This window comes from Paenibacillus humicus NBRC 102415 (assembly GCF_004000905.1).
Classification (GTDB): Bacteria; Bacillota; Bacilli; order Paenibacillales; family Paenibacillaceae; genus Paenibacillus_O; species Paenibacillus_O humicus.
The window spans coordinates 1-56144 of the sequence record NZ_BIMD01000035.1; the positions used below are offsets into that span (position 1 = coordinate 1).

A 56144-nucleotide genomic window follows, 5' to 3' on the forward strand; every position below is an offset into this window, starting at 1 on the left:
GTCGTGATTGGCGTCGCGCTCGGCGCCGCTGTCGCGCCCGTGCCTCCGGGAGCGCCGACGACGCCTGCTTCCACGCCGACCGCCTGGCCCTGCTGCAATGCGCTGCCGTTCAAGCTTGCGCCTCCGGCCTTGGCCGTCAGGCGTCCGATGGAGCCTTGCACGCTCAGCGACGTGCTGCCCGCACGCTCGCCGAGCTCGACCTCGTCCGCCGTGGACCCGCTGCCGATCTCGACTGACGCCGGGCTGTCGACCGACAGCCTGCCGGTCCGGCTGCCGTCCTCAAGCACGACGCGCACCGGGGAGCCGGCCTTGTCGATGACGACCGAGCCGGCGCTGGAATGCTTGAAATGAATGCTGTTGACGCCGCCCCCCTGAACGAGGACCCGTCCTTCCACCGTGACTCCTTCCAATGCGACATCGCCCTCGCCGACGCCGGGAGCGATATAGAGGTCGCCCTTGATGCGAGAATTCTCAAGGACCGTCTTTCCGGCCCGGACCAGCATATTGCCTTCCGAACCGTTCGTTTGCCTGCCGTCCTCCAGCACCGTCGCAGGAGCCAGCCGGTCCAGCAGCGTGACGGCTTCGGAGCGCGTAATCGACTTCTGCGGCTTCAGGCTGCCGTCGGCGTATCCTTTCAGATATCCTCCGGCAAGCAGCGCCTCAAGGGCAGGCTTGGCGTAGGCGGCAGCGCCGGCTCCGTCCGAAAAGCCGTCCAGGCTGCTGCCTGTTCCGAGCGGCAGCCTGAACAGCTTGGCCGCCATGGCCGCGGCCTCCTGGCGCGTCACCGGAGCCGACGGACGGAAGCTGCCGTCCGGATAACCCTGCGCGACACCGGCCTTCCCGACTGCCCGCACAGCCTGGGAGTACCAGGAGGCTGCCGCTACGTCGCGGTAAGGCTTGTCCGATTCCGAGCCTGCGTCGTCCAGACCGAACAGCCTGGCCATCAGTTGGGCAAGCTCGGCGCGCGTAACCGCCGCATCGGGCTTGCAGGCTCCGCCCGGATAACCGCTGGCCAGACCTGATGCCACCCATTTCTCCATGACCGGGCTTGAGCAGCCCGCTTGCGTTTCCTTGGCGGCCGGAGCCGCTCCGTAGACCGGAACGGCTCCCCCGGCGATCAGCAGCGCACCGAGCAGCGCCGCAACGGATTTTGCTTTTCCCAATGACTTCCCCTCCTGATTGGCACCGCTTACATTACTGAATCCTCCTAATAATAGCGAATGCCAAGGATGGATAATATCCCCCTAATTTCGGGTGGGGTTACTGAAATTCGGTTAGTCCTCTGCTACAGCAGCCATACGGACACATACGGACGCATACGGACGCATACGGACGCATACGGACGCAAAAAAGAACGGCTAGTCCAGCCAGCCGTTCTTCTCCGCGATCGCGCAGGCGTCGATCCGGTTCCGGGCATCCAGCTTCTGGATCGCCTCCGACAAGTAGTTGCGCACCGTGCCCGCCGACAGGAACAGCCTCCCGGCGATGTCGCCGGCCGACAGCCCTTCTCCGGCGAGCTTCAAAATTTCCCGCTCCCGCTCGTTGAGCGGATTTTCCGCCTCCCAGAACGAGAGCGCCAGCTCCGGGCTCACCGCCCGGCCTCCGGCATGGACGCTGCGCAGCGCCGCCGCCAGCTCGCTGACCGGCGAATCCTTCAGCAGGAAGCCGCGCGCGCCGGCCTTCATGGCCCGCTGGAAGTACCCCGAACGCGAGAACGTCGTCAGGATGACGACTTTGCAGGGATGCTTGCTTTCCTTCAGCTTCTCCGCCACATCCAGTCCCGTCATAAGCGGCATCTCGATGTCCAGCACGCACAGATCCGGATTCAGAGCCTGGATGAGCTCCCATGCCTGCAGGCCGTCCGCCGCCTGCCCCGCCACCTCGATATCGTCTTCCATGCCGAGCAGAGCCGCCATCGCGCCTCTCAGCATGCCCTGATCCTCCGCCAGCACGACCTTCATCGCTTCACGGCTCCCTTCGATACAAGCGGCACCGCCAGCACCAGCTCCGTTCCTTTACCCGGAGCGGAGCTTACCGCCAGGCTGCCCCCGATCAGCTTCAGCCTTTCCTTCATGCTCTCCAGCCCGCTGCCCGTGCCGGGTCCGTCCGCCGCGCATTCGGCCATGCCTCTGCCGTTGTCCCGGACAGACAGCTCCATCCGGTCCGGAACGGCCGACCAGCGTATCTCAAGCTCGGAAGCCTTGCTATGCTTGACCGCGTTCGTGACCGCCTCCCGCAGGCACATGCCGAGGATATTGTCCGCAAGCGCGGGCACGGTCCCCTCGGGCGGCATGCTCCCTGCGTTCAGCGCGATGCCCGCCGCCGCCAGAATCTGCCGCGCATGGAGCAGCTCATCCCGGAGCGTCGCGCCGTTCATCCCCGACACCAGCTCGCGGACCTGCTTCAAGGCCGCCCGCGAGGCGGCCTGAATATCGCGGGCTTCCTGCTCGGCCCGCGCCGGGTCTCCCCGCACGAGCCGCTCGGCCAGCTCGCCCTTCAGCGTAATGAGCGACAGCGTATGGCCCAGCGTATCGTGAAGGTCTCTCGAGATGCGCTGCCTCTCTTCGTTTTTGGACAAGCGGGCGATCTCCTCCTCGGCCATGGTCAAGCGGCTCCGCAGCTCGCGCGACCTCATCCCTATCCGGATGCCGAGCGGCATGACGAGCATGATGATCAGCGCAGGAACGAGCTGCAGCAGATCTCCGCCTTGAATCTCATCTCTCTGCTGCCATGCCGTCGCCGCGAACAGGAGCGCCATGCCGGATAATCCGGCCGCCGCCTGCCGACCCGACTTGAGGAAGCCGATGATCGGGGACGGAAAAAACGCCATGTACAAAAAGTTGATGCTGAGCCTCGTGCTGAAATAAACGATGATCGCCTGCTGCAGCAAAATGCCTGCGAGACGATGCCTCGGCTTGAGGAAGCTGTAGACATACACGGCGCTGAACGCGCCGAGCAGCCCGAACGAAGCCGCCTGCTCCCCGGCGGACAGCTGCAGGATGCTGGCGACCGGGAAGGTCAGGTAAACCAGCCAGACGAGGGGAAAATAAATAGGCGGACCCGAGCGGGGCCGCCTGCCTTTTGGGGCCATCCTACACCGCTTCCTGTTTTTTCATGATATAAGCGGATACTACCATAAACAGAATCATATAAACAGCCAGCACGCCGATCCCGCTCCAATCGACCGGCTGCCCGCCGATGAGCGCCCACGGCCCTTGGCCCATCCGGTACGTCGGCGTGAACTTGGCGATCGTCTGCATGATCTGCGGCATCGCGGAGGTCGGCATCCATAAGCCTCCGACGATGGAGAGGGACATATAGAGAATCGTCGCCAGCACCTGCACGACGTCGCTGTTCCTCATCGTGCCGAGCAGCATGCCGAGCGCCATGAAGGCGAACCCGCCTGCCCAGATCCATAGGCCGGCCTCGATCCAGACGGACGCCGGCAGATCGATCGACTTGCTCAGGCCGCCCGTCAGGAACAGGACGAGAATAAGCCCGATATTGATGGCGCCTTGAGCGGCGGCCTTGGATAGGACATAGGCGCCGGAAGGCAGCGGAGTCATGCGGAGCAGCCGGATCCAGCCTTGGGCTCGTTCCCTGGACACCCGCTGGGAGAAGGTGACCAGGCTCGCCCCGACGACGCCGTAGGAGGTCATCGACATCAGGTAATACGCCGCCCAGTTGTGCATTCCGCCTCCGTCCATCGTGCCGGTGAAGATGAAAAAGAAAGCGGCCGGCATCAAAATCGAGAAAAAGACGAAGCGGCGGTTGCGGATCGTGCGGAGCATTTCGGCGCGGCACTGCGCCCATGTCGCTCTATAGGTTTGGCTCATCGGAAATCTCTCCTTGGGATTGGGTTAAAAAAGCGGCGTCCAGCCGTTTCCCGGCCTCGCCTCTATGAAGGCTGCAGGGAATCACCCCGCCGCGTCACTGGGCTTTCTTCAGCAGATTCTGAAACGCTTCTTCCAGCCCTCCGCTTTGGATCTCGATGTCCCGCATCGGCATTTTCCTCTCCAGCAGGACGCCGATCAGCCGGTCCGTGTCCGTGCTGTACAGCCTCACCCGGCTGCCCTTCCAGTCGATATCCGCCACTCCGGGAACGACGAGCAGCATATCGCGCGTCAGCGATTCCCCCGCCGTGAACGATATAGAGCGGCCCGTCGCGGAGGCTTTGATGCTGCTCGGCGTGCCGTCGGCGATAAGCCTGCCTTGGCTGATGACCGCCGCCCGGTCGGCGATCTGATCCGCCTCCTCCAGGTAATGCGTCGTCATCAGGACGGTTTTGCCCTTGCCGGCCATCGCCCGGACCGTATCCCAGAACAGCGCGCGCGCCGTGACGTCCATGCCGACCGTCGGCTCGTCGAGGAAGAGCACCTCGGGGTCGCCTGCCGCAGCCAGCGCGAAGCCGAGCCTGCGCTGCTGTCCTCCCGACAGCGACGCCGCCAGCTTGCCCCGCTCCGCGCCGAGGCCGGAAATCGCCAGCAGCCGCTCCAGCGGGAGAGGCCGGCTGTAGTAGCTGCGGAACAGGTCGATCGTCTCTCCGACCTTGAGGTCATCGATGACGCTCGTGTCCTGCAGCATCGCCCCGATCCGGCTTCGCACCGCCCGGTCGTGCGGATCTCCGCCGAGCAGCTTCACCGTGCCGCTCGTCGGCTTCATCAAGCCGAGAATCATCGAGACCGTTGTTGTCTTGCCGGCTCCGTTCGGTCCGAGCAGCGCCGTTACGCTTCCTTTCTCGATCGTCAGGCTGAGGCGGTCGACGGCTTTTTTATCTTTGAACTGCTTCGTCACGTTATCGATCTGGATGGCAGGCTCATGCTTCATTCGTTCCACTCCCGTTCGGCCTCGCTCGGCCGTGCTCGACTTCCTGCTCTCAGCTTAAGGGAAGCGGGAGCGGACTTGAATTCAAACGTATCATCTGTTTCGCATGACAGTTGTCATACGTCGGATAAGCTCACGAGGCCGGCCTCGCCGGGCTTGGCGGCACGGCTCCTTGACTTTAGCCCGTTTATTTTCAGGAAAATTCAATTAAAAGAAAACTTGACCTGAATTGGAATCGGATTGCACATACAATGGATGCGGAGGTCAATCAAGCCTGCCCGGCCTCGAATTTTTTTCATCCGAAAAGGTGGTTGATACCATGAGCATTCCATCCGCGGCGGAGTCTCCTCCGAGCCTTTTCCGCAACCGATTCCTGCAGACGATCCTGCTATCCAGCATGCTTCTGCAGATCGGCATCTGGGTGCGGAACTTCGCGATCCTCCTCTTTGTCGCCGAGAAAACGAACAACGATCCGTACGCCATATCGCTTATCAGCGTAGCCGAATTCGCACCCATATTCGTCTTCTCGTTCATCGGCGGAACGTTCGCCGACCGCTGGCCGCCCAAACGGACGATGGTCTGGTGCGATCTGCTGTCCGCCGTTTCCGTGTTCGTCGTCCTGCTGGCCATCCATTTCGGCTCTTGGGAGTCGGTGTACCTCGTCGCCTTCATCTCCGCCATCCTGTCGCAGTTCTCCCAGCCGTCCGGAATGAGGCTGTTCAAGCAGCATGTGCCGGAAACGCAGATGCAGCAGGGCATGGCTCTGTTCCAATCGCTGCAGGCGACGTTCATGGTGCTGGGACCCATGCTCGGCACGTTCGTCTACAGCCGCTTCGGTCTGGAGACTTCGGTCGCCATCATGGGCGTCGCCTTCCTGCTCTCGGCGCTCGTCCTCGTCCGGCTGCCCAAAGATCTCCCGCAGCCGCGGGCGGCGGCAACGAAGGGGCAATTCCTCCGGGAGCTGGCGGAAGGGTTCCGGTACGTCTGGCAGAGCCAGGTGCTCCGCATGCTCGGCGCGGCCTTCATTCTGGCCGGGCTCGCGGTCGGCATCGCCCAGGCGCTCAACCTGTTCATCGTGACGGAGAGGCTAGGCCGGGACAAAGAATTCCTCCAATACCTCCTCATGGTGAGCGGCGTAGCCATGCTGATCGGGGGCGGGATCGTGGCGACATTCGCCAAGCGCGTCTCTCCCCAGCTGCTGCTGGCGACCGGCATGCTCGTCGGAGCCGTATGCACGGTCATCGTCGGCTTCTCGACGAGCGTGACGCTCACGCTCGTCACCCAGTTCGTCAACGGACTCGTGTTCCCGTGCATCCACATCGGCATCAGCACGATGATTCTGAAATGGTCGCATCCATCGATCGTCGGCCGGGTGAACGGCGTGCTGAATCCGATGTTCATCGGCATGATGGTCATCTCCATGTCCGTCGCCGGGGTGCTCAAGAGCGCATTCCCGCTCGTAGCCATCTACAGCGGCTCGGGGCTGCTGTTCCTGCTCGGCGCGATGGTCATGATGCCGATCCTGAATCATCGAGCTCCCGAACAGGCGCAGGCCGTCTCCTAGAGGGTCGAGGAATGCCGAAAAGTCGCCCCCCAAGGGGGAGGCCGCTGAAAAAGTTGTCGCTGCGTTCGCGGATCATTCTTCCGATCGCTGTTGTCCCCGTATTTCTCTGATTCTTTGCCATTTTTGCGGTCGAAATCCGGTGACAAAGGCGACCACATTCGTTTCTCCAGAACGATTCCGGAACTTTCGCTTGTTTTTCAGCCGCCCCCCCAAGGGGACGGCTTTTTTTGACGTCTTCTTCCGCTCTTCCATCGGCGCAACGAAAAAGCCCCCGGACGCCTCTTCGCTTGAAGAGTGTCCGAGGGGCTTCCCTGTGTCTTCGATAACGAAACCTCGTTGTCCGTTCTCTTTTACAGCTCCATCGTCCAGCCGAACGGATCTTCCTTCTCGCCGCGCTGCAGTCCGGTGACCTCGTCGTACAGACGCTGGGACAGTTCGCCCGTCTTGCCGCCGTTGACCGGCATCGCCTCGCCCTGCCAGTACAGCTCGCCGATCGGCGAGATGACAGCGGCGGTGCCCGTGCCGAACGCCTCCTTCAGCGTGCCGTCATGGTAGGCGTCCGCAACCTCCTGCATGGAAAGCTGGCGCTCCTCCACGTCGTAGCCCCAGTGCTTCAGCAACGTAATGACGGAGTCGCGCGTAATGCCGTGCAGGATGCTGCCGTTCAGCGCCGGCGTCACGACCTTGTCCCCGATGACGAAGAACACGTTCATGCTGCCGACTTCCTCGATGTATTTGCGGTGCACGCCGTCGAGCCAGAGCACCTGCGAGTAGCCCTTGGCCGTCGCTTCCTCCTGCGCCTGCAGGCCGGCCGCGTAGTTGCCCGCCGTCTTGGCTTCGCCGACGCCGCCAGGCACCGCGCGGACGTAGCTGGATTCCACGTAGATGGAGACGGGATTCACGCCCTCTGCGTAGTAAGCGCCGACCGGCGAGAGGATGATCATGAATTTGTACTGATGGGAAGGAGCGACGCCAAGCGTCGGCTGCGTCGCGATGACGAACGGACGCACGTACAGGGAAGTTCCTTCCTCCGACGGCACCCAGTCGCGCTCGGCCTGGATCAGCTGGCGCAGCGCCTCCAGCACGAGCTCCTCGTCGAGCTGCGGAATGCTGAGGCGGGCGTTGGACAGGTTCATCCGCTTGATGTTGCTGCGGGGACGGAACAGCAGGACGCGGCCGTCAGCGGTCAGGTACGCCTTGAGCCCTTCGAAGATCGTCTGGCCGTAGTGGAACACCTTGGCCGCCGGATCCAGCGAGATCGGCTGGTAAGGAACGATGCGGCCGTCATGCCAGCCCTGCCCTTTGTCATAGTCCAGAATAAACATATGGTCCGTGAAGCGGGTGCCGAATACCGAGCCCTGAAGCGATTCCTTCGTTCTCGGGGAAGCCGTGCGCTCATGCTTGAATTCGTATGCCATTACTCTTAACTTCCTCTCTCCGGGAGTCTGCCCGCCGGGGGCGTCCCGTTCATTCTTCTACTAGTCATCCTACCACTTGATCCCCTATAGTTAAAGGATCGGTTTCATTCAGCTTCCCATACCTTCCAGGTATGGATGCCGCTGAGCGCCCGCTCGCGGCCTTTCTTCCATTCTTCCCCAACTAGGAGGATTTCGATATGGATATGCGCCAGCTGAATTATTTCGCGACGATCGCCCGGGAAGGCCAGATTACGCGGGCCGCCCGCGCCCTGCATATGGAGCAGCCGCCGCTCAGCCGCCAGCTCAGGCAGATGGAGGAGGAGCTCGGCGTCAGGCTGTTCGACCGCACCGGCCGCAGCCTGAGGCTTACCGCCGCCGGCAAGCTGCTGCTCGAAAGGGCGGAGCGGCTCATGCGGGAATTCTCCGATGCGCTCCAGCAGGTGCGCGAGCAAGGAGAGGGCATCCGCGGCGTGCTGTCCGTCGGAGCCGTCGTTTCCTGCATCTCCCTGCTGCCGGAGCCGATCCGGCAGTTCCATGCCCGCTATCCCGAGGTGACGTTCAAGGTTCATGAAGGCGACCACTTCTCGCTCGGACAGGAGCTCGACGCGGGAGAGATCGAGCTGATCGTCACCCGGCTGCCGTTCGAGTTCGACGCCGATCCGTCCGCTTATCAGATCGCCTATCTGCCCTCCGATCCGTTCGCCGCCATTTTGCCGTCCGGCTGGCCGCTCGCGCGTCCCGGTCCGATTACGCTCGCCGAGCTTGCCAAGCATCCTTTTCTCACCTTGAAGACCGAGCGGACAACCGCCATGCATGAAAAGCTGCTGCAGGAATTCCGCCGCGCCGGCTGCGAGCCGCATGTCCTGTGCGAATGCTCCAGCGTCGCCGTCATTCTGGCCCTCGTCTCGGAAGGCATCGGAGCGACCGTCCTGCCGCGCTCCGTGCTGTCCTCGTTCCAGATGGCCGGGATCGAGCTGCGCGAGCTCGACGGCGAGAGCTTCCACTCCGAGGTCGGCATCGTCTGGCGGCGGGACCGCTACCTGTCCAAGAGCTCCGAGCGCTTCATCGAGACGCTGGTATCCGAAACGCAGGACGCCGCGGACAGCGGCTGACGCCCCCTTCGGCCCCAAGCCGTGCTACCCTCTCTTCATAAAAAAACGCAAGCGCCGGGATCAGAATCTGATCGCCTCGCTTGCGTTTATTCTTTTAAACCGCTGCCCGAAATCCGAGCTCCTGCTTGCTCAGGCAGCCTGCTGGGCAGCCAGCTTCACCAGCAGCGCCGCGGCTTGAGCGCGCGACACCGGCTCCGCCGGAGCGAACCGGCTGCCGCCGACGCCGCCCATCAGTCCGGCTTGCTGCAGCGCAGCGACCGAAGGGCGGGCCCAGACCGGAATGCCGGCCAGATCCAGATAGCTCGGCTTCTCGCCGGCGACCGTCTTGAGTCCGGCCGCTTTGGCGGCGATTACGGCAAGCTCCGCACGGCTGATCGGACGATCCGGACGGAAGCTGCCGTCCTCGTAGCCGCCGATCCAGCCGGAGGAAGCGGCTCCCGCGACAGCGCCGCGCGCCCAGGCCGGGATGCTCAAAGCATCCTTGAAGGCGGACGGGCTGCCGGATTCCGGCAGCTTCATCGCCCGCGAGAGCAGCACGGCAAGCTCCGCACGGCTGACCGAGCGTTCGGGACGGAAGCTTCCGTCCTCATAACCTTGAGCGATGCCAAGCTCCATCGCCCGGGCGATGCTGGCATAAGCCCAATGGGTCGCTGGAACGTCCTTCGCCGGTGCAGGCGTCATGCTCGGCGCCGGTGTCGGCGTCGGGCTTGCACTCGGCGCTGCGCTTGGCGTCGGCGTCGGGCTTGCGCTCGGACTTGCGCTCGGCGACGGACTTGCGCTCGGGGTCCAGACCGGACCCGTTGTCGGACTCGGGGTTGGCGCCGGGCTCGCCGATGGACTTGCGCTCGGACTTGCCGATGGGCTTGCGCTTGGCGTCGGGCTTGCCGACGGGCTTGCGCTCGGACTTGCCGACGGGCTTGCGCTTGGCGTCGGGCTCGCCGACGGGCTTGCGCTTGGCTGAACGGCTTCATTCGGCTTCACCGCAACCGCGGCCGAATTGCCGCGGCCGCCGGTCGCACGGATAGCCAGCTCATATTGGCCTTTTGGATCGGCATTTTCCAGTACATAGACGTAGCTCGTCTTGCCGGCTTCATGGTTCACCGTAGCATTCCAGTTCGCGCCAAGCGCGTCCTTCTGCTCATAAATCCGGTAAGCCGCGGGAGCCGCGCCGGCCGGAGCCGTCCATTCCAGCTGCAGCTTGCCGTCGGCATTGACGGACCACGCCGCATGCTGCACCGGTGCGGGAGCGGCATCCGTACGCTTGATTCCATAGGCATCGTACGCATCCGTGCTGCCTGCCTCCGTCGTCGTGTAGGCCTGGAAGCTGATTTCATCCTCCGTCACCCGCACGCCGGTGAACATTTCCTTGCCGGGCTGATCATACTTGGCGGCATAAGGGAACGTCGTTCCCGTTTTCACGTTGTAGCGCTTGTCGCCTGCCGCGTTCGTGATGAGGTAGAGCGTGCCCTTCGGATCGACGACCTGTCCGCCGGCATCCGGCACGATGTCGGTCTGAGGCACGTTGTTCAGCATCTGATAGCTGCGCGCATACGTATGGTCATGGCCGCCGAGCACGAGATCGACGCCCATCTCGTCGAACGCCTTCGTCAGGTCCTGGCGGAAGCTCAGGACATCGGAGTCGCTGGAGTGGTTGGCCACCGAATACATCGATTTGTGGAGCAGGACGATCTTCCATTTCTTGTCCGTGCGGGCCGCTTCGCTCTTCAGCCATTGCACCTGATTGCGGTAAATCTGCTTCTGCTCCTCGGTGCTGCTGACGAGCGAATATTCCGTATTGACGACCATGAAGTGCGCCGGGCCGTAGTCGAAGGAATACACGGAGCCGTCCGGCTTGGCGCCCGTCTGCGACACGTTCGGAAGATTGAAATGCTGCGCGTAGTCATTGTAGTTCTTGGATTCATGGTTGCCGACGAGCGGCACCAGCGGCCGGCTCATCAGAAGCTCCTTGGGCTTGTTGAAGAACCAGCTCCACTGCTCCTCGAGATCCCCGTTGTCGACCAGATCGCCCGTATTGGCGATGAAGGCCGATTGCGGGAAGCGCGCGATTCCTTCCTGAAGCGTATGCGCCCAAGTGGCGAAGTCCGCCTCCGTCGTTCCCTGCGAATCCGTCGTGTAGAGGAATGTGAAGCCTTCCGGCTGCGCCGCTTCCGTACGGAAGGAGCCTGCCGGGCTCCAATGGCCGTCCTCGCCGTCGCCGACGCGATAGACATAGTCCGTGCCCGGCTTCAGGCCGGCGGCCTTCGCCTTATGGCTGATGTACGCCGTCTTTTTGGCGGCAGTCTTGTCCGCCTTGGTCTGGAACGTCTCGATCCGCTCCGACGTCCCCTCGAACGTCGCCGCCTTGTCCGCCGGGAATTCCGTCCCTGCGCCAGCGGCAGCCTTCTCGGCGACCTGCAGCTTCGTGCCGGGGTAGTTCTCGTACGTGTACCAGGCTACGCCCAGCTCCGTGCGCGGATCGCCGTTGAATGTCAGCGCTACCGACTGGGGCAGCGGCGACTTGGACGGCTCGACCGGCGGCTGCGCCGGCGTCTTGTACGCCGTCAGCTCCATGTCGAAGTACAGGTCCGAGCTGCTCTTGCTCTGCTGATGCACCTCGACGGCGATCTGATTCGCGCCTTCCTTGACGACGCCCGCCAGCTTGTCCGTCAGATCGACGTCATCGAAGAACAGCGGTGCCGCCTTGCCCTCCACCGACAGCGTCGTGTAGCTGATCGGCCCCTCCGGCATATTGTAGCGGGCGATTTCCGCACCGTTGACATAGAGCACCATGCCGTCGTCGACGCCGAAGCTGCCGACGAACCGCTTGTAGTCCGCCGCTCCGCTGATTTGAATCGTTTTGCGGAAATAGGTCGTCAAGTATTTGTTGCTGCTGTTGCCGCCGTATCCGATCGTCGTCGCGATGCCGCCGAACTTCGACGTTGCCGTCTCGGCGCGCACGGGATACCCGAGCGGCGCGGCGCCGCTGGTCCAGGCCGTATCGTCGTACACGTTCCTCCAGACGCTTCCTTGATCGGAAGGAGTCTCCAGATACTTCCAGGAGCTGTTTCCTTCCACGAGCTTGACCGGCGTTTCCTCGACCGCCGCCTGCGCTTCCCGAGCGCCCGGCAGCGAGATGCCGACAGCGAGCGCGGCGGAGAGCACAATGCCGACACTTTTTCGTAACCATGGTTTCATTTCCCCACACCTGCCTATTCGGATAAGATTGCACTTTTGCAAGCGTACCGGTCCAGATTCATGGGAATGTCAGGAATTGATGTTCCTTTTGTAAAGATAGAAACCCTCTTCTCCAGTAAAGAAAAAAAAACGGCCCCTCTGCGCCGGCCTACGCCAGCGTCAGAATGAACCGTTCCAGCTCGTTCGCAAGGCCGTACAGGGTCGCCCGCGTCTCGAACTCCTCGCGCGTCTCCGGCAGCGGGAGCTCCTTGTGATAATCGCGGATGGCGCGCAGCTTGGCATGGTAATCCCGGCCCCCCGGAATGGAATTCCAGTTGTCGGCCAGGTCCAGCAGGAAGCCGCCGATGCGCTCCCCCTGCTCCAGCCTTCCGTCGACCTGCGAGCAGAGCGGGATGAGCACCTTCAGAATCTCCACCTGCCTGCGGCGGGTTTCATAATAGGCATAGAACAAGCTGCGGCGCCCGCTGAAGTCGTTTTCGGTCGCTTGGATTCCGAGGCTCCGCGCCTCGTCCAGCAGCTTGTCCAGCTCGAGCACCTCGCGTCCGTCCCAGCGAGTGCTTCCTTCCTTCAGATACAGCGCCAGCTCGCGCAATATATTTTCCATGCGCTGCTCGATTCCGTTTTTCAGCTCCCGCACCTTGCGGTCGATTCCGGGCATATAGAGATTGACGATCAGCGCCACCCCCAGCCCGATCAGGATGAGAAGAAGCTCGTTGCCGATAAATTTCAGCGTCACGCCCTCATGGATATATACATGCATCATGATGACGGAGCTGCTCGCGATGCCTCCCTGAATGCCGAGCTTCACGCAGAGGGGAATCAGGATCAAATAGATGGGAACGAACAGAAGCGCGTAATAACCGGCCCATTCAAAGAAAGCTCCCGACAGGGCGATGGAAATCAAACAGGCGAACAGCCGGTCCAATATGGCCGACAGGCTCTGCCTGCGGGTCTTTTGAATGCAGAGCAGGGTCAGAATGCCCGCCGATGCGAAGTTGAGCAGTCCGAGCTGCTGCGCGAGGAGGACGGACAGGCTGACTCCGACGGCGGTTTTCCAGGTACGAAATCCGATTCGCATGATGAGGCTCCTTGTTAGATAAAGAAATCGTCTTCAACGATAAGATAAGCTATTATACCATCCCTCCTGGCGCCTTTTCGAACCGAAAAAGACTCGACAAAGGAAAATATGCCCTGTCCTCTATGAAATTTATCCCTTATCCGCCATGTCTTTTCGTGGTCCAATAGAGAAGCGGACTCCACGAAGGAGCCGCTACGAAAGGGGATGCACTTATGAAAAGCAAAGGCTTGGCCCTGACGCTCGTCCTTCTGCTGCTCGTCTCGCTGCTGCCGGCCACCGTATTCGGCGCCGCGGCCTGGACACCCGGAACGGCCTACAAGACGGGAGACGTCGTCACGTACAGCGGCAAGGATTACAAATGCCTGCAATCCCATACCGCCCTTGCGGGCTGGGAGCCGCCGAACGTGCCGGCGCTTTGGACGGCGACCGGCGGCACGACGCCGACTCCGACGCCTAGCGCTACACCGGCTCCGACCGTCACGCCGACTCCGACTCCAAAACCGACCGTAACCCCGGCCCCTACGGCCACTCCGAAACCGACAGCCACTCCGACCGCGACTCCGATTCCTACCGTGACCCCGACTCCGACGCCGAAGCCGACCGCGACTCCGTCCACCGGCAAAGTGGTCGTCGGCTACTGGCATAACTTCGACAACGGCTCCGGCGTCATCCCGCTGCGAAATGTTTCGAACAACTTCAACGTCATCAACGTCAGCTTCGCCGAGACGCTCAGCGACCACGCGACGCTCACGTTTACCCCGTTCCAGACGACGCCGGCGCAGTTCAAGGCCGATGTCGCCTACCTGCAAAGCCAAGGCAAGCGCGTCCACATCTCCATCGGCGGCGCCAACGCCACGGTGGATCTGGAAACGGCGGCGAACAAGGCCAGCTTCGTCAGCTCTCTTAAATCCATCATCGACACCTATGGCTTCGACGGCATCGACATCGACCTGGAAGGCGCCTCTCTCTCCCTGAACGGCGGCGATTCCGACTTCAAAAATCCGACGACGCCCAAAATCGTCAATCTGATCGCCGCCATCAAGGAAATCATGACGGCATACGGCTCCGGCTTCGACCTGACGATGGCTCCCGAGACGGCTTACGTCCAAGGCGGCCAGATCGCCTACGGCGGACCTTGGGGAGCTTACCTGCCCGTCATCTACGCCGTCCGCGACCAGCTCGACTACATCCATGTCCAGCACTACAACAGCGGCTCCATGCAAGCGCTCGACGGCAAGTCCTATTCCCAGGGCACGGCCGACTTCCAGGTCGCCATGGCCGAGGTGCTGCTGAAAGGGTTCGCGGTCGCCGGCAACGCCGCCAACATGTTCCCCGCCCTGCGCGCGGATCAAGTCGCCATCGGGCTGCCGTCCTCGCCGGCCGCTGCGGGCGGCGGCTACACCGCTCCGGCCGACATCGTGAAGGCTCTGAACTACATCACCAAAGGCCAGTCGTTCGGCGGCGGCTACAAGCTGCAGACTCCGGCCGGCTACGCAGGCTTCCGCGGCGTCATGACGTGGTCGATCAACTGGGACGCGACACCGGCTACGCCTGGTCCAATGCGATGAAGAGCTACTTCGGCTGAATGCGGTGATGCAGACTGAATGCAAATAAAAAAGCAAAAGCGGCTCCAAAGCGCCTGACTGGCGTTTCGGAGCCGCTTTTTTTGCGTCCGGGAATCCGTTCCCCGGCTTTCAATCCGTCAAGCATGGCCCTTTCAAGGCCGGGGACCGATCCCGCCGCTCTTCGGCCCGGATACCCGCCCGCCTACGTCAAACCGCCCTCCGGACGAAATACAGCAAGCCGGAGCAGAGGAAGACGAGGAAGCTGCCCCCGATAACGGCGAGCAAAGTCTCCAGCGAGACGTTGAACGCGCCGAAGCCGTACGTATCCTGCGGCACCATGGCCAGCAGCGGCTGCACCCACGGGTACCAGGGAGCGAAGTCCCGCGAGTTGGCGACGAGCATGTTGGGGAGCGTGAAGACGACGTTGACCGCGAGCGGCGCCGCGAAGCTCTGAAAAGCGGTGGACGCGAGCAGCTGGAGCGCGGCCAGAGGAAGGCAGGCGAGCCAGCCTCCGAAAGCCGACATGCCGATCATGCCCCAAGGAACGGGAGCATCCAGCCCGCGCAGCAGCCCGGCTCCGGCAATGGCGGCGCACATCAGCAGCTGCAGGATGGCGGCCAGCGCCATGATCGCCGCAAGCTTCGCTCCATAGACAGCCGCAGGCCGGACCGGGAGGGCGAGCAGCTGCTTCCAGCCGCCGGAAGCATGCTCGAAGCGGCAGAGCAGTGCCGCGAAGATGCCGACCAGCAGCGGGAGAAAGAGGTAGCCGTGCACCATCGCGCCGACTGCGAGCACTTCCCTCCAAGCCTGGGCGCCCCCGCTGTCGAGACTGGATCTCCAGCTGGCGACGAAAGCCAGCAGCGGGCTTGCAGGCAGCAGCAGCCAAATGATGGAGCGCCTCAGCTTGATCCACTCCGATGCCAATAACCTCGCCATGTCAGCTCACGTCCTTTCGGGCAAAATGGGCATAACCGATCAGCAGCACGAGTACGCCGAGCGCGAGCCCGGAGCCGGCAGCCTGAAGGGCATCGGCGGAGCGTACGGCCCGGTCCGGCCAGCCCCAGGGCATCCAGGCCGGCATCAGCAAGCTGAACATGGAGAGCACCATGCCGAGCGTGCCGACGGTAAGCGGCAGCGCCTGATTCGCCATGACGATCGACAGCCAGCTCTGCAGGGCGATGAAGGGGAGCGCGGCCAAGTAAGGCAGGTAAGACTGGCGGACGATTTCCGCCCACGGAACCTGCGGATCGAAGCCGAGCAGCAAGCCCATTCCGAGAGTCAGCAGCAGGAGCAGCGTGCAGGAGGCCAGCAGCAGCAGGAGCGACAGCATCACTTTGCCCCCGAACACCTGCAGCCGGGTAACCGGAAGAGCGAGCAGCTGCTTCCAGGCGCCGGCCTGATGCTCGATGCCCGCGGACATGGAGGCGACCAGCGCCAGGCCGATGAACAAAGCCGGCAGCATAAGGGATCCTACCTGCTGCAGCAGACCTTCCCATGGAGAATCTCCGTACAGCTTCATCAAGTAATCGTACCGCAAGCCGTAGTTGACCGCCTGCAGGCCGATGACGCCGACGGGGCCGAGCGCGGCAAGCATCCATAACAGCTTGCGGCGGATCTTGAGCAGCTCCACCGAGAGCATGCGGCCGATCACAGGCTGCCTCCCGTCCCGGTCATCTCCAGGAAGACGCTCTCGAGGGACGAACGCTCTTCCTCCACCCGGTACACGGAGTGGCCGCGCCTCACGAGTTCCGCCACGATGGAGGCTACCGTCCGGTCGGCCGCGCCGCCTACCGTCAGCCTGCTCTGGTCGCGCTCGGCTTCGAACCCGAGCTCCAGCAGCCGCTTCCAAGCGTCTTCCGGCTCGCTGACGGAGAAGCGGATCCTGCCGGCCGTCCTCGCCTTGAGGCTGGCGATGCTGTCCTGGTAGATCAGGCTGCCGCTGCGGATGATGCCCACCTTCGTCGCCATCAGCTCGACCTCCGAGAGCAGATGGCTGGAGAGCAGGATCGTCACTCCCCGCTGGCCGGGCAGGCTTTTGATCAGCTCGCGCATTTCCTGGATGCCCGCCGGATCGAGGCCGTTGGTCGGCTCGTCGAGAATGAGCAGCCTCGGGTTGCCGAGCAGCGCAGCCGCGATGCCGAGCCGCTGCTTCATCCCGAGCGAGTAGCCTTTGACGGCGCGGCCGGCATCCTTCTCCAGCCGCACGATCGACAGCGCCTCGGCGATTCTCTCCTTGGGCACGTCCAGGAGCCGGCGAATGACCTCCAGATTTTCCGTACCGGTCAGATGGCCGTAATACGACGGATATTCAACCAGCGAGCCAACATGACGGAGTATTTCCATCCGGTTCGCCGCCAAGCTCTTTCCGAATACCGTCACGCCGCCTCTCGTCGGCTTGGCAAGGCCGAGCAGCATGCGGATCGTCGTCGTCTTGCCGGCTCCGTTGGGGCCGAGAAAGCCGTAGATGTCGCCTTCCCCGATCCGCAGATCCACATCGCGGACCACCGCTTTGCCGCCAAGCTTCTTGGTCAGCCCTTTCGTTTCCAGCAGCCAGGAGCCGCTTGCCTGCTTCATCATCTTCATCAGGAATCACCTCTGCATCCATCGTAACGGGCCGAGGTTAAAATCCGGGACGGGCCGAGGTTAAAAAGCGGTTAAAAAGCGCGGCGGAAGGAAAGAGCCGAGGGCTCGCCGCCCCCGGCTCTCGCAAGTCGTTTTTTTCCGATCAGCTCTCCTGATTTTCCTCAAGCCGGTTGACCGCCAGCAGCAGCTTGTCCTCATAATCCATCTCGACTATAAAAATTCATGCCGCCTATCCGGCTTGATGCGGTAGGAAAAATCTTTGACATACATGGACGGATTCATCTCCTTTTTACGGAACCGAACCAGCTCCTACACGGTGTCTTGTTCCGGCCTGACCGCAACCGTCGTTCCTCCTTCGCCGGAGCTCACTTCCTTGCGAAGACCCATCTCCTTCAGCATCAGCTGCACGATGGACAGGCCGAGCCCGCTTCCCTTGTTCGGCGAGTCGCCGCCAAGCCCCGGCCCTTTATCCTCAATGAGGAGCCGGCCTCCCCCGTCCCCGACGATGCGAACAGCCGTCCAGCCTCCCGAAGCAGCGTGCCGGAGGGCGTTCTGCAGCAGATTGTCCAGCACCCGCTCCAGCCAGTGAGGATCGGTATGCCAATAGACGGGAGCATCCGGAAGCTCCGGCTCCAATTCCATGCCGGCCTGCTCGAAGGCGGGATACCAGGCGGCCAGCTGCGTTCTCGCCAGCCGCACGATATCCGTCTTCTCCGGCCGGTAGGCGTATTTGCCCGCGGACAGCAGGCTGTAGGAGAACAGATTCTCAATCAGCTGCGACAAGTAATCCAGCTTGCCGCCGATCAGCGCCACCGACCTGCGTCCCTGGTCGCTCAGCGGCTCCCGCTCCAGAGAGTATGCATGGCTGCGCACGACGGTGAGCGGGGTGCGCAGATCATGCGACAGCCGCGCCACAAGCTCGCGCCGCAGCGACTCCTCCTCGGCTTCGCGGCGGCGTCCGGCCTCGAGCTCGCGGATCATGCCGTTGAAGCTCTCCTCCAGGCGGCCGACCTCGTCCGCTCCCGACACCTCCACAGGCAGCGGCAGCCCGCTGCCCGACGGCTGCTCCATCGCCGCCTGCAGCCTTACCAGCCGCTTGCGGATGCGATTGAAGAACAAGAGGCTGACCGTGAGGAACAGTCCCAGCAGGACAATGGCGCCGGCCGTGTATGCGGTTCCTCCGAGCATCCCCAGCCGCTGTCCATAAGGCAGCGTGAGGTATCGGGGCACCTGCATGGCCATGAAGCCCTGCTCGCCATCCTTGCCGATGAACGCCACGACCGAATATTTTGTCCCGTTGACCGCTTCCTTCATGAAATCCACCGTGTACACGGATGACCACACCCGGGGCAGGTCTTCGTTGAAGGGGAGGCTTGCCCGCAGCCGGCTCCCGCCGTCTACCCAGAAGACGCTGGACCTGGGATAGCGGCTGTGCCACGACTCCAGGCTGCGGACGATCGTCTCCGGATCGGCATGCCGGAGCGAGGCCGCCTCCCGGTGCCACTCCTCGATCAGCCTGCTCGTGTCCGCATAGGGGTTGTCCCTCTCCTTGGGGGAGACAAGCCCGGAGATGACGACCGACCCCGTTCCCACCATGAGCAGGGCGACGGGCAGGACGACAAGGGCCGACACAATGATCAGAAGATATCGGACCAGCAGAGACGGCCGGCGCGCGGCCCCGAACAGCCTTTTCACGGCTTCACCCGGTATCCGATGCCCCGGACCGTCTCCACGATCCGCGGCTGGGCCGGATCCAGCTCGATTCTCTCCCTCAGGTACCGGATATGCACCATGACGGTTTTGTCCCCTTCCATGTATGGCTCTCCCCAGACCGCTTCGTAGATCTGCTCCTTGGTCAGGATGCGCCCGGCATGGCGAAGCAGGTACAGCAAAATCTGCAGCTGCTTGGGGGTGAGAGCGATCTCGGTCCCGCTGCGGGAATCCGTTACCGTCAGCTCCCGGGGGCGCACCTCCAGATGGCCGATGAGGACCGCATCTTCGCCCCCTTGCCCCGATCGGCGCAGCAGCACCTCCAGCCTGGCGGCCAGCTCGTCGGGATGGAACGGCTTGGTCACGTAATCGTCCGCGAAGCCGAGACCGTGCAGCTTGTCCTCGACCGCTGTGCGGGCGGACAGCATCAGGATCGGCAGCTCGGGGCGCCGCTTCTTGAGCCTCCTGCCGACGGAGAAGCCGTCGAGGCCCGGCAGCATGACGTCCAGAACGGCTACGTCGGCCGCTCCGGCATGCTCCTCCGCCTTCTCGCCCGACTGCAGCCACGTCACCTCGTAGCCTCTCCGGACAAGATCGTCCGCGAGCCAGGCGCCGATCTCGGCGTCGTCTTCGATGTAGAGAATTCTTGCGCGTGCCGCCATCGGGCGCACCTCCTGTTCGTCTTTATATCATAGTATTAGCTAGCGGATCCACGGAAGTTAAACTTCGTTTAAAAGTTTCATGGGCAGACATAAATGAGCCTTGGCTGTGATCGCCAAGGCTCATTTATGGGCATTTAAGAAGACTGAACTTTAGTTTCTGCTTTAGCTATTAATTTTCGGAGACCCTCTAAAAAAACCATATAACTGTGGGAACGGTTGTTATCAAAACTCATATATCTTGAGATGGCTTTTGATCCTGCTAGCTTTTGATATTTCCCGACAAGCCTTCTCAATTCTTGAGCAGGGTTAGCCAGCCGATCAGGATCACGGAATTTAGCTTTATTTTGCAGCTCTTCTATTCCTTCACTATGAAATGCTTTTCCGACTGCTTCAAGATCGCCAAGAAACCAAGATTCCAACTCATGACATACGATTCGCACCAATGTATCCGGTCTCCCCGCCTCTCGGCAAAGGGCACTCAGGTTTTCCTTGATTTTAATGCAATCGCCGGAATCTTTGTCGCGTAGAATGACAAAGTAAGTATTTGGTGTCTGAAAAGCTCTTAGCTTGATTGGAATGGATTTTTCCAAATCCGATTTCCCCTCGTGCTTAATCGTGCGAAATGCAACATGTGAAGGCAACAGTTTAGGCAAAATGACATCCAGAACGGATTTCATCGAAATCTCTTCCAGCAAGAATACGAGCATCATAGGCTTGGACCCGCTCCATGAAAGAAGCCTTGCTTCCATAGATATCCGGGCAAATCTCCTTCACGAACAAGATTCCGTAAAAGGTCATTGTCACTGGCTCTACTGACTTGACTGAAACCTTCTTCCTTGGTCAGCCAAAATAGTTCCTGGAGCTGTACTCCATTCACAAAATCAGGCGAATGAGTAGAGATGAAAACTTGTCCGCCCTCTTCTGTATAGGATCTAAATTCTTCTGCAAGCTCATAGAGTAGCTCAGGATGAAGCTGATTTTCTGGTTCTTCAATGCAAAGAAGCGGATGCGGCTTGGGATCATTCAACAGGACTAGATAAGCGAACATTTTAATTGTGCCGTCCGAAACATAACGAGCCACAAAGGGGTCTTTGAATGATCCGTCCTGAAAACGAAGAACGATTCTGCCGTCTTCAGTTTCTGTCGCCTCCACAGATTTCACACCGGGGACTCTTTGCTCCATTTTACGCAAAATTCCATGAAATTTTTCCGGATAATGTTCATACAGAAACTGTGACACCAAGGGAAGATTTTCTCCCGTTGGTGATAGATGTTCTGCATATCCAGCATCTTGGCTTGACCTTGCAGCATGAATATGGAAATCAGATACATGCCAGCCTTCAATTAACCTTCTGAAAGCAGCGACCTGTTTAAATTTTTGAAATTGACCTAATCCTTTTATGGCTAGAATGTCCGGAGAATCTAGCTTTTGTTCTTCCCTTTTCTCTTCTGCCCCCGTTTGACCATACTCATTCTCGTTAATAATTGCCGTACCAGATCCTCTGGAAAAATCAAGAAAGTGCCATGGTTTTCCATACTGTCCTCTGCGATATTTGAGAAGTTCTTTACTAACAATTGGCAACCCTTTTTCATCGAGATCAATATGCAGCTCATATGTAACCAAAGGTTCGCTAGGACCAGGTCTAAATTTGATTTCAAACTCAATAGGCCCTTTTTCCCCTCTGGATATGACCTCTTTAAATCCGCCTCTTTTAGTCAAAGCAGCCCTCACGTTGTCGACCAGGGAATCGTGAAGAAAACCGAAAGCATCAAACAAGGTCGATTTCCCTGAACCGTTTGCGCCTAAAAAGACAACCATGCTCGGCAGGCTGTTCAACTTTAAATCTTTAAATACTTTATAGTTTTTCAATCGCAGACTTTCAATATGCACAGTCTTCACCCTTTAGAAAGTATTGACCAGCATCGGCAACCTCTGACTCTATTATATACGTCAGGAAGAACGATTACTCCTGCCAGTCAACTCCCTCCCAAAAAAGTTATCCTCATAATCAACATGTACTGTTGTTTTTTATCCCAGAAGATGTTTTGAACCGTTGAAGTCCGCCAGCGTCTTGCCACTGTTGTTGTACCAGAACACTTTCTTTTCATGGGAAGTAGAGCCATCCCCGCAGGCATGGTGAATTTGACGTCGGCTTTGCCGCTGGAGTCGGTGTAGCGGTAATAGACCGAATCGGTTACCATGCTGTCAACGACTTCACTCCATTCCCCGGCGGCCGATGGCCGCTGGCTTTAATAATAGTGTCACTCTCAAAAACCATCATAGAGTTAGGATATCGAAGATTTGTAAAACAGGCGTCAACCCGAAGTATAGAAACAGCAAAGGAGCCGATCGCCCATGAACCGCAACGACCGCCTCATCGCCCTGCTGATCGCGCTGCAGCGCAATTCCTTTACAGCCTCGCAGCTCGCGGAGCGTTTCGAGGTGTCTGTGAGAACGATTTTGCGGGACATGCAGTCGCTCTCTGAGATGGGTGTGCCGCTCTACTCCGCGACCGGTCCCGGCGGAGGCTTCCGCCTCATGGAGGGCTACCTGCTGCCTCCGCTTCAGCTCGATACGCAGGAAGCGCTGACGGCGCTGTTCGCTCTGCATGCCGTTACCCGCTTCGGCGACAGCCCTTTCAACCGGGAACGCTGGACGGTGCTGGACAAGATCCGGGCCTTGCTGCCCGAGGAGACGCTTCGGCAGATCGAGCCGATCTTGGGCAAAATGCATCTGGAGGTGCCTCGGCGAAGCGTCCGTTCCCCTATGCTTCCGCTGCTGCTGGAGCTGCTTGCCGAGTCGCGCATTTTCCGGACGCTGTACCGCTCCCAGACAACCAGGCGCTGGCTGGAGCTGCACCCGCTGCGGGTGTTTGCGGCGCACGGCTTCTGGTACTGCGAGGCGTTCTCCCCTCTGCACGGGGAAGCCCGAACGTTCCGCGTCGACCGGATGGACGAGCTGCATCCTTTGGAGGAGGAGGGAGACCGCAACAAGTGCAAAGGCGGGCAGGCGGAAAGCAGCGCAGCGCCTCGCAGCAGCCTTGCCGGCGCAGCCGGGGACAGCAGCACGGATGAAGATACACTTCTCCGCGTTGAGGTGCCCGGCGAGCTGTCTGCGGCTTCGGCTGTCGCCGCAGCTGCAGGCAGCTCGATTCCCATCGCGGTCCGGCTCACCTACCGCGGCTCCCTGCTGGCTGAGCAGGACGAGCATATCGGAGAACTCGTGGAGCAGGTCGGAGACGAGGAATGGGAGCTCCGCTTCGATTGCCCGGCCGCCGAATGGACATGGGCGGTCCGCTTTTTCTACGGAATGGGACTGGATGCGGAGGTGCTGTCGCCTCCGGAGCTGCGGGCAGCTGTCGCCTCTATGGCGGCCTCCGTGCTGGAGAGGTACAATGAAGATTCCGATAGCGGATGCTCCTGAAGACGGGAGATTCCGCCTTCCTCATGCCTGAACGACGAAAAGGAACCGATCCTCTATGCCTATTAACAGCGAGAACCTTCGTTATCTCTATACTTATGCCTGCCACGAATCCGAGGCCGAGCTCTGCTCCCTGGAGCTTCGCTGTCTCTTCCCGGGACTGACTCTGCCGCCGGATCACGATGCCTTCATCCACAGCCGCCGGCTCGATCCCAGCCGCAGCCCCTTCCTGAAGCAGCGCCTCAGGATCGAGATCGACGCCGCTTCGCCGGAGGAGCTGCTGGAGCGGGCGGCCGGCCTGTCCGCCGGCGAGCGCACTTTCCGCGTGCGCTACGCCAAGACGGGAGCGCCGGGCCAGCCAGACAATGAAGGCCGACTTGCTCTTGAGAGGCAGCTCGGCATGGCCATTCATGGAGAGCCTGACCTGCGCCGGCCGGAGACCGTGTTCGGCGCCGCGCTGCTGGACGGCCGCTGGCTGTGCGGCGAGATGGCTTCCGCCGAGCCGGTCTGGCTGCGGCAGAACGCCAAGCCGCGGCAGTATTCCACGGCGCTGCCCGCCAGGGCGGCGCGGGCCGCCGTCAACATCGCGGTGCCGGAAATCCCCGGCATACGCGCGCTCGACCCCTGCTGCGGCATCGGCACCGTGCTGCTGGAAGCTCTCTCGATGGACATCGACATCCGGGGCGCTGACCTCAATCCGCTCGCAGCGGTCGGGGCACGCGAGAATCTGCGGCATTTCGGCTATCCCGAAGAGCTGGTGCGGATTGCGGACATGCGCAGCCTGGAAGGGCGTTACGACGCCGCCCTGCTCGACATGCCCTATAATCTCTGCTCCGTGTCGCCGCCGGAGGAGCAGCTGGAGATGCTTGCCTCCCTGCGCCGGCTGGCGGGACGTGCCGTCATCCTGACGACCGAGCCGATCGAGCCGCTCATCCGGGAAGCCGGCTTCTCCATCCGCGAGACATGCCGCCTGACCAAAGGCAGCTTCGTCCGTTTTCTGCATCTTTGCGATTGATCGCCGAGAAATTCATGACATCCATACTGTCAGGATGAAGGCGGTATACTGGGGCCGAACTCCATTTGCGAGGAGGACTCCTGTATGCCGTCTCATTTTGCGCTCGAAAAAGCCCGTTCCTTTCTGCTCCTGAACGCCCGTCTGATCGACCGCCTCCGCTTCCGCTTCCACTGGGAGGAAGGCTCCGCCGAAGCCGTCCTGCAGGCGCTGAAAGCCTATCAAAACCCGGATGGAGGCTTCGGCCATGCGCTTGAGCCTGACATTCGCTGCCCGCATAGCCAGCCCGTGCCGCTGGAGGTCGCCTTGGATGTAATCGCCGCGACCGGTCTGAGGGACAAGCAGCTGGAGGACGGCATCGTCCGATGGCTGAAGGCCGCTTCACTGCCCCAGGGAGGCTGGCCGATCATTCGCGGCGACGCGGCCGGCTGGCCGCTCTCCCCCTGGTGGGAAGGGCTGGACACCTCTGTCCCCTCTATCAACCCGACCGGCACGCTGCTCGGGATCCTCTACCGCAGCGGCTGGACAGAGCTTGCCGGACAAGACTGGTTCCAGGCAGCCGAACGGTCGGCGTGGAGGATGCTGGAGAGGGATCCGGATCGCGAGCCGCAAGGCTACCACGAAGCCGTCCACTGGATCGCCTTCCTGAACGCGGCTCCCGACCGGGAACGCGCCGAGCCGCTGCTGCGCCGGCTGGATGCCTGGCTGCGGAAGCCGGGCGTCATCGGCTTGGACTTCCATGCGGAAGGCTACGTCCACAAAGTGCTGGACTGGGCGCCGGAGCCGAACGCTTACGCGAGGAAATTCATCGAGGATGTTGCCGTGGAGGAGCATCTGGATGCGATGGAGAGAGAGCAGGAGGAGGACGGCGGCTGGCCGATGTCCTTCCCTGCCTTGAGTCCGGCGGCGGAGATGGAGTGGCGCGGCATCGTCACACTCCAGCGCCTGCTTACGCTGCGGGCATACGGCAGGCTGTGAGATGGCCTTCTAAGCTCGGGCGGCGTTGAATAAGCTGGGGAAGACATTCACCTTACACGAAGGGGGAATTCCATGTCTTCCCACATTCAGCCGTCCCGGGCGGAGATTCGCGCGGAGGCCCGCTCCGCCCTGTCCGGCAGATGGGCCCGGGCGATCGCGGTCAGCGCCATTCCGGTGGTGGTCAGCTTCATCCTGCAGGAGTTCGGCAGGTTCGGAGGGCTGCTCGAGCTGCTTGTCGCCGGTCCGCTCGCGCTCGGCTCGGCCCTCTTTTACCTTGCGCTCGCGCGCAGGCGGGAAATCGCCGTCGGAATGATCTTTGACGGCTTCCGCTACTACGGCAAAGCGCTCGGGCTCTATCTCCTGATGGCGTTGTTCGTGTTTCTGTGGACGCTGCTTCTGGTCATACCCGGTATTATCGCGGCATACCGCTACTCCCAGGCCTATTATATTCTGGCCGACAATCCGGAGACGGGAGTGCTCGAGGCTCTGGACCGCAGCAAGCAGCTGATGACCGGCCATAAATGGCGGCTTTTCGTGCTCCAGCTCAGCTTCCTCGGCTGGGCCATCCTGGCCGTGATTCCGTTCGGGCTCGGCCTGCTGTGGCTGATGCCTTACGTCTCGGCGTCCGCTGCGGTTTTTTACAGGCATCTGATCGAGGAGCCTCTTGTACCCGCCACTTTTTGATCTGTCCTTGCCATCGTCGTCTTGAGCCGCCATCCCCGGCATGAGGATTGAACCGGCGTGAACGGCAAGCAAACCTGACAATCCTCGTCCCACCTGCCCGCAAGAACATTGAAGAAGCATGCGCACAATTTCATGAAATTTGTCTTGACATTTCCGGTTCTCAGCCTTAAATTTAGAACATACGATCGTACGACATGTGTAGGAACATGCGGAAGCACCGCAGCCTGCGGCTCTCCTAGAGAGCTGCTTGCTGCGGTGCTTTTTCGCGTTCTATTATGCGTGCGGAATTAGGAGGAGATTGGATTGTCGACGACCATTTTTCCGTCTTTACGCGCTTCGGACTGGCGGCGCGCAGGCTCGGTAGCGGCTGCCCTCGTTGTTGCACTCATGCTGCTTGCGGCCCCGTCCCCGGCCGCTGCCGCTTCTCTCGCCGTCAGCCCTTCAGCCAAGAGCGCCTTCGAGCGGACGGCCGCCGCCGCAGCAGCTCCTGCGGCAGCCAGATTGAACGCCCATTATGGCGCTTACGTCTCGCTCACCGCCCAGTTGGAGGACCGAAGCCTTCGTGCCGCCGAGCTCCATCTTCGCAACAGCCGGGACGCTGCCGCCATCCGCAAGTCGATTCCTTCGATTGACACCGATCTCATCGCCAAGCAGGAGGCCGCCGTGCAGAAGGCGAGGTCCGCCTACGAGCCTTTGTACGCGGCTTATACGGCCATGAACCATCAAGCTAGCGCAGCTTCCAAGTACGGCAGCAAGGAATTGGCCAAGCTCGTCCGCATGCAGGCAGATACGATGAAGGCCGCCGTTCAGCTGGCCCGGCAGCAGATCCGGATCCAGGAGGATCGGCTGAAAGCTCTCCGTGCAGAGCGAACCCGCAAGATGAACGCAGCACGCAAGGCATTGGGAGGAATGGACGAGTTCTCTCTCTCGATCCGATCCCGCCAATCCGCTGCCAAAGTTCCCGAATCCGCCGCAGCGGCCGCTCTCAAGGATTTTGGAGCCGCCGCACGCAAGAACGATGCCGCGGCCGTGGAGAACTCGCTGGCGATGATGAACGGTTATGCCAAGCAGCTGCTCGCCCACAAGCAGGCTATCGTCGATCTGGAGCTTAGAGGCGCATCCGTCGCTGCCGACGTGAAGAAACAGCTTGCGGCCCAAGGCATCCAGGTTCAGGCCTGATCGCCGAGGAGCACTGGAATGCGTGTGTTCCTGCCCTTATGAAGATCAGAGCCGTACCGGAAATGCCCCGCAATTCTTGCTCGATGGCCTTAAGGTTTTACGGGTAGATTCCCTATGTTTGCCCGGTGTCGGAAGCCTCGTCCCGAACAACAGCCTGCCCCTGGAGCCTGCTTCGGTTGAGTCCGGCCAGGCAGGCCGTCAGCAGGTAGAAGGAACCCGTCATGGCATAGACAGCCGAGATGCCCCATCGGTCCGCCATCCAGGACAGAAGAACGACCGACAGGCCGAGCAGGGAGTATACCAGCGTATTTTCGGCGCTCATCACTTTGGGGAGCTGCTCGGGAGGGCAGGCGCTCTGGAAGACGGTTCTGCGCGTCACCTCGCGGAGCTGCTGAGGCGGCCCCATGAGGATGACCAGCAGCAGCGCGACCCATGGCGTTTCCGTGGCGGCATAGCCAAGCGTCATCAGGCCCATCAGACCCGCTCCGGCCATGATGGACAGAGCCGGCCGCCGCATCAGGCGTTTGGTGAAGGCAACGATGAGCAGGCCGCCGATGATGCAGCCGGCAAAATAACCTCCGTTGATGATTCCATACCATTCGGTCCCCCTGCCCAGCTGCTCGGTCGCATAGACGAGCATGAGCGCGCCGATCCAGGCCGCCCCGACCGTGCCTTCGATGGTATCCATCACAATGAGCAGCCGCAGGGTCTTGTTGCGCCAAATGTTTTGCCAGCCTTCCTTGACCGACGCCCAGGCACCGATCTTTTGGCCGCCGCTCCGGACTCCGCTGTCGCCGAGCTCCGGCAGGCCGGCAGCCGCCTCCAAGCCGGCTTCCCCTGCCGGGTCAGGTTTCTTTTGGCCAAGCGAAGCCGTTGAAGAAGCGGCCGGCTCCTTGAGCTGCAAGGTCAGCACAAGCGCCCCGGCATACATGGCAAGGGTCAAGCCCATGACAGTGCCTCCTCCCAGCCAGGTGACAAGGATGCCGCCCACTGCCCATCCGAGCAGCATGACGGTCTGGTCGGTTGTGGACATCAGCCCGTTGGCTTTCATCAGCTCGTTTTTGCCTGCATACATGGGAATGAGCGAATTGCGGACAGGCGTCGTAATGCCATCCGTGAACGACAGCAGGGCAATGAGGAGGAGAGCAATCGGAATTCCGCTGACGCTCATATTCGCCGCCACCAGAGCGAGTACGGCGAACAAGGCGACCTGCATCAGCTGGGACAGCTTGATCAGCGACGTAAGCCGGAACCGGTCCATGATGAGCGGTGCCATGATTCCGCAAGTGAGCTGGCCGGCAACCCGGCAGAGCGCCACGAATGCGGAGAACAGCGCCGAGCCGGTCAGCTTGTAGACCATTGTAATGACCGACAGCAGATACAGCGCATCAGCAAGATTGGAGAGGCTTTGTCCGGCCCACAGCAGCCGGAATAGTTTGGGATGGGTCATCTTCCTGCCTCTCTTTCTCGTTGATGGAGGATGATCGATTTAAAAAATCCTCTACTTTTGAAATAAATAACTTTATAAAGTCATCATATCTGTACCCTCCATGTAATGTCAACGATTTCCGGCGAAAGCCTCTGCGTCCACGTATTCGAACTCGCATTACGCTTGCCGACGATCATGATCCGTTGGACCCGATAAGCATAACGGTCTAGCGCACCAGTCCATAAGAAAAAAGCGGCCGTCCGGGATAGCGATCCCTGAACGGCCGCTTTGCAGCTGCCTCGATAGATTTACTTTATCCGTATCTTTCTGCTCCGTATCTGCTCCGTTTCTTTCTGCATTATGCTCGGCCTACAGCCCAAGCCTTTGTTCCAGCTCCCTCTGCTGGGCCCGATGATGACGGAAGTGCATGCCGGACAGCTCGAACCACTCCCGGGCGTTCAGCCAGCCGAATCCGCCATGTCTGACTTTGCTGTCCGGATGGATCCGATTCAGCTTTTTCTCCCATTCCTGCATCCGTTCCAGTACATGCTCCAGCCTGCGTGCCAGCTCCTCCTTGCTGTCCGAGTTGCAAGGCGAGTTGGCCGGCCCGTCAGGCAGCTTGATTTTCACCGGCGGGAAGCTACCGAGCGCAAACAGCCGCTCGCCCGCCTCCGTCTTCACTGCCTGCTCCTTCTCGCCTCCGGAAGCGCATTTCTCCACTTGATCCAAATAATCAAGGGCCGCAGCGATCATATGATCGTACATCTGGCCGAGCGACCAGACCTCTTCCGAGAATTTGAACCGGAGCTGCTCCGCCGTGTATTTCTGCAAATCATGGATGTAAGACTTGATCAGATCCGAATAAGTCATGGACTTATGGCGCTCCTTTCAAGACCGTCTTTATCCCGAAGCTATCGGGAAGCTTCTCCTCAAAAAGCTCTTCCCGCATGGGAGCCGGCAGTTCTGCTGCTTTTCAGTGATGTGCCGATAGCGATGTGTGGACCGTCAAAGGCTGCCGGACCGAGCTCCGGTTCAGGAATCCAGCCACACCTTGCCCGTCTCGGAGCTGTCGCAGCCCGTAATGGCGCCCAGTTCCCTTCGGAAAGCTTCCGATTGAAGAATATCCATCAGCTTGCCGATCCACGGAGCGTTTTCCGGCTTTTTGACCACAACCAGATCATAGCGCTCGCGGATCAGCGGGATGAACTCCACGTTCCCGACCATCGACGCCGCCTTCTCCATCCCGACTCCCGCGTCCGCATCGCCGGAGGCCACCTTGGCCGCCACTCCAAGATGGCTGTTCTGTACTCTTCCATCCTGCTTAAGGCTATGCGGAGGAATGCCGAGCAGGCGCAGCTGCTCATCGACGAGCACTCGGGCTCCCGAACCACGCTCCCTGCTGACGAAACGGATTCCCGGCCTGGCCAGGTCGGCCCATCCGGAAACGCCCAGCGGATTGCCCGGCTGTACGTACAGGCCCGCTCGGCGAACGAGCAGGTTCACCACAAGCAGCGGGAACCCGGCAAGAATGCGGGTGATATACGGGAGATTGTACTCACCCGTATCCCCATCCCATAGATGCGTGCTCACGATATCCGCTTCTCCCCTGTACATTTGGATCAGACTGTCCAGACTGCCGGCATGGGAGCGCAGAGGCCTGGATCCGGTCGCCTTCTCCATGAAGGAAGCCAGCAGATCGAGACTGATGTCCTGTCCGGTAATGACGAGCTGATGCTGCGGAGTTCCCGCATGCGAAATTCTTCCCGCATGAGCAGAAGCCAGGTCTTGCCCATAGAGAATTCCATCGCCGCTTATCCCTGCGGGAAGCCCCCCGAACCTAGCGGCCGGCTCGGGCCGGCGGTCCCGCGAGCCCCCTCTCCCCGTACCGTCCGCTCCCGCCCCGTCATTCATTGCTTCCATGCCGCTCTCTGCCGCATCCTTAAGTGCCGAGACAGCCGTCTGGCTCTTGGATTTCGCCTTGTAGGCCTCCAGATCGGAAGCGTCCACACGCATCTGCTTCCCTACCCGGTAAGCGGGAAGCCGGCCTTTCTTGACAAGGTCGTAGACAGTAAGCTTCGAGATGCGAAGCAGCTGGGCCACTTCCTCGACCGTATAGGATGGTTCCTGATTCATGGTTTGATCTCCTCTTTTGTCCCGCTATCGCTCTATGCCGTTTATTATAGCGGATGATGCCGGTTTAGGGATTTACAGCTTCGCTGCATCTATATATAATCATTCTAATTATAACTAGACCATACAAAACCATACTTGGAGTGAGAGAGAATGCTGAAATCAAAAAGGATAAAAACTTTCCTGATTCTTCTAGCCGGCCTCATGCTGCTGGTTGCCTCCGCTTGCGGCAGCAAGCAAGCCAATACCCAGCCGGACGGCAGCGGCGGCGCCTCCGCATCTCCGCCGGCCTCCTCCGCCCCGACCATCGAGCTGACGGTGTCCGCGGCGGCCAGCCTGACCGGAGCACTGGAAGAGATCAAGACCGCTTTTGAAGCCGCCCATCCAAGCATTTCCCTCCAATTCAACTTCGGCGCTTCCGGCACCCTGCAGAAGCAAATCGAACAAGGAGCTCCCGCAGATCTGTTCCTGTCCGCCTCGTCCAAAAACATGAAGGCTCTCGTCGATCAAGGTCTCGTCGCCGGAGAGGATTCCCGCGATCTTCTCGGCAATTCGCTTGTCGTCATCGTGCCCAAAGACGCGAACCCAAGCATCTCCTCCCTCGATGCGCTTGCCGGTCAGGCATTCAGCAAGATCGCCATCGGCATTCCGGAGAGCGTCCCGGCCGGACAATACGCCCAGGAAGCACTGGCCAAGGCCGGCCAGTGGGACGCCTTGAAGGACAAGCTTGTTCAGGCCAAGGATGTAAAAGCCGTCCTGCAGGCGGTGGAAACCGGCAACGCGGATGCAGGCTTCGTCTACCGGACCGATGCGCTGTCTTCCGTCAAAGCAGCCGTCGCCTACGAAGTGGATCCCGCATCCTACCCGTCCATCCGTTATCCCGCCGCCATCGTCAAGGCCACCCCGCACCGGCCCGAGGCGGAGCAGTTCTACTCGTATCTGCAATCCGAAGAAGCTATGGCCGTGTTCAAGAACTACGGCTTCACGGATCCGAAATAATGCCGGCGTCGATAGACTGGCAGCTGTTCTGGCCACCGGTCATCCTCTCCCTGAAAGTAGCTCTGCTGGCGAGCGTTGTCGCGCTCGCTGCCGGCACGGCTGCCGCAAGGCTCATGAGCAGATCCGGGTTCAGGGGGAAGCTGCTGCTTGAAACCGCGTTCCTGCTCCCCCTCGTGCTTCCCCCGACAGTCGTCGGTTTCGTGCTCCTCGTTGCGCTCGGCCGCCGCAGCTTCCTAGGCAAGGCGATCGAAGCGGTATTCTCCGCTCCGCTCGTCTTTACGCCATGGGCAGCGGTCGTCGCGGCCGTCGTGGTCTCCTTCCCGCTGGTGTACCAGACGATGAAGGCCGGCTTCGCCGGCATCGAGCCGGAGCTGGAGCAGGCTGCCCGGTCCGCCGGCGCAAGCGAGGCTCAGGTGCTTATCCATGTCGCGCTTCCGCTGGCTGCCCGGTCCCTGCTCAGCGCTCTCCTGCTTGGATTCGCACGCAGCCTCGGCGAGTTCGGCGCCACGCTCATGATCGCAGGCAACATTCCCGGCGTTACGCAGACCGTGCCGACGGCGATCTACGTAGCGGTTGACGCCGGCCGCACTGCGATGGCCTGGGCATGGACCGCCGCCATCATCCTGATTTCCTTCCTGCTGCTGCTCTTCACCGGCAGCAAGCCGGTCAAGCGTTAGGCAAGCCGTCTGGACGCAAAATACGGAAAGCAAGACGATAGACTTATCCAAACACAAAAAGGCCGGGCAACGTCATTTGATGACGGTGCCCGGCCTTTTTTTCCTTGCTTCCATAACGTTTATGACTGCTATTATTGCTGCCGTTCGTTATTTGCCGGCCAATTGAGCCAGCTCGGCTTGCTTTTGCTTGTATACTTCCTGCCATTCTTCCTGGTAGCGGCGGTAGAAGGCCGGATAGCGGAAGCGAAGCTGCAGGATGCCGTGCATCAGCTTCTCGGGCTCGGCATCGATGCGGGACAGCACTTCTTCCGGAAGGCTCGCGCGAAGGCTGACGGCCGCCTCCTCGTTGAATTCGGCATAATACCACTCCATATTGCGGATGGCGATGCCGGGATGGATGCCTGCATCCTTGCGCATTTTTTCCAGCTCTTTGCTCAGTCCGTGCATCTCCTGCATCTGCTTGCGCAGCTCGCGAACCTCTTCGTTATGGCTGTCCATGCCGTAGGCCAGCTCGGCGTAGATTTCCGCTTCGCGGAAGCGTCCCGCCTGCATGTAAGCCTGGCACTCCAAGAGAAGCACGACGCGGGCGCGGAGCTGCTCGTTCTCGTCGGTCAGCGACTTGAGGTAACGGCGGACGCGAAGCTGGATCTTGGCCCACACATCCCATTTCTTGAGGTCGATGACACGGTTGACGGCCGATACGACCAGCGGAAGATGGACAACCGATTCCTGGCCTTCTTCCGGCAACGCCTGCTCGATGATGCTCCACGATTCTTCCGGGCGTCCCAATCTCACGTAGACGGCCGAGAGCAGCGGAACGAAGTCGGCCTCGCGTCCGGGAAGCTTCGCGATCAGAGCTTCCAGCTTCTCGGCAGCGCGGCCGTCATGGCCGAGTGCGCTCAGCTGGCTCGCCACCATGCCCTGGAAGTCGCCTGCCTGCTCCGGATTCGCAGCCATCTGGAGCAGCACTTCTTCCTGCTCCTTGACGCGGTCCCATTGCTGCTGCGCGATAATCGTGTATACAAGGGCTCCCTGAAGAGGAGCCATCTCCGGTTTGCGTTCCTTCATGGAGGACAGGAACCCTTCCGCCGCCGCATGCTCGCCGGCTTCCAGCGCCTGCCGCGCTTCGCCAAGCATGCCGAGCAGCGCTTCCGCCTCTTCTCCCGGAAGGCCGTTCTCTACTTCACGATCCAGTTCGCCGGAAATTGCAGCCAACAGATTGGCGATTCCAGGCTCTAATGTCCCTGCTTGTGTTTGCGGGGAAGTTTGATTTTCCATGTAAAGGTTCCTTCCTCTCTGCTTCCCGTAAGCAGCCTCGCTGAACGGGGTAAGGGGCTGCCCCATAGGGATAAGGGCAGATTCCCTAGTATTATACCATAGCCGGACCGAGATGCGGATACTGGTAGAATCAACTAGGACTCTGCTATTTGACGCCTTTTGCATGCTTTTGGTTGCACGGCAAGCCCAACAGCCCCGGCCATGAAGGCAGAGGCTGGTTCAGAACGATAGACAGCTCCCAGTCTCCCAGCCGCACACCTCAGCGAACAAGTTCGCCGCCAGCAGCCGCCGGCTCTTAGGCGCGGACGTCGGCGTAGTCCTTGCGGCGCTTGAACTGCGCAGCTGCATAGGAGCATGCGGGCTCGATCTTGACGCCGGCTTTCCTGGCGTCGTCGACGACAGCCTGAAGGAGACTTCCAGCCAGCTGCTGCCCGCGGAATTCCGGATCCACGAATGTATGGTTGACGATCCATATTCCGTCTGACGGAATATACGTAATTTCTCCAGCAATCGAGCCTTCATGACGAATGACATAGCCGTTGCCTTCCTTGACCGGCTGATCCTGCGGCATGAACGCCGCCCCCTTCCCGGATTACCGTAGAATGCCTTGCCCGTTCATTTTTACCCGGAATCGGCCGGACTAAGCATCCGCGCGGTAATTCGCCGGACCCGATCGGCGGAATTTTTCTTTGATCGCGCTGCGCGGCATGGCCGGGGAAGCCTGCTTCCCGGGATTTTTCAACGCCTTGATATAATCGCTGATGCTGACGCCGTAGTTCTCCTTGAACAAGCGCATCAGATGCCGCGGGCTGATTCTCGACATTTCGGCCAGCTTCTTCACGGTCAGCTCCTGCTCGTAATGCTGCTCGATATAGGTGCGGACGACTTCCAGCGCCGCATCCAGCTCTTGGTCCGTTCCCGACTGGGCTTCCTTGAAGAGACGATGCAGCAGGTCAACGAACACCGATTGCCCGCGGAATCTCTCCAGCATGTCCAGACTGCCCCAGCAGGCGCAGATGGACTTGCACAGGGAGGTCAGCGCGACGGCGGGATACGCCGCCACCTCCTCTACACGGGGAAAGGGGTCCTGCACGGCCTCCGTTGCTCCTCTGTCTGCCGCGGAATCCTTCATGACCGAGAACCGGAAGATGAACATCTCCATCCGATGCGCCGAATCCGCCGTTGCCCGGAGCGGCTCGCCCGGAAAGCTGATGTACACCGATCCCGCGCGCAGCGGAATGCTCCGTTCCCCCGCTACAAGCCTGCCGGCTCCCGCCGTCAGGGCGATCAGCCGGAAGTCTCCCTCCCACTCCGGCTTCAGCCGGCCGTTATCCACTTCGATGCCGCATGGAGCGGCATCCCGCAGCTTGAACCACAAATCGTCCAGTGTATGAGGCACCGGCGCATCCAGTCTATGTCTCTCCACTCCGCTCATGAGCCTCCACCGTCCTTTCCTGCCATTCCGTAGTCGCCGGGCAGTCCAGCGCTCATCTCCGCCGGGCGACGGCCCGGGAAGACGATGCCGATTGTTCCCATCATAATTGATAATGATTCTCAATGTCAATTGGAGAAAAGCCCCGGCACGGGGATCTTTTCCAGCGTCTTCCTGCAAGAGAAATGCGCCTTGTTTTCCTATACGATCCGCAGCCGGGGAAAGATTGCAGGTTGCGAAAAGCTTCACGCAGCTGTCACAGTTGGGAGCGCTTCACCCGCGCGAGCCGCCCTTATTCTTCTTGGGCAGGAAGCCATTTCCTCCGGCTTCAGACTCCGGGAGGTTAGACGGCCAAAGTCCGGACGGCTTCGTAGCGGCGGGCGCTGAAGCGGGCGTCGAGCTCGCGCACGAGACCGAGCCGCTTGAAGACGCGCAGATAGCTGTAGACCATCGTCGCTCCCAGCATGCGGTGGCTGCCGGACAGAATATCCACGAGCTCCTCCACCGAGACACTGGCATCCGAGCTATATATGCATTGCAAGAGATCGTACCTGGCGGCCGTCAGTGCGATTCCCTTCCTCTCCAGCAGACGCAGCGCTTCTTGAAATCCAGGCGGCCTGACGGCTGGATCTTCAAGCACAGAGACAGGCAGACGTTTCATCCTCAGGTCAACTCCTTAAATATAATCAATACTAATTTGTAATTATTATAATATAAGTGAGAATGATTTTCAACCTCTTGCCGCAAACAACTATGGCAGCGGGCCAGCCGTCATCCTGGTCGCGGGAGCGTTCAGCCACCGGAAATTCCCGCCTTGATCCGTGCACTTCCTCCGGCAATTTCCGTTTCAGGTAATCCGGAAGTTAATCGTAGCTATACGTCATTTAATCCCGGTTCATTTTCGGAACTCGGCCAAGAAGTTCCCATTCGGCCTGAGTCAATTGAGCGCCGTCGATGCTTGCCTGAGCTGCTCTTTTTTGCCTTTGGCAACGCTCGCCACGACTCGTATGCCGATGCGAACGGCTCGCAAGCATCAGGTGGGCAGCAGCCGTTTTCCCAAGTCCCCCCGTATCGTTCACATTCAGTCCATAATCCTTCGGTAAAGTAGCCTCATTCCAATATTGAAGCGAGGTTGATTTCTATGTCCCTGCAGCCATCCGCGGCCTCCGCCGCCCGTCCCGCTGCCGGAGCGGCGACAAGCAGCCGCATCGTGCTCGCGGGAATACTGATCGGGCTGATCTTCTCCGAGCTCGACGAAACAATTGTCACGACCGCCATGCCTACCATCATCCGGGACCTGCACGGCATGTCCCTGTACGGCTGGGTCGCCGGCATCTACGCGCTCGCGCTGACCGCCTTCATGCCGATTCTCGGCAAGATGGCCGATCTGTTCGGCCGCAAGAAGATTTATCTCGCCTGCATGGCTCTGTTCATCATCGGCTCGATCGTCAGCGGAGCATCCGGCTCCATGCTGATGCTGCTGGTCGGCAGGGGCATCCAGGGCATCGGCGCCGGCGGCCTCATGCCGATCGCCATGCTGATCATGACGGATATGTATCCCGTAGAGAAGCGTGCCAAATTAATGGCCCTCGTCGGGCCGATCATGTTCATCCCGCAGCTGGCGGGTCCGCTGCTCGGCGGCGTCATTGTGGATGCCATCAGCTGGCATTGGGTATTCTTTATCAATATACCGGTCGGCGTCGTCGCGGCGATTCTGATCGGCAAAGGACTGCGGGAATCCAGGGGCGAAGGCAAGCCGGCCATCGACTGGGCGGGAGCCGCGCTTATCCTGGGCGCCATCGTCTCGCTCCTGCTGACTCCCGAGCTCGTCAACATGGGCTCATACACGTGGCATTCGCCGCTGATCGTCGGCCTGCTCGCCGCAGGCGCCGTCCTGCTCGCCGCCTTTGTCTGGGTGGAATCGCGCGCCAAGGAGCCGGTCATTCCGCTGCATCTGTTCCGCAACCGTACGATCGTCGCGCTGGGGGCTTTGATTTTCCTGACGATGCTCGGCATTCAAGGCTCCCTGGCTTCCTTTCCGTTCTACGCCCAGCATGTCATCGGCTTGTCGCCTACCGTATCCGGCTATATGACGCTCCCAGTCATGGCCGGCGGCATCGGAACCAGCATCGCCGTCGGCTGGGTCATCACCCGTCTTCCCTACAAGGATTTGATCGTGGCCTCTCTGGCGCTGCCGATCGCGGCGTTCGCGATGCTCTCGACGATCCATGCGGGCACCTCCATCGTCTTTATTCTGGCCGCGTTCCTGCTGCTGGGAGCCGGCTTCGGCGTGCTGTTCGGCTCCGACAACCTGATCGTCCAGGAATCCGTCGACAAGCGGGACGCGGGCAGCGCCATCGCAACGGTGCAGCTGTTCCAGTCGTTCGGCGTAACGATCGGCTTCAGCCTCTTCGGCAGCCTGCTGTCCGGAAGGATCGAATCGGGCATCGCAGGCATCGCGGACCGGCTGCCCGCAGGCTCCGAGACAGCCGTCGCATCGGGCGCCATGCCTGACGGCCTGTCCCAGACTCTCGTCCATGCCGTCGAGTCCGTTTACTGCAACGCCTTCGCCTTCATCTTTACGCTGGCCGGCATCATCGCCGCAATCGCCTTCGCCGCGAGCTGGCTGCTGAAGCGGGAGACGCTGTCCTCTTCTCCAGAGCCGTCCGGCGAGGAGCAGGCCGCTTGATTTTGGGGTGTCCCAAACGCTAAACTAGCTGTTATAACGAAATGGTTTAGTTCTAAACAATAAGCAGGGAGAGGATCCGAAGGATCGCAGCCCTCGAGAGGAGAGTCGAAATGAAACTGACCGACCGCATCTCGGCGCTGGTCATTCCCATGCGGGAAGGCCAGCCCGAGAGCGCCATTCACCCCGTTCTGCTCCAGGACGAGGACGGCGCGACATTGATCGATACCGGCATGATGGGGCAATACGACCTGCTGGTCCGCGCCATCGAAGCCGAGGGGCTGAGCGTATCCGACGTCAAGCGGATCATCGTCACCCATCAGGACATCGACCACATCGGCTCGCTGCATAATCTTCAGGTGTGCACTCCGCATCTGGAGGTGTACGCGCATGCCGATGAGCGGCCTTATATCGAGGGCGAGCTTCCTCTTATCAAGCTCAGCCGCGAGCGGTTGTCCAAGGCGATGCCGCCTGAGCAGCTCGAAGCTCTGCTCGCGAACCCGCCTCGCGGCCATGTCAACCGCCTCGTCGTCGACGGCGAGAGGCTCCCTTTGCAGGGAGGGATTCAGATTATCCACACGCCGGGCCATACGCCGGGACATATTTCCCTCTTCATGGAAAAGGAGGGGCTGCTCATCGCCGCCGACGCCCTGCGAGTCGTAAACGGGGAGCTGGTCGGACCGAGCGAGCCCGTCACGCCGGATATGCCACAGGCGCTCCGCTCCTTGCTCAAGCTCGCGGAGCTGCCCGTCCAGCGCGTCCTTTGTTATCACGGCGGCTTGTATGAGAAAGAAGGAATTTCTGCACGAATCGCGGAAATAGCGGCGGAAGGGCTGCGCGACTGAATGCCAAAAGGGGTGGCTGCAGCGCTTCATGCGCTGCGGCCGCCCCTTTTGCTTCTGCGGGCTTTTCGGAGATGCTTCTTCGGGTTCTGCTTCCTCCGAGTTGGCATCTTCCGTTATGCTTCTGGCATGCATCGATGCCGGCTTGCTTATTCCGGCATGCTGCCGCTGCAAAACCATGAGCCGCCGCTTCTTATTACTGGCTGTAGCTTTCCCCCTTGGGCTTGGCTATCGTTCCCGGTGCCGGAAGTCCCGACCATGGCTTCACCATGGCGTTGTAATCCATGACCGCCTTCTCGATAGCGGCGCGAATCGTATCCGCTGAAGCCGTTATGCCGGTTCCCGCGCATTGTTCCTGGGCGTAGCCGATCGCAAGCGACAGCTTGCGCGGACCGTTGCCGTCCGCAAACGCCGCTTCGGCCAGAGCCGCCGCCTCGGATGCGATGCGATGCAGCGTTTCCCGCTGTTGATCGTTGCGTCTGGCGGTCAAGTATCGGAGCGCCCTGACGCTGAGGATGGGAATCAGCGCAGCCGCCGTCAGCGACAGCAAGACGGCTGCCAGATCGGCCATGAAGCCGGCCCAGTGCTGCCATGCATCTGACAATTTCATCATCGTTCTCCTTTGCTGATGGAAGATTCCAGGACGCCCTCCGTCCTTTCATTGCCGCCTTGCGCAAGCAAGGGCCTCATCATCCCCTCCCTTTCCTTGTCCAATATCGCCTGGAGCCTGTCCCGCTCCTCCTCGGCGCGGTCCAGCCTTTCCCTCGGCACAAGAGCTCCCGTTACGATAAGCTTCACCAAATGGAATACCGTCCCAAGCAGAATAAGCAGCAAAACGACGGAAAGGCCGTATTTATCCGCGACTCGGGCCGTCTGCTCCAACAACTCCAGCTGTCCCGTTTCCAAGTGAGTCCGCCTCCCTCAAAAGGCTGGATGGAATTCTGTATTAACTACTCTCCCTCCTCCCGTTTCCCTTCTTTCTCTCCGAATGTCAGGCGGCATCTCCTCCTTTCCCGATAAAGATAAGCTGTTTAGATAATTAATTTATCCAATTCGGCAAAGGATCGTCCTCTTCCTTTTATAGCGACTTTACAGGAACATGTGTTCGTGTTTTAATTATAGACAGCCATTCGCATTCCCGTCAAGATTTGGAATTTCAGAAAGGAGGCTCCCTCCGATGTCGTTCGCAAGCGTTCTGCTCCGGCTGCGCGAGGAGAAAGGCTGGACCCAATATGAGATCGCCGCCCGCCTCGGCATCAAGCGGGCCCGTTACAACGCCTGGGAGAACGGACTCGCGAAGCCCCGGCTGGACATGCTGATCAAGCTGGCCGGCTTTTTCGAGGTCACCCCCGGCTTCCTGCTGGAGCAGGATGCCATGGCTCCGATGCCTTCCTGGGCGACGGCGAGAGACCGCCGCGACATCAAGAAATTCATCCAGATGCCCGAGGTCCTTTATTTTGACGGCCATGAATTCTCGGCAGAGGACCGGCAGAAGATGCTGGAGCTCATGGAATCGATCGCCTGGGAGGCCAAACGGCTGAACAAGGAGGCGCGGAGGAAATCCGGCCCAGGAGGCGCCGGCCCGGACAGTCCAGACTAAGCTCGAGAAAGGGGCCCCGCGCATGATGAACATCAGACAGCGGACGCGCAATCTGTTCCGCACATACGGCGTGACCTGCCCTTTCCGGCTGTCCGAAGAAATGGGGATCTCCGTTCTGCGGCATCCGCTACCATCCGGAATGAAAGGCTTTTGCCAGCATGCGTTCAGACGCCGGTTCATCGTGCTGTCCGATCGTCTGGAGGAAGCCGAGGCCGTATTCGTCTGCGCCCATGAACTCGGCCATATGCTCCTTCACAAGGGCTTCAGCCATTCCTTCATCACGCTCCGCACCCGCTTCGTCCTGTCCCGATACGAGCGGGAAGCCAACGAGTTCGCCGTCAAGCTGCTTACCTGCGGGGAACGTCCGGAGGAGGGAGAGCAGCTCCAATCGTTTTTGCGGCGCTGCGGCATTCCTCCAGGCATGGACAAGCATTTCTGGTAGCGGCGGCTTTAATGCCAAGGAGGAGCAAGACGGCCCATTGGGCAAAGCGGACATGTCCGCTCTCTTGCTTCCCTGCTCTCTTGCTCCCTTGCTCCCTTGCTCTATTGCTCCCTTGCTCTCCTGCTCTCCTCCCTTTCAAGCTACGCATCAGAGGGTCAGTAAGCGAACAAAAAAACGCCTCTCGCCGCGCAAAGGCCCGTCCCTCTTGGACGCCCTTCACGCCCGCTAGAGGCGTTTCGTTCAATCGTTTCATTCCTAACGAGCGGCTGCTCCGCCCGCTCTTCCCGTGTCCGCAATCCGGTAGACGCAGCGGCGCCCGCCGGAGAGCATGTGCTCTGTGCGCTCGACCTCGACCCCTTCGCCGAGCACGCTGCCGATCATGCCCGTCTCATAGCGGCACAGGCTGACGCAGGCCGCGGCGGCGTCGCAGATGGGACAGTGCTTCTCCGTGAACGTATACGTTCCGTCCGCCTGCCGTTCGTATTCGGCCATGTAGCCCTCGGCCGTGCGGGCTTCGGCCAGACGCCGCAGCTTCTCCTCAAGCGCGGGCTCCGTTCCGTCCTCGCCGGGCGGCAAGGTGTAGACAGCGATCTGCTTGCCGTTGCGGACGGAAAGCAGCTTCTCCAGCCCCTCCTCGCCGAATGTTTCGCGGACGGAATCCATAAGTCCGATGGTCAGCTCCGCGTATCCCGCCGGGAAGAGCCGGTTGGCTTCCGCCGTCAGGCTCCACAGCTTGGCCGGGCGCCCCATCGCGCGGGGCTCCTCCTCGAACGTGATCAACGCCTCATTCTGCAATCCGTACAGATGCTGGCGCACGGCCATGCCGGAGACGCCAAGCATGCCTGCCAGCGTGCCGGCGTCCAGAGGCCCGTGCTGCTTGAGCAGGTTGACGATCGTTCTGCGGGTGCGGGTGGCGCTCGCGCCTTCCTGCTTGTTGTCGGACGGTGACATCTGCATCTCCCCCATTTGCCGGTCTTCTTGCCGTGCGTCCAGCGTAGTACTTATATACTAAAGAAATACGTTGACAAAGTCAAAGAAAAGCCGTTACGATGCTCCATAGCTGACATCATACGTTAAGGAGGGATGCCTGTGTCCCCCGTTAGAACGAATCGGAAAATCGTGACGGCAGGCTTGCTGCTCGGCCTGTTCATCGGCGCGCTCGACGCCACCGTCGTCAGCACCGCGACCAAGAGCATCTCGGCCGACCTGCAGGGCCTGTCGCTGCTGAGCTGGATTTTCTCCATCTACACGCTCACTACATGCGTCTCCACGCCCATCTTCGGCAAACTCGCCGACCTGTTCGGCCGCAGGAGCATCTTCGCCATCGGGCTGCTGCTCTTCGTGCTCGGCTCTGTCCTGTGCGGAGCGGCCGGCAGCATGGAGCAGCTCATCGTATTCCGAGCCATTCAAGGGATTGGAGCAGGCGCCCTGTCTCCTGTCGCCTTCACGATCGCCGGAGACCTGTATCCGGGCGAGGAACGAGGCAAGATCCAGGGCGTTTTCGCCTCCGTGTGGTCGGTAGCCGCTCTTCTGGGGCCGCTTGTAGGCGGCTATTTCGTGGACCAGATCAGCTGGCGCTGGATCTTCTTCATTAATGTTCCGATCGGCATCGTCTCGTTCGCGCTCGTATTCGGGTTCCTGAAGGAAACCGTGAGCCGAAGCGGCAAAAAGATCGATTACGCCGGCGCCGCCGCCTTCACGGTCAGCATCTCGGCCCTGCTCTTCGCCCTGCTCACGGGCGGAGAGACGTATGCCTGGGATTCTCCGCTCATTATCGGCATGTTCGCGGCTGCCGCCGTCTTCCTGATCGTCTTCATCCAGGTGGAGAAAAAAGCCGCCGAGCCGATGCTGCCGCTGGCGCTGCTGGCCGACCGCAGACGCTCCATCCCTTACACCATGGGCTTCTTCATGTTCAGCGTCTCGTCGGGCCTGACGATCTACGCGCCGCTCTGGATTCAGATGCTGCTCGGCAAGTCCGCCACCTTCTCCGGCCTGGCCCTCATGCCGATGTCGATCGCCTGGCCGCTCGCCTCCAATTTGTCGGGCCGCTATCTGCATCGCCTCGGCCCCCGTCCGTTCATCACGGGAGGCGTCATCCTGATCGCCGCCGGATCGATGCTGCTGCTCGCCCTGCAGCCGTCATCGCCGCTCGCCTATCTCATCTTCATCCTGTGCGTCATGGGCTTCGGCATGGGCTGCGTGAACACGCCGATTCTGGTCACGGTCCAAAACTCGGTCGGCTGGGAATCGAGAGGTGTCGCCACCTCGACCAATGCGCTCATGAACGCGCTCGGCCAGACGATCAGCGTTGCGATTTTCGGCCTCGTATTCAACCGATTCTACCGGGAAGGCGGTACCGCTCTTCAGCTGGAGAACGGCCTGCACATGATCTTCATCCTGCTGCTCGGCTTCGCCGCCGTCAACCTGCTGATGCTGTTCCTGCTTCCTTACGGACGCAAGAACGGCCGGCGGATGGCTGCGGAAGGCTGAACATTACGTCAGGCTACAGGACGGCATTTGCGTCCGGCTTGCCCTAAAACCACCCCCTGGCGAAGCTTCCTGCTAATCTGCGCACGGCGTCCGCCACCCTGTAAAGGGAGCTGCCGCAGTGCCTGTCTTGAAGGGAGGCCGATCATGAAACTTCGCGACTGGGATTCCAACCTGAAGCTGCGGCTCGGAGGCGAGTTCGTCCTGAACATCGTTTTCTGGACGTTCTTCCCGTTCCTCTCCATCGTATTCGCCCGCGCCTTCGGCAAAGGCACGGCAGGCCTGCTGATGGTGCTGTCGCAGTCTCTCGCCGTCGCAGCCAACCTGCTCGGAGGCTATTTCACCGACCGCTACGGCCGCAAGCGGATGATGGTCATCGCCGCCTCCGGCCAGGCGATCGGCTACGGCATTTTCGCGGCCGCTTCCTCATCCTGGCTGCCGGTCCCGGCTCTGGCCTTCACCGGCTTCACGATTGCCAGCACCGCTTCTTCGTTCTATTATCCGGCCAGCCAGGCGATGGTCGCGGACGTCGTACCCGAGAAGCATCGCTCGGAAGTATTCGCCGTCTTTTATACCTTTGTCAACATCGCCGTCGTCATCGGACCGCTGCTCGGCTCCGTGCTGTACGTCGGCCATCCAGCCGCCATGCCCGCAGCCGCGAGCGCCGTCTGCGTCACGATGGCCGTCCTCCTGTCGGCCAAGCTGCGCGAGACCAATCCGGCCCAGACATCCTCTCCCGAAGGAGGCACGGCTGCCTCCTCCTGGAAAGAAGCGATGCGGTCTCAGCTGCGGAATTACCGCATCATCGGCTCCGATCGGGTATTCCTGCTGTTCATCGCAGCCGGAATTCTGCTGTCGCAGACCTTCATGCAGCTGGACCTGCTGCTTCCGGTATATCTGGAAGAGACCGTCCATTCCGCAAGCGTATGGAGCAGCTGGGATCTGAAGCTGACCGGCGAGCGGCTGTTCGGCCTGCTCGTCTCGGAGAACGGGCTGCTCGTCGCGCTCTTCACCGTCGCCGTCGCGCGCTGGTCCTCGCTGCTGAAGGATCGCTGGATCTTCATCGGCGGCGCCCTCTGCTACGCCGCCTCCATGGCGCTGTTCAGCCAGGCGGGCGCCGTCTGGAGCCTTGCCGGCGTCATGGTCGTCTTCACGCTGGCCGAGCTCATGTGCGCAGGGCCGCAGCAGATGTTCGTGACGAGGCTTGCGCCGGAGCGGATGAGAGGCCAGTATTTCGCCGCCTCCAGCCTCCGCTTCACAATCGGGCGTACGCTGGCTCCGCTGTCCATTCCTCTGTGCGGCTTGATCGGCTTCAATTGGACGTTCGCGCTGCTGGCGCTGCTGGCCGTCGCGGCGGCCGTCCTGTACAAGATCATGTTTGATTGGTACGACGGCGCCGCTCCTTCCCCCGATGTCCAAGCCAGCGGCAAAACGATCCTCCCGTAGAGGCTACATTCGCCGGTAGAAGGCGCTGCGGTCCGCTCGGATAGACTAGACGTCCCTCCACTTGAAGACGGCAAACCAAAAACGGCCACCATGTGAATGGGAGACCGTTTTTTTTTCGTTTCATGGACAAGCATCCGAAACCATCAGGAATGGCGGGCAAAAATCTGCGCCAAATGATGATCCAGATGGTCGACATAATCATCTGCAAGCCAAGCCAGCGTGACGTTTCCATTCGGGCCTCCGGAGCACACCTTGTCCAGCTCCTCCTCCGACAGCCCTGCCATGACAACGGAAACCTGCCGGTTGAGCGAGGTCCATAGGCTCAGGATATCCTCGACGGGCTGATGATGGTAGTCCATGATGGATACCCACTTGTCCTGCTCATACTTCAGGATGGCATGCGGCTGAGGCTCGTATTGCGCCCGGACGAAACGCTGAAGATTCGTAAGCGCCGAATCGCATAAATGGCCCAGAATCTCCTTTCCAGACCATTTCCCCTCCTCCGGCCTGCGATCGAACCAATGAGGCGGAAGGCTGCGGATTTGGGCGGGCACCTCCCGAATTCTTTCCTCCAGCCGCTCCCTTGCACGGCACATAAGCATCCCTCCGGTTTTTCACCCATTCTACCACGCGTCCTGCGTTCCGGCATCTGCACCTGCCCTCCCTCTGTGTCGATGCTCCCTCCTCCCCCGGCAGCTACCCGCCCGATGCCGCCCGTTCCGCATTTACCCGTCCATGCGCCCAGTACATGCCGGTTCCCTCTATGGGATCGGCGGAAGCCAGCAGGCGTTCCCGGATAGCCGAGGCGTCGAGCCCTTGTCCAGCGAGCAGAGCGGCAACGCCAGACACATGCGGAGCGGCCATGGACGTTCCGCTCAGATACGTATAACGTCCGTACCTGTAAGTCGATACGATCTTTTCTCCCGGAGCGGCCACATCCACCCAGGCGCCGTAGTTGGAAAAAGCCGAATGGACGTCCTCCGCGCCTACGGATCCGACGGAGATGACCTCGTCGTAAGCTGCGGGATAAAGCTTCGCCGGGCTGCCGTCATTGCCGGCCGCCGCCACGATGACCGCGCCTTTGGATGCCGCATAGCGGATCGCATCGCGCAGAACCGCTGATCGGCCCGCTCCGCCGAGGCTGAGATTGATCACCTTCGCGCCTTGATCGGCCGCATAACGGACTCCGGCAGCGATCGTCGCGATCGCCCCCGATCCGTTGCGGTCCAGAACGCGAACCGGCAGCACGAGAGCGTCCGGAGCGATGCCGGCGATGCCGATTCCATTGCCGGTAGCTGCGGCCGCGATGCCGGCTACGTGGGTACCGTGGCCGTTCTGATCTTCCGGCGGCTGTCCGGGCTGCACGAAGTCTTGTCCAGCCAGCAGCTTGGCCGACAAGTCAGGGTGGCTGCCATCCACTCCCGTATCCACGACGGCAAGGATAACGGAAGCTTCGCCGGCAGCCTTGTCCCATGCCTGCTCCGCATGAATCAGCTTCGGACCGTACTGGAGCGGATAAAAGGCATCGTTCGGAGCCAGGCAGCTCCGATAGATATAGTTCGGCTCCGCGTACTCCACCTCCGGATGCTCGTGGTAGGCGTCGCGCAGCAGACGCGCGCTGCGGGAGGCTCGTCCGCCTTTGACATGATGCAGCTTCCCGTTTCCGCGCTCCGCGATGACCTTGCCGCCGCATTGCTCGTGAATCCGGCAGCGGGCCTCCTGCGCCACTCCGTCATGAAACTTCACGAGCAGTTCGCCGGGCACGTGCTCCGGCATGCTCCTCTCTAGTCTCCACCCTCGCCAAGCCGCGCCCGACCATGCGGCGGCAGCCAAAACCGCCGCGCCGGCGGCAGGCAGCCATGTCATGACATCCATTCCGATCACGCCTCCTTCGACCTTGCAGCCTCGACTGCCCTACTACTCTATGGATGCCGGGGAGGCATGGCATGGATGGATGCCTTTGAATCTATTAAATATGCGGATGCCCGCCGCTAGCTGCCCGCCAGCAAGTCCGAGCCGTCAAAAGAGGAAAGGAGTCCTTTCGCTTTTCCCCTTTACGCGCAAACAAAAACCCTCCTGTACCGGAGTGCCCGGCAGGAGGGCTGAAAACCTGCTTATGCTTTCTCTATCTCTATGCTCAATTCCGGCAAAGGCGAGGCAGCCAGCTGCAGACGCGGCGGCCGCCTTCATTTCCGGATCAAGGCGCCGAGAATCGCCAATGCATGCCATGTTTTCTTGACCGGCCGCCGCCGTGCCGCTCCCGGGCCTTTTTCAATGTCTTCCCACATTCGGAGCGGGTTCTCCCCCCTCATCTCCGACTGCTTCAGCTCCGCCATTTTTTCCATGAAGTATTCCTCCATCATCCATCATTCCTCCTTGGCTTCCCTGCTTTTATTATGCTCTGTGCAAAAAGGGTTAAAAAGCGTATAATCACCTCAATACTTTTCCCCTTTTAAACATCCGCACTGCATAGGAGGCCAACCTCAATGTATGCTCAGGAACGCTACTTGACCCTGCTTGGCCGATTTTCGGGCGATACGGACACGGCCCTGCCGGTCGAAGCGACGCTCGAGAATATTGCCGCGGCGCTGTTCTGCACTCCGCGCAACGCCAAGCATATTCTGCGCAGGCTGGAGGATGAGGGGCTTATCCGCTGGCTGCCCGGCCGCGGGCGCGGACACCGCTCGCAGATCGCATTTCTGGCCGACAAGCGCGAATACCTGCTCGAACTGCTGAGAAGCCTTGCAGGCAAAGGCGATTACAAGCAGGCCTTCGAGCTTTTGGAAGGATACGGCAACGAGGTCGAAAAGGCCGAATTCATGGCCTGGCTGGACGGCAGCTTCGGATACCGCAAGGAACAGGGAGAGGGAGGAGCCTATGCGGCGGATACGCTGCGCTTTCCAGTCGTCTCGTCCTTCTCGACCTTCGATCCGGCTCAAATCAACTATGCCCTCGACGGTCATTTGGCTCGCCAGATCTACGACCGCCTCCTGCAGTTCGACGATCTCGAGCAGGTCATGCTGCCAGGAGCGGCGCATCATTGGACTTCCAGCGACGACGCCAGGGAGTGGACCTTCTTTCTCAAGAAAGGCATCCGGTTCCATCACGGTCCGGAGATGACCTCCGCCGACGTGAAATTCACCTTCGACCGGCTTCGGGCCTCTGTGGACAACGGCTGGCTGATGAGGGGGGTGGACGAAATCGAGACGATCGGACCGCGCGTCGTCCGCTTTCGCCTCCGCAGGCCGAACCATATCTTCAGCCGTTTCGTCTGCGCCGCGGCCGCTTCCCTGCTGCCTGCCGGCTTCGGAGGCCGCAGCGAGCAGGACTTCTGGAAACTGCCGTCCGGCAGCGGCCCTTTCCGGATGATCCATGCCAGCGACAGCTGCGTGGAGCTCGCTGCCCATCCGTCCTATCACCAAGGCCGGCCTTACCTCGACGGCGTGGACATCGTCATCATGCCCAAGGATTTTCGGCCCCGGATCGAAGGCACGCCGGAGATCTTCCGGCCGCGGGACGGATTGGGAAAGAGCTGGGCGGGCGAACATGCCTCCGCCACAGCCGACTGGCTCGCGCTGCAAAAGCTGTGCCGCGGCTGCACCCTCCTGTCCTGGAATCTCCAGCGCTCAGGCCCGCAGCAGTCCGAAGCCTTCCGCAGGGCGGTAAAAATGATTTTGGATCCCGTCCAGATGGTCGCGGATCTGGGGGGAGACCGCGCGCTGCCGGCTTACAGCTTTCTTCCCGATGTCAGCATGGCACGCACGCCCGAGCCGCCGCGCACCGAACGCATCCGTGCGGCTTTGCGGGATTCGGAGTATGCCGGAGCTCCTCTGCGGCTGACTGCCAACCCCAAATACGCTGAAGATGTCCAATGGATCCAGAAGCGCCTCCAGGAATGGGGCATCGCGCTCGACACGCGGCTCAGCCCGACTGCTTCCTGCCGGAATCTAGGAACGCCGGAGACCGATGTGACGGTTTTCGGCCTTGTCCTTGCCGATGACGAGGTCGATGAAATCGAAGCTTACGAGCATGGTGGCTGCGTCATGTCGAACTACTTCGACGAAGAGAGAAGGTTCTGGATCCGCGAGCGGGTCGATGCCGCCCTGGCCGAATCTCTTCCGGAGAGGCGCAGCCAGATCATGCGGCAGATCGAGGAGCAGCTGCGCGACGAGGCCTCGCTGATCTTCCTTCATCATCAGCAGCTCCAGACCTACCTTCATCCCAGCGTTCAGGGCGCGAGGCTGAATACGCTCGGCTGGATCGACTTCAAGGAAGTATGGCTGGAGAGCTGCCTGGACGTCGGCGGCACCAGGGAAGCCGGGAAGCTTGTGTCCGGCTCCTTGAGCTGAATTGGACACGAAAAACTGCTAGCAAAAGACCCGTTCGCCATCAACGAACGGGTCTTTGTTATGGGCCTCTTGTTTAAGGGAAGAAGAAGTCATTCCGTCCGTTAAAAGCCAGAATTTGCTCGCGAGCAGCCCACGCTCAGGACTAGAGGGGCAGCCGCACCGTCATGACGGTCCCCCGCCCGAGCTCGCTCTCCGCTTCGACCGAGCCCCCGTGCAAGTTGACGATCCGCTGCACGATGGACAGTCCGAGCCCGCTGCCGCTGCCTCCTTCTCCATCGTGGCGGCGCGATTTGTCCGCTTTGTGGAACCGCTCGAAGATGCGGGAAAGCTCATCCGGCGCGATGCCCGGTCCCGTATCGCGGACCGATACGCTCCAGAAGCCGTCCTCTTGCCTGAGCTCGATGCCCAGGACGCCTCCCCGGCCCGTAAATTTGACGGCATTGCCGATCAGATTCAGCCATACCTCGTACATAAGGCTCTGGTCGGCGGCCACGGTCGTCTCGGGCAATTCCAGCTCCAGCTGAAGCTCCTTGTCTGTCCACTGCCACTCCAGCATGAGCAGCGCTTGACGCAGCTGCTCATCCAGCCGGTACGGCTGCCGGTGCAGCACCCGCTCCTGACGGTCGACGTCGGCAAGCATCAGCAGCTGGCGGCTGAGCGAGGACAGCCTCCGGCTCTCCTCGTCGATGACGGCCAGATAACGCCGGGTCTCCAGCGCATCCGGAGCCGGCTTGCTGTCCAGAAGGGTGCGGATGAAGCCCCGGATGGACGTCAGCGGAGACTGGAATTCATGGGACACATTCGCCACGAACTCCTGGCGCATCCGGTCCAGATCGCGGATGGACCGCGCCATCGTAGAGAAGCGGCGGCCGAGCTCGCCGATCTCATCGCGCCGGGACGTGTCGATGCTCACCTCGTAATCGCCTCCGGCGATGCGCTGCGCCGCTCTCGTCAGCCGCTTCACCGGCTGCACGATGAGGCTGCTGAGCGCGGCGATCAGCAGCAGGCTGATGCCGAACGTGCTGACGAGCAGCACCGCCACGATTACGCGCACCTCCCCGATCTGGCGCTCCAGATCGGGACGGATGAAGACGGCAGCCGTTCCTTCCGCCGTCTTCAGCGGAAAGCCGTACGTATTGCGGGCGCTGTTCTCGAAGTAGGCGAACAGCTTGAAGCGCCTGTTCTCCTCCGACATGCCATGGTAGGCGCCCCCCTCCCTCACCTTCTCCACCTGGCTTGCCGAAGGAAACCGCTCGTGGCGGAAAGCTGTCCCGTAGGCGTGCCTGTCGCCTGAGGGACCGACTGTATACAGCTGGTAGCCAAGGCCCGCAATGCCTCCGAGCAGCGTCGGCAGATCCTCCTGCGGCGCTCCGTCATGCAAGGCCTTGACCTGATCCGCCGCCTGCTCCATGTTCGCTTCATTATTGGCATTGAGCCGGTAATCGTAATAAAGGCTGGTGAGCAGCATGCCTCCGATGCTGCTGAGCAGCGCGATCAAGACAAAGGTAAGGACGATGCGGAAATACAGGCTCTTCACGATGGGCCGCCCCCGGTCTCCAGCTTGTAGCCGAGGCCCCGGATCGTCGTGATGACGAAGTCGTTCCGGCAAGGCTCGAATCTTTCCCTTAAACGCTTCACATGCACGTCGACGGTCCGGCTGTCTCCCTCATAGTCCGTTCCCCAGATCATGGAGATGAGCTGCTCCCGGGTATGGATTCGGCCCGGCTGGCTGGCAAGCTGAGCCAGCAGCTGAAATTCGCGCAGCGGCAGGACGATGCTCTGCCCGGCGGCCGTCACCTCGTAGCTCCCTCGGTCGATCGTCACGCCCCCCAGCCGGATGACCTCCGAGCTGGCCATCCGGTACCGGCGCAGCAGCGCCTTGATCCGGAACAGCAGCTCCTGCGGCTCGAAAGGCTTCACGAGGTAATCGTCCGTTCCGGCCTCGAAGCCCCTTTCCTTGTCCTCCATCGCTCCCTTGGCCGTCAGCAGGATGACCGGCAGATCGTAGTGGCGGCGAATCTCCTCCGTCAGCTCCAGTCCGTCCTTATGGGGCATCATGACATCGACGACGGCCAGATGTACCTGCCCGGCTTCCAGCATGGACACCGCTTCTTGTCCGTCCGCGGCTTCGCTCACGGCATATCCCTCGCGTGTCAGCACGAGCCTCAGCAGCTCGCGGATATGTGGATCGTCGTCGGCGACCAGAATATGGATACGCATAGGCATGAGCCTCCCGGTGGTTGGAATCCTTCAAATCAACTGTTGGTATCATGACGGATGTATGCTCCGATTTCAACTTTCACCTTAGACGGAGGATCAAAAAAAGCCAGCCAGAAATTCTGGCTGGCCTGATCGTACGAAAAGCCTCCTGAAGGCTTTCCGTAAAAATGGAGCGGATTTAGTTGATCTTGATCAGAGTCAGAGCGGCTCCTTGTCCGCCCTGCAGAATAATCGCTCCCAGCATGCCGCCCGCACTCAGCTGAACCGTAGATCCGGCTGAAAGGGTTACGATTCCGCTCGCTTGCCAAGTCGACCTCGACTGGCTAGGGATAATGGCCAAGCTGTTGACGCCAGTCCCGTTGACGAGAAGATTCGAACTCACCAGGCTAACCGAGGTCGTCTGAATCGAGTACGAAACATAGTAGGTTCCGGATTCATTCACGGTGACTTCCGTGTTTCCCGCATTCATGGTAAAGGAAGAATTGTATTCGACGGAGGGCAGCGGAATTGCAGTTCCCCCTAAGACAACGGCAACGACCGATCCGCTCGTATTGGCCGCGTAAAAGGCTTGCAGAGCAGCGGCTCCAGAAGGGCCGGGAAGGCCTTGTTCTCCCTGAATGCCTTGAGGTCCCTGAACGCCTTGAGGCCCCTGAGGTCCCGTTGCTCCAGCTGGGCCCGTGTCGCCTTTATCGCCTTTGGCTCCGGCAGGGCCCTGAGGACCTGCCGGACCCGCTGCTCCTGTCGCACCAGCAGCACCTGTCGACCCCGCCGGCCCCGTCGCTCCGGTGTCGCCCTTATCGCCCTTGGCACCTTGGGCCCCAGTCGGACCTGCCGGGCCGGCTGCTCCTGTCGACCCCGCCGGTCCCGCCGCTCCGGTGTCGCCCTTATCGCCCTTGGCACCTTGAGCCCCGGTCGGACCTGCCGGGCCGGCTGCTCCTGTCGTTCCCGCCGGTCCCGTCGCCCCGGTGTCGCCTTTATCGCCCTTGGCACCCGTGTCGCCCTTATCGCCCTTGGCCCCGGTATCGCCTTTTTCCCCTTTGGCACCGGTATCGCCTTTTCCAGCGGAAACAGAAGCATCCTTCTTGGACGGAAGAATCAATTGCTTCGCCGCAGCATTCCACTCCACGGTTATACCGAGTGCCATGGACAGGGCTCGCACAGGCAAGTACAGCGTGCCGTTAAGCGAGAGGGGCAGCACCTGCTTCCCGGCGGCATCCGTCAGTTGGGTCTGGATTCCGTTCAGATAGACCTGGACCGCTACCGGTTCCGCCGCGACCTGCTTACCGGCAGGAACCGATTCAACCGCAACGGGGGAAGACGCATCTTCCGATGAGGTCAGATAAACAGCCTTCTTCGCGCTGTCCCAATCGGCCTGAATGCCTGTCGCAGCGGCAATCAGCCGCAGCGGCACATACAACGTCCCATTCGCGTTGATGGAATTCGCCACCAACCGACTCTCGCCAAACACGATTGGCGTAGTACCCGTAACCGCCTGCTGCTTCGGCGCAGCCCCTGCAATCGTTGCCGCCAGAACGGAAGCAAGCAGCAAAGCGGACACGGCAGCGCCCGTTTTTTTCACCAGCATACCTAAACCCCCCGCAAGTGTGGAAATAAGCCCTCGAAAGAATGCATCGCCCAAATAATCTGAAGTAAGCTAGGTATGGATGGAGCCCGCAATAATTGAGAGTCTGCATCTCACTTAGGACCATTTAAATATACCATTTCATGATAATCGTGAATATATATCCATAAATAAACACCTGGAACACAACTGCAGGCGGCAATCGGCGATGCAATCGTTGCTGTCAGCCGAATTCCTTCCTCTTTTCCTGCCGGAGTACTATACTTGCAAGAGAATAATACGCTCAGAAAGGAAGCCGCCCATGTCACCTAGCAAAACCGATCCGCGCGTGCTGCGGACGCGCCGGCTGCTGCGCGAAGCTCTCGTCCAGCTCATGGAAGAGCGTGGAATGGACAACTTCTCCGTCCAGGAGCTCGCGGATCAGGCGACGATCAAACGAGCGACATTCTATTTGCATTACGAGGACAAGCAGGCTTTGCTGGACGAATATATCGGCGAGCTTCTGCAGGAGCTCCGGGATGCCGTCTCGACCTCCGAGGCCGATGGCGAAGGGTTCGATTATCTCCGCGGCGAGCCGCATCCAAGCTTTGTGAAGCTGTTCCATCATATAAGCGACCGTTATTCCGTCTACTATGCCATGCTGGTCCGCAATCGAGTGCCCCAGCTTGCTTCGGGAATGCTGAATGTCATCCACGACTTCGTATCGGACGGCATGGCCTTTGCCCAGCCCGACGACAGCCTGCTCACGGCAAGGCGCGAGGTTGCCGTCAAATACGCAGAAGCCGCCATTCTCGAGGTCGTCATCTGGTGGATTGAGAAGCAGATGCCGTACGAGGAAAGGGATATCGCCGCCCAGCTGATGAATCTGTCCATACTCGGTCCCTATAAGGTGCTGCCGGAACAAAAAGACCGTACGACGTAAAAAAGGCTGTTCCTGATCACGCAATGCGATCTTGGAACAGCCTTGCTGCTTGTTCTGGCTTAGAGCGCCGTCCAGCCGCCGTCGATGACCAGCTCGGCGCCGGTCATGAAGCGGGCTTCGTCGGAAGCGAGGAACAGCACGCCGTAGGCGACATCCTCCGGCTTGCCCATGTAAGGAAGCTGTGTGAACGTCTGGTAGAACGGCATCGCGTCCTTCATGGAAGGCTCCGTCATCGGAGTGACGATGATGCCGGGATGGACGGAGTTGACGCGGATGCTCTGCTTGGCGTACTCGACCGCCGCTGCTTTGGTCAGCGTGCGGAGGCCGCCCTTGGCCGCCGTGTAGGCGCTCGATCCGGCCATGCCGACGATTCCGCCGATCGAGGAGATGTTGACGATAGAACCGGAGCCGGCCTTCTGCATCTCCGGAATGACAGCTTTCATGCCGAGGACACAGCCGGTCAGGTTGATGTCCAGGACGCGGTTCCATTCCGTCAGGTCGAAGCTCGCAATCGTGCGCGTCGACGCAATGCCCGCATTGTTGACGAGGATATCCACCTTGCCGTAGAGGCGGACAGCCTCGTCGACGACATGCTGCCACTCTTCCTCGGAAGCTACATTATGCTTGATCGCTGTTGCCTCGCCGCCAGCCGTCCTGATCTCGGCAGCGACCTTCTCCAGCTCGGAGATATTCACATCCGTCATCACGACCCGGGCTCCCTCGCGGGCGAACAGGCGGGCCTCCTCCGCTCCCATGCCGGTTGCCGCACCGGTTACAATGGCTGTTTTACCCTCTAAACGCGCCATATAAAAATCTCCTCTCGGATAAAGGTTGGTCCTGCAGCGGCTCTTGTAACCGCTTTAGCCTTGCAGGTTAAGTATAAGACATTACGTCCATTATGTGAAGTAATGATCAATATGTATATTAAGTTGGGTTTAGAAAAAAATTCATAATCTGCTCCGCAGCCGCCTTCCTTCGACATTCCGTCTGTCATTTCCCAGGATGATTCGCAGGAACATTACGGGGAGAAAGGGAAAGCCTAGATTCGCTTAAGACGGCCTTGATGGAAATGAACAGCGCAACGATTTTTGAAGCGAACCACAGCGGAAGGGAAGAAAAAACGCGGCGCAGATGAACTGCGGCGCGCTTTTGGATGGATTTATTTGGTATCCTTTTCAGCTTTATCGTTTTTCTCTCCTGTGCGGCATGCTTGTCCCAGAGCCTCGGCGAATTCAACCTCGTTGCTGGAGCCCAGCTTGGCTCCGAACTGATCCAGCCTTCCGGGATGCCCTGCGGGACCTGAGTTTTTCGGCTTGCTGTTTCGTCCTGACATAGATGTCGGCCTCCTAAGGAATCATAATGATTGCCCTATAGGTTCCCCGAGTGCGGGAGCGGATTATTCAGCCCGTCGATGATTTGAGGCGAGCTTGCCTCGCTTTCATTGGAGCCGGCCCGCTCAAACAAGCGAAGGGATGCCCCTCAGCCATTTTCATGACTTATGGGACATCCCCAATATGCGGGACAGGCAGGCCTTATGGCCTGTCCGACTAGGCTCTACTCGCGGATTTCGGCGATCAGCTCGATCTCCACGGGCGTATGGAACGGCAGGTCGCTCGTGCCAATGGCGCTGCGGGCATGGCGTCCGTTCTCGCCGAACACCTCGATAAGCAGATCGGAGGCGGCGTTCATGACGTAAGGCTGATCGCCGAAGCCCGGAGCGCTGTTCACGAAGCCGAGCAGCTTGACGATTTTGACGACGCGGTCAAGGTCGCCCAGATAAGCCTTCATCGCCGCAAGCAGGTTGATGACGATCTGGCGGGCGGCCTCCTGGCCTTGCTGTATCGTCAGGTCGGAGCCGACCTTGCCCTCATGCATGAGAACGCCGTCGATGCGGCAGTCGAAGCCCGAAGTGTAGATCAGGTTGCCGGTCTGATTGACCGGTATGTAGGAAAATTTCGGCGCCGGAAGCTCCGGGAGCGTGATGCCGAGCTCGGCGAGGCGTTGGTCGATTTTAGACATGTTCATCGATCCTTTCATCTGGAACTATAATGGGCAGTGCTTGAGGTCTCAAAAAACTGCATGCTGTTTGGCATGCTCGAATGGAATCATATGGCTCCGAGACCTTGGCCGTCCGTTTGGCAGGGCTGTCTCATGGATGTCCATGCCCGCTGCCGCAGGCGCATGAGGCTGCGCGGAGGAAGCCTCCGGCGCGCTCTCCGGTATGCACGCCGTCCTGCATGGCGACGCGCCCGGAGACGACGACATGCGAGATGCCCTCCGGCTGCTGCTTGGGATCGGCAAAGGTCGCGGTATCCTGGATCGTATCCGGATTGAACACGACGAGGTCGGCGGCATAATCCGGCACGATCAGGCCCCGCTTGCCGAGACGGAAGCGCTGCACCGGGAACGAGGTCAGCTTGCGCACCGCATCCTCCAGCGTCAGCACCCGCTCCTCGCGCACGTATTTGGCAAAGACGCGGGGAAACGTTCCATACAGCCTCGGATGCGGCTTGCCCGTCTCGCAGGTGAGGCTGTCCGAGGCGATCAGGGAGCGGGGATAGGCGATGACCTGGCGGACGTCGTCATCCGACATGTGGAAGTAAACGATTGGCACCTGGCCGTCCTCTTCCAGCAGCAG

Annotated in this window: 54 protein-coding genes (1 of these 54 running past the window's edge); 18 read left to right on the forward strand and 36 right to left on the reverse strand. The window is 60.6% G+C overall.

What is annotated here, in order from left to right:
* The 5 genes from PHU01S_RS18485 to PHU01S_RS18505 form a co-directional block, all read right to left on the reverse strand.
* Nucleotides 1–1163, reverse strand: a 1163-nt coding sequence (locus PHU01S_RS18485; RefSeq protein WP_164763108.1) for an S-layer homology domain-containing protein, incomplete at its 3' end; no start/stop codon positions are given.
* A 195-nt stretch (nucleotides 1164–1358) separates the two neighbouring features.
* A complete protein-coding gene (locus PHU01S_RS18490; protein ID WP_127509078.1) occupies nucleotides 1359–1961 on the reverse strand; it encodes a response regulator transcription factor in 603 nt (200 codons plus the stop codon).
* Nucleotides 1958–3091: a sensor histidine kinase gene (locus tag PHU01S_RS18495; protein WP_127509081.1), complete on the reverse strand. Its 1134-nt coding sequence runs from the start codon at nucleotides 3089–3091 to the stop codon at nucleotides 1958–1960. Before PHU01S_RS18495 ends, PHU01S_RS18490 begins: the two co-directional genes overlap by 4 nt.
* 1 nt (nucleotide 3092) lies before the next feature.
* Nucleotides 3093–3836, reverse strand: a complete 744-nt coding sequence (locus tag PHU01S_RS18500; protein WP_021881488.1) for an ABC transporter permease — start codon at nucleotides 3834–3836, stop codon at nucleotides 3093–3095.
* A gap of 94 nt (nucleotides 3837–3930) precedes the next feature.
* A complete protein-coding gene (locus PHU01S_RS18505) occupies nucleotides 3931–4827 on the reverse strand; it encodes an ABC transporter ATP-binding protein (RefSeq protein ID WP_127509084.1) in 897 nt (298 codons plus the stop codon).
* 316 nt (nucleotides 4828–5143) lie between these two features.
* Between PHU01S_RS18505 and PHU01S_RS18510 the strand changes: the two genes are divergently transcribed.
* Entirely contained in the window at nucleotides 5144–6388 is a 1245-nt protein-coding gene (locus PHU01S_RS18510) for an MFS transporter (RefSeq protein ID WP_048745479.1), read from the forward strand.
* Nucleotides 6389–6738: 350 nt separating this feature from the next.
* On the opposite strand, the gene PHU01S_RS18515 is transcribed toward PHU01S_RS18510, so the two are convergent.
* Nucleotides 6739–7806: a branched-chain amino acid aminotransferase gene (locus tag PHU01S_RS18515; protein ID WP_021881485.1), complete on the reverse strand. Its 1068-nt coding sequence runs from the start codon at nucleotides 7804–7806 to the stop codon at nucleotides 6739–6741.
* Between the two features lie 197 nt (nucleotides 7807–8003).
* Here PHU01S_RS18515 and PHU01S_RS18520 point away from each other — a divergent pair, with 197 nt between their 5' ends.
* Entirely contained in the window at nucleotides 8004–8918 is a 915-nt protein-coding gene (locus PHU01S_RS18520) for a LysR family transcriptional regulator (RefSeq protein WP_049868788.1), read from the forward strand.
* Between the two features lie 129 nt (nucleotides 8919–9047).
* Here PHU01S_RS18520 and PHU01S_RS18525 read toward each other — a convergent pair whose 3' ends face one another.
* Together PHU01S_RS18525 and PHU01S_RS18530 are read right to left on the reverse strand one after the other, a co-directional pair.
* Nucleotides 9048–12113 (reverse strand): S-layer homology domain-containing protein, encoded by a 3066-nt coding sequence (locus tag PHU01S_RS18525; protein WP_127509087.1) that lies wholly within the window; start codon nucleotides 12111–12113, stop codon nucleotides 9048–9050.
* A 148-nt stretch (nucleotides 12114–12261) separates the two neighbouring features.
* Nucleotides 12262–13191, reverse strand: coding sequence for an aromatic acid exporter family protein (locus PHU01S_RS18530; RefSeq protein ID WP_048745475.1), 930 nt, complete (start codon nucleotides 13189–13191; stop codon nucleotides 12262–12264).
* A gap of 212 nt (nucleotides 13192–13403) precedes the next feature.
* On the opposite strand from PHU01S_RS18530, the gene PHU01S_RS18535 reads away from it, so the two are divergent.
* The gene (locus tag PHU01S_RS18535; RefSeq protein WP_164763109.1) at nucleotides 13404–14759 is read left to right on the forward strand and encodes a carbohydrate-binding protein; all 1356 of its coding nucleotides are present in this window, start codon (nucleotides 13404–13406) and stop codon (nucleotides 14757–14759) included.
* 204 nt (nucleotides 14760–14963) lie between these two features.
* On the opposite strand, the gene PHU01S_RS18540 is transcribed toward PHU01S_RS18535, so the two are convergent.
* The 8 genes from PHU01S_RS18540 to PHU01S_RS26405 all read right to left on the reverse strand — a co-directional run bounded on the left by PHU01S_RS18540 (nucleotide 14964) and on the right by PHU01S_RS26405 (nucleotide 21913).
* Entirely contained in the window at nucleotides 14964–15692 is a 729-nt protein-coding gene (locus tag PHU01S_RS18540; protein ID WP_127509090.1) for an ABC transporter permease, read from the reverse strand.
* A 1-nt stretch (nucleotide 15693) separates the two neighbouring features.
* Nucleotides 15694–16407 carry an ABC transporter permease gene (locus PHU01S_RS18545; RefSeq protein ID WP_246029275.1) on the reverse strand — a complete coding sequence of 238 codons (714 nt, stop codon included), beginning with the start codon at nucleotides 16405–16407 and terminating at the stop codon, nucleotides 15694–15696.
* Complete coding sequence (locus PHU01S_RS18550; protein WP_373864546.1) at nucleotides 16404–17339, reverse strand: ABC transporter ATP-binding protein; 936 nt, start codon at nucleotides 17337–17339, stop codon at nucleotides 16404–16406. Before PHU01S_RS18550 ends, PHU01S_RS18545 begins: the two co-directional genes overlap by 4 nt.
* Nucleotides 17340–17648: 309 nt before the next feature.
* Nucleotides 17649–19034 (reverse strand): HAMP domain-containing sensor histidine kinase, encoded by a 1386-nt coding sequence (locus PHU01S_RS18555; protein WP_127509094.1) that lies wholly within the window; start codon nucleotides 19032–19034, stop codon nucleotides 17649–17651.
* Nucleotides 19031–19711, reverse strand: coding sequence for a response regulator transcription factor (locus tag PHU01S_RS18560; protein WP_127509097.1), 681 nt, complete (start codon nucleotides 19709–19711; stop codon nucleotides 19031–19033). Before PHU01S_RS18560 ends, PHU01S_RS18555 begins: the two co-directional genes overlap by 4 nt.
* A 134-nt stretch (nucleotides 19712–19845) precedes the next feature.
* Nucleotides 19846–20406 carry a DUF4276 family protein gene (locus PHU01S_RS18565; protein ID WP_218032471.1) on the reverse strand — a complete coding sequence of 187 codons (561 nt, stop codon included), beginning with the start codon at nucleotides 20404–20406 and terminating at the stop codon, nucleotides 19846–19848.
* A gap of 11 nt (nucleotides 20407–20417) precedes the next feature.
* Nucleotides 20418–21611, reverse strand: a complete 1194-nt coding sequence (locus tag PHU01S_RS18570; RefSeq protein WP_218032472.1) for an AAA family ATPase — start codon at nucleotides 21609–21611, stop codon at nucleotides 20418–20420.
* Between the two features lie 77 nt (nucleotides 21612–21688).
* The gene (locus tag PHU01S_RS26405; protein ID WP_127509103.1) at nucleotides 21689–21913 is read right to left on the reverse strand and encodes a hypothetical protein; all 225 of its coding nucleotides are present in this window, start codon (nucleotides 21911–21913) and stop codon (nucleotides 21689–21691) included.
* A gap of 154 nt (nucleotides 21914–22067) precedes the next feature.
* Between PHU01S_RS26405 and PHU01S_RS18580 the strand changes: the two genes are divergently transcribed.
* From PHU01S_RS18580 to PHU01S_RS18600, 5 genes are all read left to right on the forward strand, one after another.
* On the forward strand, nucleotides 22068–23135 hold the full coding sequence (locus PHU01S_RS18580; protein WP_127509106.1) for a helix-turn-helix transcriptional regulator: 1068 nt from the start codon (nucleotides 22068–22070) through the stop codon (nucleotides 23133–23135).
* 55 nt (nucleotides 23136–23190) lie between these two features.
* A complete protein-coding gene (locus PHU01S_RS18585; RefSeq protein WP_127509109.1) occupies nucleotides 23191–24147 on the forward strand; it encodes a TRM11 family SAM-dependent methyltransferase in 957 nt (318 codons plus the stop codon).
* A gap of 84 nt (nucleotides 24148–24231) precedes the next feature.
* Nucleotides 24232–25122, forward strand: coding sequence for a hypothetical protein (locus tag PHU01S_RS18590; protein WP_127509112.1), 891 nt, complete (start codon nucleotides 24232–24234; stop codon nucleotides 25120–25122).
* Nucleotides 25123–25194: 72 nt separating this feature from the next.
* Nucleotides 25195–25806 carry a DUF975 family protein gene (locus PHU01S_RS18595; protein WP_048744658.1) on the forward strand — a complete coding sequence of 204 codons (612 nt, stop codon included), beginning with the start codon at nucleotides 25195–25197 and terminating at the stop codon, nucleotides 25804–25806.
* A 303-nt stretch (nucleotides 25807–26109) separates the two neighbouring features.
* Nucleotides 26110–26985, forward strand: coding sequence for a hypothetical protein (locus tag PHU01S_RS18600; protein WP_127509115.1), 876 nt, complete (start codon nucleotides 26110–26112; stop codon nucleotides 26983–26985).
* A 112-nt stretch (nucleotides 26986–27097) separates the two neighbouring features.
* On the opposite strand, the gene PHU01S_RS18605 is transcribed toward PHU01S_RS18600, so the two are convergent.
* The 3 genes from PHU01S_RS18605 to PHU01S_RS18615 form a co-directional block, all read right to left on the reverse strand.
* A complete protein-coding gene (locus PHU01S_RS18605) occupies nucleotides 27098–28435 on the reverse strand; it encodes an MFS transporter (protein ID WP_127509118.1) in 1338 nt (445 codons plus the stop codon).
* A gap of 348 nt (nucleotides 28436–28783) precedes the next feature.
* Nucleotides 28784–29284 (reverse strand): DinB family protein, encoded by a 501-nt coding sequence (locus tag PHU01S_RS18610; protein ID WP_021879872.1) that lies wholly within the window; start codon nucleotides 29282–29284, stop codon nucleotides 28784–28786.
* A gap of 162 nt (nucleotides 29285–29446) precedes the next feature.
* The gene (locus PHU01S_RS18615) at nucleotides 29447–30547 is read right to left on the reverse strand and encodes a helix-turn-helix transcriptional regulator (RefSeq protein ID WP_127509121.1); all 1101 of its coding nucleotides are present in this window, start codon (nucleotides 30545–30547) and stop codon (nucleotides 29447–29449) included.
* 150 nt (nucleotides 30548–30697) lie between these two features.
* On the opposite strand from PHU01S_RS18615, the gene modA reads away from it, so the two are divergent.
* On the forward strand, nucleotides 30698–31543 hold the full coding sequence (gene modA / locus PHU01S_RS18620; protein ID WP_049868777.1) for a molybdate ABC transporter substrate-binding protein: 846 nt from the start codon (nucleotides 30698–30700) through the stop codon (nucleotides 31541–31543).
* The gene (modB, locus tag PHU01S_RS18625; RefSeq protein ID WP_021879869.1) at nucleotides 31543–32220 is read left to right on the forward strand and encodes a molybdate ABC transporter permease subunit; all 678 of its coding nucleotides are present in this window, start codon (nucleotides 31543–31545) and stop codon (nucleotides 32218–32220) included. The genes modA and modB overlap by 1 nt, the downstream gene beginning before the upstream one ends.
* A gap of 147 nt (nucleotides 32221–32367) precedes the next feature.
* On the opposite strand, the gene PHU01S_RS18630 is transcribed toward modB, so the two are convergent.
* From PHU01S_RS18630 to PHU01S_RS18645, 4 genes are all read right to left on the reverse strand, one after another.
* On the reverse strand, nucleotides 32368–33498 hold the full coding sequence (locus PHU01S_RS18630) for a tetratricopeptide repeat protein (protein ID WP_157060351.1): 1131 nt from the start codon (nucleotides 33496–33498) through the stop codon (nucleotides 32368–32370).
* Between the two features lie 295 nt (nucleotides 33499–33793).
* Complete coding sequence (locus PHU01S_RS18635; protein WP_021879867.1) at nucleotides 33794–34069, reverse strand: GNAT family N-acetyltransferase; 276 nt, start codon at nucleotides 34067–34069, stop codon at nucleotides 33794–33796.
* Nucleotides 34070–34138: 69 nt separating this feature from the next.
* Entirely contained in the window at nucleotides 34139–34924 is a 786-nt protein-coding gene (locus PHU01S_RS18640) for an AraC family transcriptional regulator (RefSeq protein ID WP_164763110.1), read from the reverse strand.
* Nucleotides 34925–35273: 349 nt separating this feature from the next.
* Nucleotides 35274–35591 (reverse strand): transcriptional repressor, encoded by a 318-nt coding sequence (locus PHU01S_RS18645; protein ID WP_048748625.1) that lies wholly within the window; start codon nucleotides 35589–35591, stop codon nucleotides 35274–35276.
* A gap of 480 nt (nucleotides 35592–36071) precedes the next feature.
* Between PHU01S_RS18645 and PHU01S_RS18650 the strand changes: the two genes are divergently transcribed.
* Nucleotides 36072–37619, forward strand: coding sequence for an MDR family MFS transporter (locus tag PHU01S_RS18650; protein WP_127509127.1), 1548 nt, complete (start codon nucleotides 36072–36074; stop codon nucleotides 37617–37619).
* Between the two features lie 110 nt (nucleotides 37620–37729).
* Nucleotides 37730–38461 carry an MBL fold metallo-hydrolase gene (locus PHU01S_RS18655; RefSeq protein WP_127509130.1) on the forward strand — a complete coding sequence of 244 codons (732 nt, stop codon included), beginning with the start codon at nucleotides 37730–37732 and terminating at the stop codon, nucleotides 38459–38461.
* 193 nt (nucleotides 38462–38654) lie between these two features.
* Here PHU01S_RS18655 and PHU01S_RS18660 read toward each other — a convergent pair whose 3' ends face one another.
* Together PHU01S_RS18660 and PHU01S_RS18665 are read right to left on the reverse strand one after the other, a co-directional pair.
* Complete coding sequence (locus tag PHU01S_RS18660; RefSeq protein ID WP_021879863.1) at nucleotides 38655–39071, reverse strand: phage holin, LLH family; 417 nt, start codon at nucleotides 39069–39071, stop codon at nucleotides 38655–38657.
* Nucleotides 39068–39364 (reverse strand): hypothetical protein, encoded by a 297-nt coding sequence (locus PHU01S_RS18665; RefSeq protein WP_021879862.1) that lies wholly within the window; start codon nucleotides 39362–39364, stop codon nucleotides 39068–39070. The genes PHU01S_RS18660 and PHU01S_RS18665 overlap by 4 nt, the downstream gene beginning before the upstream one ends.
* A gap of 271 nt (nucleotides 39365–39635) precedes the next feature.
* Between PHU01S_RS18665 and PHU01S_RS18670 the strand changes: the two genes are divergently transcribed.
* On the forward strand, nucleotides 39636–40058 hold the full coding sequence (locus PHU01S_RS18670; protein ID WP_049868773.1) for a helix-turn-helix domain-containing protein: 423 nt from the start codon (nucleotides 39636–39638) through the stop codon (nucleotides 40056–40058).
* Between the two features lie 22 nt (nucleotides 40059–40080).
* Nucleotides 40081–40500 (forward strand): ImmA/IrrE family metallo-endopeptidase, encoded by a 420-nt coding sequence (locus tag PHU01S_RS18675; protein ID WP_021879860.1) that lies wholly within the window; start codon nucleotides 40081–40083, stop codon nucleotides 40498–40500.
* 255 nt (nucleotides 40501–40755) lie between these two features.
* Here PHU01S_RS18675 and PHU01S_RS18680 read toward each other — a convergent pair whose 3' ends face one another.
* Nucleotides 40756–41451 carry a helix-turn-helix transcriptional regulator gene (locus PHU01S_RS18680; RefSeq protein WP_048748629.1) on the reverse strand — a complete coding sequence of 232 codons (696 nt, stop codon included), beginning with the start codon at nucleotides 41449–41451 and terminating at the stop codon, nucleotides 40756–40758.
* A gap of 138 nt (nucleotides 41452–41589) precedes the next feature.
* On the opposite strand from PHU01S_RS18680, the gene PHU01S_RS18685 reads away from it, so the two are divergent.
* On the forward strand, nucleotides 41590–42990 hold the full coding sequence (locus PHU01S_RS18685) for an MDR family MFS transporter (RefSeq protein WP_232316995.1): 1401 nt from the start codon (nucleotides 41590–41592) through the stop codon (nucleotides 42988–42990).
* Between the two features lie 144 nt (nucleotides 42991–43134).
* A complete protein-coding gene (locus PHU01S_RS18690; protein ID WP_049868771.1) occupies nucleotides 43135–44433 on the forward strand; it encodes an MDR family MFS transporter in 1299 nt (432 codons plus the stop codon).
* 143 nt (nucleotides 44434–44576) lie between these two features.
* Here the strand turns inward: PHU01S_RS18690 and PHU01S_RS18695 are convergent, their stop codons facing one another.
* The 3 genes from PHU01S_RS18695 to PHU01S_RS25875 all read right to left on the reverse strand — a co-directional run bounded on the left by PHU01S_RS18695 (nucleotide 44577) and on the right by PHU01S_RS25875 (nucleotide 46796).
* On the reverse strand, nucleotides 44577–45029 hold the full coding sequence (locus PHU01S_RS18695; protein ID WP_049868770.1) for a DinB family protein: 453 nt from the start codon (nucleotides 45027–45029) through the stop codon (nucleotides 44577–44579).
* Between the two features lie 100 nt (nucleotides 45030–45129).
* Nucleotides 45130–46308 carry a S8 family peptidase gene (locus PHU01S_RS18700; RefSeq protein WP_049868769.1) on the reverse strand — a complete coding sequence of 393 codons (1179 nt, stop codon included), beginning with the start codon at nucleotides 46306–46308 and terminating at the stop codon, nucleotides 45130–45132.
* Between the two features lie 311 nt (nucleotides 46309–46619).
* Complete coding sequence (locus tag PHU01S_RS25875; RefSeq protein WP_157053994.1) at nucleotides 46620–46796, reverse strand: hypothetical protein; 177 nt, start codon at nucleotides 46794–46796, stop codon at nucleotides 46620–46622.
* Between the two features lie 123 nt (nucleotides 46797–46919).
* Here PHU01S_RS25875 and PHU01S_RS18705 point away from each other — a divergent pair, with 123 nt between their 5' ends.
* A complete protein-coding gene (locus tag PHU01S_RS18705) occupies nucleotides 46920–48782 on the forward strand; it encodes an ABC transporter substrate-binding protein (protein ID WP_127509133.1) in 1863 nt (620 codons plus the stop codon).
* A 142-nt stretch (nucleotides 48783–48924) separates the two neighbouring features.
* Here PHU01S_RS18705 and PHU01S_RS18710 read toward each other — a convergent pair whose 3' ends face one another.
* From PHU01S_RS18710 to PHU01S_RS18720, 3 genes are all read right to left on the reverse strand, one after another.
* Nucleotides 48925–50319, reverse strand: a complete 1395-nt coding sequence (locus tag PHU01S_RS18710) for a sensor histidine kinase (protein ID WP_048748620.1) — start codon at nucleotides 50317–50319, stop codon at nucleotides 48925–48927.
* Nucleotides 50316–51002, reverse strand: coding sequence for a response regulator transcription factor (locus PHU01S_RS18715; RefSeq protein ID WP_049868767.1), 687 nt, complete (start codon nucleotides 51000–51002; stop codon nucleotides 50316–50318). Before PHU01S_RS18715 ends, PHU01S_RS18710 begins: the two co-directional genes overlap by 4 nt.
* 178 nt (nucleotides 51003–51180) lie before the next feature.
* Nucleotides 51181–52587, reverse strand: a complete 1407-nt coding sequence (locus PHU01S_RS18720; RefSeq protein ID WP_127509137.1) for a BclA C-terminal domain-containing protein — start codon at nucleotides 52585–52587, stop codon at nucleotides 51181–51183.
* A 298-nt stretch (nucleotides 52588–52885) separates the two neighbouring features.
* Here PHU01S_RS18720 and PHU01S_RS18725 point away from each other — a divergent pair, with 298 nt between their 5' ends.
* Nucleotides 52886–53506, forward strand: coding sequence for a TetR/AcrR family transcriptional regulator (locus PHU01S_RS18725; protein ID WP_049868765.1), 621 nt, complete (start codon nucleotides 52886–52888; stop codon nucleotides 53504–53506).
* Between the two features lie 59 nt (nucleotides 53507–53565).
* On the opposite strand, the gene PHU01S_RS18730 is transcribed toward PHU01S_RS18725, so the two are convergent.
* The 4 genes from PHU01S_RS18730 to PHU01S_RS18740 all read right to left on the reverse strand — a co-directional run.
* On the reverse strand, nucleotides 53566–54312 hold the full coding sequence (locus PHU01S_RS18730) for an SDR family NAD(P)-dependent oxidoreductase (RefSeq protein WP_048744496.1): 747 nt from the start codon (nucleotides 54310–54312) through the stop codon (nucleotides 53566–53568).
* 353 nt (nucleotides 54313–54665) lie between these two features.
* Nucleotides 54666–54839, reverse strand: coding sequence for a hypothetical protein (locus PHU01S_RS25880; RefSeq protein WP_021881835.1), 174 nt, complete (start codon nucleotides 54837–54839; stop codon nucleotides 54666–54668).
* A gap of 221 nt (nucleotides 54840–55060) precedes the next feature.
* Nucleotides 55061–55525 carry a RidA family protein gene (locus PHU01S_RS18735; protein WP_048744495.1) on the reverse strand — a complete coding sequence of 155 codons (465 nt, stop codon included), beginning with the start codon at nucleotides 55523–55525 and terminating at the stop codon, nucleotides 55061–55063.
* Between the two features lie 130 nt (nucleotides 55526–55655).
* Nucleotides 55656–56144, reverse strand: the end of a protein-coding gene (locus tag PHU01S_RS18740; protein WP_048744493.1) for an N-acyl-D-amino-acid deacylase family protein. 1131 nt of this gene lie beyond the right edge of the window; 489 of the gene's 1620 nt are visible here — the last part of the coding sequence; the start codon falls outside the window, past its right edge; the stop codon is at nucleotides 55656–55658.

Coding starts and splice junctions, on each gene's coding strand:
- PHU01S_RS18700 (WP_049868769.1), bottom strand. CDS start 46,308: ATGGATGTCATGACATGGCTGCCTGCCGCCGGCGCGGCGGTTTTGGCT.
- PHU01S_RS18605 (WP_127509118.1), bottom strand. CDS start 28,435: ATGACCCATCCCAAACTATTCCGGCTGCTGTGGGCCGGACAAAGCCTC.
- PHU01S_RS18735 (WP_048744495.1), bottom strand. CDS start 55,525: ATGTCTAAAATCGACCAACGCCTCGCCGAGCTCGGCATCACGCTCCCG.
- PHU01S_RS18660 (WP_021879863.1), bottom strand. CDS start 39,071: ATGATGAAATTGTCAGATGCATGGCAGCACTGGGCCGGCTTCATGGCC.
- modB (WP_021879869.1), top strand. CDS start 31,543: ATGCCGGCGTCGATAGACTGGCAGCTGTTCTGGCCACCGGTCATCCTC.
- PHU01S_RS18715 (WP_049868767.1), bottom strand. CDS start 51,002: ATGCGTATCCATATTCTGGTCGCCGACGACGATCCACATATCCGCGAG.
- PHU01S_RS18610 (WP_021879872.1), bottom strand. CDS start 29,284: ATGACTTATTCGGATCTGATCAAGTCTTACATCCATGATTTGCAGAAA.
- PHU01S_RS18595 (WP_048744658.1), top strand. CDS start 25,195: ATGTCTTCCCACATTCAGCCGTCCCGGGCGGAGATTCGCGCGGAGGCC.
- PHU01S_RS18690 (WP_049868771.1), top strand. CDS start 43,135: ATGAAACTTCGCGACTGGGATTCCAACCTGAAGCTGCGGCTCGGAGGC.
- PHU01S_RS18580 (WP_127509106.1), top strand. CDS start 22,068: ATGAACCGCAACGACCGCCTCATCGCCCTGCTGATCGCGCTGCAGCGC.
- PHU01S_RS18550 (WP_373864546.1), bottom strand. CDS start 17,339: ATGAAGATGATGAAGCAGGCAAGCGGCTCCTGGCTGCTGGAAACGAAA.
- PHU01S_RS18730 (WP_048744496.1), bottom strand. CDS start 54,312: ATGGCGCGTTTAGAGGGTAAAACAGCCATTGTAACCGGTGCGGCAACC.
- PHU01S_RS18635 (WP_021879867.1), bottom strand. CDS start 34,069: ATGCCGCAGGATCAGCCGGTCAAGGAAGGCAACGGCTATGTCATTCGT.
- PHU01S_RS18520 (WP_049868788.1), top strand. CDS start 8,004: ATGGATATGCGCCAGCTGAATTATTTCGCGACGATCGCCCGGGAAGGC.
- modA (WP_049868777.1), top strand. CDS start 30,698: ATGCTGAAATCAAAAAGGATAAAAACTTTCCTGATTCTTCTAGCCGGC.
- PHU01S_RS18515 (WP_021881485.1), bottom strand. CDS start 7,806: ATGGCATACGAATTCAAGCATGAGCGCACGGCTTCCCCGAGAACGAAG.
- PHU01S_RS18560 (WP_127509097.1), bottom strand. CDS start 19,711: ATGGCGGCACGCGCAAGAATTCTCTACATCGAAGACGACGCCGAGATC.
- PHU01S_RS18650 (WP_127509127.1), top strand. CDS start 36,072: ATGTCCCTGCAGCCATCCGCGGCCTCCGCCGCCCGTCCCGCTGCCGGA.
- PHU01S_RS18720 (WP_127509137.1), bottom strand. CDS start 52,587: ATGCTGGTGAAAAAAACGGGCGCTGCCGTGTCCGCTTTGCTGCTTGCT.
- PHU01S_RS18695 (WP_049868770.1), bottom strand. CDS start 45,029: ATGTGCCGTGCAAGGGAGCGGCTGGAGGAAAGAATTCGGGAGGTGCCC.
- PHU01S_RS18535 (WP_164763109.1), top strand. CDS start 13,404: ATGAAAAGCAAAGGCTTGGCCCTGACGCTCGTCCTTCTGCTGCTCGTC.
- PHU01S_RS18510 (WP_048745479.1), top strand. CDS start 5,144: ATGAGCATTCCATCCGCGGCGGAGTCTCCTCCGAGCCTTTTCCGCAAC.
- PHU01S_RS18590 (WP_127509112.1), top strand. CDS start 24,232: ATGCCGTCTCATTTTGCGCTCGAAAAAGCCCGTTCCTTTCTGCTCCTG.
- PHU01S_RS18495 (WP_127509081.1), bottom strand. CDS start 3,091: ATGGCCCCAAAAGGCAGGCGGCCCCGCTCGGGTCCGCCTATTTATTTT.
- PHU01S_RS18705 (WP_127509133.1), top strand. CDS start 46,920: ATGTATGCTCAGGAACGCTACTTGACCCTGCTTGGCCGATTTTCGGGC.
- PHU01S_RS18680 (WP_048748629.1), bottom strand. CDS start 41,451: ATGTCACCGTCCGACAACAAGCAGGAAGGCGCGAGCGCCACCCGCACC.
- PHU01S_RS18530 (WP_048745475.1), bottom strand. CDS start 13,191: ATGCGAATCGGATTTCGTACCTGGAAAACCGCCGTCGGAGTCAGCCTG.
- PHU01S_RS18675 (WP_021879860.1), top strand. CDS start 40,081: ATGATGAACATCAGACAGCGGACGCGCAATCTGTTCCGCACATACGGC.
- PHU01S_RS18525 (WP_127509087.1), bottom strand. CDS start 12,113: ATGAAACCATGGTTACGAAAAAGTGTCGGCATTGTGCTCTCCGCCGCG.
- PHU01S_RS18615 (WP_127509121.1), bottom strand. CDS start 30,547: ATGAATCAGGAACCATCCTATACGGTCGAGGAAGTGGCCCAGCTGCTT.
- PHU01S_RS18540 (WP_127509090.1), bottom strand. CDS start 15,692: ATGGCGAGGTTATTGGCATCGGAGTGGATCAAGCTGAGGCGCTCCATC.
- PHU01S_RS18630 (WP_157060351.1), bottom strand. CDS start 33,498: ATGGAAAATCAAACTTCCCCGCAAACACAAGCAGGGACATTAGAGCCT.
- PHU01S_RS18505 (WP_127509084.1), bottom strand. CDS start 4,827: ATGAAGCATGAGCCTGCCATCCAGATCGATAACGTGACGAAGCAGTTC.
- PHU01S_RS18585 (WP_127509109.1), top strand. CDS start 23,191: ATGCCTATTAACAGCGAGAACCTTCGTTATCTCTATACTTATGCCTGC.
- PHU01S_RS26405 (WP_127509103.1), bottom strand. CDS start 21,913: ATGGTAACCGATTCGGTCTATTACCGCTACACCGACTCCAGCGGCAAA.
- PHU01S_RS25880 (WP_021881835.1), bottom strand. CDS start 54,839: ATGTCAGGACGAAACAGCAAGCCGAAAAACTCAGGTCCCGCAGGGCAT.
- PHU01S_RS18725 (WP_049868765.1), top strand. CDS start 52,886: ATGTCACCTAGCAAAACCGATCCGCGCGTGCTGCGGACGCGCCGGCTG.
- PHU01S_RS18670 (WP_049868773.1), top strand. CDS start 39,636: ATGTCGTTCGCAAGCGTTCTGCTCCGGCTGCGCGAGGAGAAAGGCTGG.
- PHU01S_RS18500 (WP_021881488.1), bottom strand. CDS start 3,836: ATGAGCCAAACCTATAGAGCGACATGGGCGCAGTGCCGCGCCGAAATG.
- PHU01S_RS25875 (WP_157053994.1), bottom strand. CDS start 46,796: ATGATGGAGGAATACTTCATGGAAAAAATGGCGGAGCTGAAGCAGTCG.
- PHU01S_RS18490 (WP_127509078.1), bottom strand. CDS start 1,961: ATGAAGGTCGTGCTGGCGGAGGATCAGGGCATGCTGAGAGGCGCGATG.
- PHU01S_RS18655 (WP_127509130.1), top strand. CDS start 37,730: ATGAAACTGACCGACCGCATCTCGGCGCTGGTCATTCCCATGCGGGAA.
- PHU01S_RS18645 (WP_048748625.1), bottom strand. CDS start 35,591: ATGAAACGTCTGCCTGTCTCTGTGCTTGAAGATCCAGCCGTCAGGCCG.